This is a genomic window from Bombella mellum (assembly GCF_014048465.1).
Taxonomy (GTDB): Bacteria; Pseudomonadota; Alphaproteobacteria; order Acetobacterales; family Acetobacteraceae; genus Bombella; species Bombella mellum.
This window is the reverse complement of sequence record NZ_PDLY01000006.1, coordinates 1-57,671: the sequence shown is the minus strand read 5'-3', so window position 1 is coordinate 57,671 and position 57,671 is coordinate 1. Positions and strand designations below refer to the sequence as shown.

General features: G+C 61.9%; 43 protein-coding genes, 3 tRNA genes, 1 pseudogene and 1 riboswitch (1 of these 48 running past the window's edge). Of the genes and pseudogenes, 32 read left to right on the top strand and 15 right to left on the bottom strand.

Going from position 1 to position 57,671, the window contains the following annotated elements:
- From CPA56_RS08990 to CPA56_RS08965, 6 genes are all read left to right on the top strand, one after another.
- Positions 1 to 857: the 3' portion of an HlyD family type I secretion periplasmic adaptor subunit gene (locus CPA56_RS08990; RefSeq protein ID WP_182041679.1), read on the top strand. It extends 646 nt beyond the left edge of the window; only the last 857 of its 1,503 coding nucleotides appear in the window; the start codon falls outside the window, past its left edge; its stop codon occupies positions 855 to 857.
- A gap of 15 nt (positions 858 to 872) precedes the next feature.
- The gene (locus CPA56_RS08985) at positions 873 to 2,678 is read left to right on the top strand and encodes a tetratricopeptide repeat protein (protein WP_182041678.1); all 1,806 of its coding nucleotides are present in this window, start codon (positions 873 to 875) and stop codon (positions 2,676 to 2,678) included.
- A complete protein-coding gene (locus tag CPA56_RS08980; RefSeq protein ID WP_182041677.1) occupies positions 2,675 to 5,659 on the top strand; it encodes a glycosyltransferase in 2,985 nt (994 codons plus the stop codon). The genes CPA56_RS08985 and CPA56_RS08980 overlap by 4 nt, the downstream gene beginning before the upstream one ends.
- A gap of 131 nt (positions 5,660 to 5,790) precedes the next feature.
- Complete coding sequence (locus CPA56_RS08975; protein ID WP_182041676.1) at positions 5,791 to 6,723, top strand: hypothetical protein; 933 nt, start codon at positions 5,791 to 5,793, stop codon at positions 6,721 to 6,723.
- Between the two features lie 76 nt (positions 6,724 to 6,799).
- On the top strand, positions 6,800 to 8,032 hold the full coding sequence (locus tag CPA56_RS08970) for a glycosyltransferase (protein WP_182041675.1): 1,233 nt from the start codon (positions 6,800 to 6,802) through the stop codon (positions 8,030 to 8,032).
- A gap of 2 nt (positions 8,033 to 8,034) precedes the next feature.
- Positions 8,035 to 8,604, top strand: coding sequence for a hypothetical protein (locus CPA56_RS08965; protein ID WP_182041674.1), 570 nt, complete (start codon positions 8,035 to 8,037; stop codon positions 8,602 to 8,604).
- A gap of 96 nt (positions 8,605 to 8,700) precedes the next feature.
- Here CPA56_RS08965 and dps read toward each other — a convergent pair whose 3' ends face one another.
- Both dps and CPA56_RS08955 read right to left on the bottom strand, forming a co-directional pair.
- The gene (dps, locus tag CPA56_RS08960) at positions 8,701 to 9,207 is read right to left on the bottom strand and encodes a DNA starvation/stationary phase protection protein Dps (protein ID WP_407645679.1); all 507 of its coding nucleotides are present in this window, start codon (positions 9,205 to 9,207) and stop codon (positions 8,701 to 8,703) included.
- Between the two features lie 88 nt (positions 9,208 to 9,295).
- Complete coding sequence (locus CPA56_RS08955) at positions 9,296 to 11,791, bottom strand: glycosyltransferase family 2 protein (protein ID WP_229707580.1); 2,496 nt, start codon at positions 11,789 to 11,791, stop codon at positions 9,296 to 9,298.
- A gap of 268 nt (positions 11,792 to 12,059) precedes the next feature.
- Between CPA56_RS08955 and pstC the strand changes: the two genes are divergently transcribed.
- From pstC to phoU, 4 genes are all read left to right on the top strand, one after another.
- Positions 12,060 to 13,004 (top strand): phosphate ABC transporter permease subunit PstC, encoded by a 945-nt coding sequence (pstC, locus tag CPA56_RS08950; RefSeq protein ID WP_182041672.1) that lies wholly within the window; start codon positions 12,060 to 12,062, stop codon positions 13,002 to 13,004.
- Positions 13,005 to 13,090: 86 nt separating this feature from the next.
- Entirely contained in the window at positions 13,091 to 13,909 is an 819-nt protein-coding gene (gene pstA / locus CPA56_RS08945) for a phosphate ABC transporter permease PstA (protein ID WP_229707584.1), read from the top strand.
- A 20-nt stretch (positions 13,910 to 13,929) separates the two neighbouring features.
- Entirely contained in the window at positions 13,930 to 14,736 is an 807-nt protein-coding gene (pstB, locus tag CPA56_RS08940; protein WP_229707579.1) for a phosphate ABC transporter ATP-binding protein PstB, read from the top strand.
- Positions 14,737 to 14,756: 20 nt separating this feature from the next.
- Entirely contained in the window at positions 14,757 to 15,482 is a 726-nt protein-coding gene (gene phoU, locus CPA56_RS08935; protein ID WP_182041670.1) for a phosphate signaling complex protein PhoU, read from the top strand.
- A gap of 78 nt (positions 15,483 to 15,560) precedes the next feature.
- Here phoU and CPA56_RS08930 read toward each other — a convergent pair whose 3' ends face one another.
- A complete protein-coding gene (locus tag CPA56_RS08930; RefSeq protein ID WP_182041669.1) occupies positions 15,561 to 16,979 on the bottom strand; it encodes an amino acid permease in 1,419 nt (472 codons plus the stop codon).
- 170 nt (positions 16,980 to 17,149) lie between these two features.
- Positions 17,150 to 17,764, bottom strand: a complete 615-nt coding sequence (locus CPA56_RS08925) for a TetR/AcrR family transcriptional regulator (RefSeq protein ID WP_182041668.1) — start codon at positions 17,762 to 17,764, stop codon at positions 17,150 to 17,152.
- Positions 17,765 to 18,025: 261 nt separating this feature from the next.
- On the opposite strand from CPA56_RS08925, the gene CPA56_RS08920 reads away from it, so the two are divergent.
- Genes CPA56_RS08920 through CPA56_RS08905 form a run of 4 tightly spaced genes read left to right on the top strand, consistent with a single transcriptional unit; the run spans position 18,026 to position 24,211 of the window.
- On the top strand, positions 18,026 to 19,201 hold the full coding sequence (locus CPA56_RS08920) for an efflux RND transporter periplasmic adaptor subunit (RefSeq protein ID WP_182041667.1): 1,176 nt from the start codon (positions 18,026 to 18,028) through the stop codon (positions 19,199 to 19,201).
- Positions 19,202 to 19,207: 6 nt separating this feature from the next.
- Positions 19,208 to 22,351: an efflux RND transporter permease subunit gene (locus CPA56_RS08915; protein WP_326831324.1), complete on the top strand. Its 3,144-nt coding sequence runs from the start codon at positions 19,208 to 19,210 to the stop codon at positions 22,349 to 22,351.
- Positions 22,352 to 22,353: 2 nt separating this feature from the next.
- On the top strand, positions 22,354 to 23,841 hold the full coding sequence (locus CPA56_RS08910; RefSeq protein WP_182041693.1) for an efflux transporter outer membrane subunit: 1,488 nt from the start codon (positions 22,354 to 22,356) through the stop codon (positions 23,839 to 23,841).
- Between the two features lie 25 nt (positions 23,842 to 23,866).
- Positions 23,867 to 24,211, top strand: a complete 345-nt coding sequence (locus CPA56_RS08905; protein ID WP_182041666.1) for a hypothetical protein — start codon at positions 23,867 to 23,869, stop codon at positions 24,209 to 24,211.
- 24 nt (positions 24,212 to 24,235) lie between these two features.
- Here CPA56_RS08905 and pnuC read toward each other — a convergent pair whose 3' ends face one another.
- From pnuC to CPA56_RS08890, 3 genes are read right to left on the bottom strand one after another with little or no spacing between them, the layout of a single operon-like run.
- The gene (gene pnuC / locus CPA56_RS08900) at positions 24,236 to 24,814 is read right to left on the bottom strand and encodes a nicotinamide riboside transporter PnuC (RefSeq protein WP_182041665.1); all 579 of its coding nucleotides are present in this window, start codon (positions 24,812 to 24,814) and stop codon (positions 24,236 to 24,238) included.
- Between the two features lie 5 nt (positions 24,815 to 24,819).
- Entirely contained in the window at positions 24,820 to 25,944 is a 1,125-nt protein-coding gene (locus CPA56_RS08895) for a phosphotransferase enzyme family protein (protein WP_182041664.1), read from the bottom strand.
- A 2-nt stretch (positions 25,945 to 25,946) separates the two neighbouring features.
- On the bottom strand, positions 25,947 to 28,346 hold the full coding sequence (locus CPA56_RS08890) for a TonB-dependent receptor (protein WP_182041663.1): 2,400 nt from the start codon (positions 28,344 to 28,346) through the stop codon (positions 25,947 to 25,949).
- A gap of 79 nt (positions 28,347 to 28,425) precedes the next feature.
- Positions 28,426 to 28,540, bottom strand: a riboswitch (TPP riboswitch).
- Positions 28,541 to 28,701: 161 nt separating this feature from the next.
- On the opposite strand from CPA56_RS08890, the gene rpe reads away from it, so the two are divergent.
- Both rpe and CPA56_RS08880 read left to right on the top strand, forming a co-directional pair.
- A complete protein-coding gene (rpe, locus tag CPA56_RS08885) occupies positions 28,702 to 29,376 on the top strand; it encodes a ribulose-phosphate 3-epimerase (RefSeq protein WP_182041662.1) in 675 nt (224 codons plus the stop codon).
- Positions 29,377 to 29,379: 3 nt separating this feature from the next.
- Complete coding sequence (locus CPA56_RS08880; protein WP_182041661.1) at positions 29,380 to 31,029, top strand: heparinase II/III family protein; 1,650 nt, start codon at positions 29,380 to 29,382, stop codon at positions 31,027 to 31,029.
- A gap of 1,016 nt (positions 31,030 to 32,045) precedes the next feature.
- On the opposite strand, the pseudogene tyrS reads toward CPA56_RS08880, so the two are convergent.
- Together tyrS and CPA56_RS08870 are read right to left on the bottom strand one after the other, a co-directional pair.
- Positions 32,046 to 33,260 (bottom strand): annotated as a pseudogene (gene tyrS, locus CPA56_RS08875) (tyrosine--tRNA ligase); the annotation flags it as partial.
- Positions 33,261 to 33,303: 43 nt separating this feature from the next.
- A complete protein-coding gene (locus tag CPA56_RS08870; protein ID WP_182041660.1) occupies positions 33,304 to 33,996 on the bottom strand; it encodes an alpha/beta hydrolase in 693 nt (230 codons plus the stop codon).
- Between the two features lie 310 nt (positions 33,997 to 34,306).
- Between CPA56_RS08870 and CPA56_RS08865 the strand changes: the two genes are divergently transcribed.
- From CPA56_RS08865 to putA, 5 genes are all read left to right on the top strand, one after another.
- A complete protein-coding gene (locus CPA56_RS08865; protein WP_326831323.1) occupies positions 34,307 to 35,521 on the top strand; it encodes a cysteine desulfurase family protein in 1,215 nt (404 codons plus the stop codon).
- A gap of 16 nt (positions 35,522 to 35,537) precedes the next feature.
- Positions 35,538 to 36,683, top strand: a complete 1,146-nt coding sequence (locus CPA56_RS08860; RefSeq protein WP_195805148.1) for a cysteine desulfurase family protein — start codon at positions 35,538 to 35,540, stop codon at positions 36,681 to 36,683.
- Between the two features lie 33 nt (positions 36,684 to 36,716).
- Positions 36,717 to 37,031: a ferredoxin family 2Fe-2S iron-sulfur cluster binding protein gene (locus CPA56_RS08855; RefSeq protein WP_182041659.1), complete on the top strand. Its 315-nt coding sequence runs from the start codon at positions 36,717 to 36,719 to the stop codon at positions 37,029 to 37,031.
- Between the two features lie 12 nt (positions 37,032 to 37,043).
- Entirely contained in the window at positions 37,044 to 38,126 is a 1,083-nt protein-coding gene (gene mnmA / locus CPA56_RS08850; RefSeq protein ID WP_182041658.1) for a tRNA 2-thiouridine(34) synthase MnmA, read from the top strand.
- A 290-nt stretch (positions 38,127 to 38,416) separates the two neighbouring features.
- Entirely contained in the window at positions 38,417 to 42,052 is a 3,636-nt protein-coding gene (gene putA, locus CPA56_RS08845) for a bifunctional proline dehydrogenase/L-glutamate gamma-semialdehyde dehydrogenase PutA (protein WP_182041657.1), read from the top strand.
- 159 nt (positions 42,053 to 42,211) lie between these two features.
- Here the strand turns inward: putA and CPA56_RS08840 are convergent, their stop codons facing one another.
- Positions 42,212 to 43,159, bottom strand: a complete 948-nt coding sequence (locus tag CPA56_RS08840; RefSeq protein WP_182041656.1) for a hydrogen peroxide-inducible genes activator — start codon at positions 43,157 to 43,159, stop codon at positions 42,212 to 42,214.
- Positions 43,160 to 43,392: 233 nt separating this feature from the next.
- On the opposite strand from CPA56_RS08840, the gene ahpC reads away from it, so the two are divergent.
- Both ahpC and ahpF read left to right on the top strand, forming a co-directional pair.
- Positions 43,393 to 43,965, top strand: coding sequence for an alkyl hydroperoxide reductase subunit C (gene ahpC / locus CPA56_RS08835; RefSeq protein WP_182041655.1), 573 nt, complete (start codon positions 43,393 to 43,395; stop codon positions 43,963 to 43,965).
- 146 nt (positions 43,966 to 44,111) lie between these two features.
- Entirely contained in the window at positions 44,112 to 45,677 is a 1,566-nt protein-coding gene (ahpF, locus tag CPA56_RS08830; RefSeq protein ID WP_182041654.1) for an alkyl hydroperoxide reductase subunit F, read from the top strand.
- Between the two features lie 63 nt (positions 45,678 to 45,740).
- On the opposite strand, the gene CPA56_RS08825 is transcribed toward ahpF, so the two are convergent.
- Positions 45,741 to 46,415: a restriction endonuclease gene (locus CPA56_RS08825; RefSeq protein ID WP_182041653.1), complete on the bottom strand. Its 675-nt coding sequence runs from the start codon at positions 46,413 to 46,415 to the stop codon at positions 45,741 to 45,743.
- 216 nt (positions 46,416 to 46,631) lie between these two features.
- A tRNA-Thr gene (locus tag CPA56_RS08820) sits at positions 46,632 to 46,706 on the bottom strand.
- A gap of 116 nt (positions 46,707 to 46,822) precedes the next feature.
- On the opposite strand from CPA56_RS08820, the gene CPA56_RS08815 reads away from it, so the two are divergent.
- From CPA56_RS08815 to CPA56_RS08805, 3 genes are read left to right on the top strand one after another with little or no spacing between them, the layout of a single operon-like run.
- A complete protein-coding gene (locus CPA56_RS08815) occupies positions 46,823 to 48,265 on the top strand; it encodes a paraquat-inducible protein A (protein ID WP_182041652.1) in 1,443 nt (480 codons plus the stop codon).
- Positions 48,262 to 49,941, top strand: a complete 1,680-nt coding sequence (locus tag CPA56_RS08810) for a PqiB family protein (protein WP_182041651.1) — start codon at positions 48,262 to 48,264, stop codon at positions 49,939 to 49,941. The genes CPA56_RS08815 and CPA56_RS08810 overlap by 4 nt, the downstream gene beginning before the upstream one ends.
- Positions 49,942 to 49,944: 3 nt before the next feature.
- Positions 49,945 to 50,634, top strand: coding sequence for a PqiC family protein (locus CPA56_RS08805; RefSeq protein WP_182041650.1), 690 nt, complete (start codon positions 49,945 to 49,947; stop codon positions 50,632 to 50,634).
- A 177-nt stretch (positions 50,635 to 50,811) separates the two neighbouring features.
- Here CPA56_RS08805 and nusG read toward each other — a convergent pair whose 3' ends face one another.
- The 3 genes from nusG to CPA56_RS08790 form a co-directional block, all read right to left on the bottom strand.
- On the bottom strand, positions 50,812 to 51,345 hold the full coding sequence (gene nusG / locus CPA56_RS08800) for a transcription termination/antitermination protein NusG (RefSeq protein ID WP_182041649.1): 534 nt from the start codon (positions 51,343 to 51,345) through the stop codon (positions 50,812 to 50,814).
- 9 nt (positions 51,346 to 51,354) lie between these two features.
- Positions 51,355 to 51,609 (bottom strand): preprotein translocase subunit SecE, encoded by a 255-nt coding sequence (secE, locus tag CPA56_RS08795; protein ID WP_182041648.1) that lies wholly within the window; start codon positions 51,607 to 51,609, stop codon positions 51,355 to 51,357.
- Between the two features lie 68 nt (positions 51,610 to 51,677).
- Positions 51,678 to 51,754 (bottom strand) — tRNA-Trp (locus CPA56_RS08790).
- 187 nt (positions 51,755 to 51,941) lie between these two features.
- On the opposite strand from CPA56_RS08790, the gene CPA56_RS08785 reads away from it, so the two are divergent.
- The 6 genes from CPA56_RS08785 to atpC all read left to right on the top strand — a co-directional run bounded on the left by CPA56_RS08785 (position 51,942) and on the right by atpC (position 57,274).
- Positions 51,942 to 52,016, top strand: a tRNA-Gly gene (locus tag CPA56_RS08785).
- Positions 52,017 to 52,333: 317 nt separating this feature from the next.
- On the top strand, positions 52,334 to 52,909 hold the full coding sequence (gene atpH / locus CPA56_RS08780; protein WP_182041647.1) for an ATP synthase F1 subunit delta: 576 nt from the start codon (positions 52,334 to 52,336) through the stop codon (positions 52,907 to 52,909).
- Positions 52,909 to 54,444 (top strand): F0F1 ATP synthase subunit alpha, encoded by a 1,536-nt coding sequence (atpA, locus tag CPA56_RS08775; RefSeq protein WP_182041646.1) that lies wholly within the window; start codon positions 52,909 to 52,911, stop codon positions 54,442 to 54,444. Before atpH ends, atpA begins: the two co-directional genes overlap by 1 nt.
- Before the next feature lie 12 nt (positions 54,445 to 54,456).
- On the top strand, positions 54,457 to 55,353 hold the full coding sequence (locus CPA56_RS08770; RefSeq protein ID WP_182041645.1) for a F0F1 ATP synthase subunit gamma: 897 nt from the start codon (positions 54,457 to 54,459) through the stop codon (positions 55,351 to 55,353).
- A gap of 22 nt (positions 55,354 to 55,375) precedes the next feature.
- Positions 55,376 to 56,839, top strand: coding sequence for a F0F1 ATP synthase subunit beta (gene atpD / locus CPA56_RS08765; protein ID WP_182041644.1), 1,464 nt, complete (start codon positions 55,376 to 55,378; stop codon positions 56,837 to 56,839).
- Between the two features lie 3 nt (positions 56,840 to 56,842).
- A complete protein-coding gene (gene atpC / locus CPA56_RS08760) occupies positions 56,843 to 57,274 on the top strand; it encodes an ATP synthase F1 subunit epsilon (protein WP_182041643.1) in 432 nt (143 codons plus the stop codon).
- Positions 57,275 to 57,671 lie beyond the last annotated feature (397 nt).

Genomic DNA, 57,671 nt, shown 5'->3' with positions numbered 1-57,671 from the left:
ACCTCCAGGCGGCCCGTGGAAGTGCCGCCATGTATGCCAGCAAGCTGAGGGTCACCCAGGCCGTGCTGGACATGAGGGAGCGTGAGCAGAAGGAAGAGGTGGGGTCACGCCTGTCCACCCTCGGGGCACAGGATGCCCTGATGGATACGGAGCGGGCACTGATCTCTGCCCAGCAGACGGCTGGCGGGACACAGAACCGTCTTGATGCCCTCCGTGCCCTGCGGGAGAGCTATGTCCAGAGCTGGAAGACGAAGGTGTACGGCATGCTCGTGACGGGGCAGAGGCGGCTGGACCAGCTGAGAAGCGAGTATCGCAAGGGGCGTGTGCAGCAGAAGGAGATCGACCTGCGGGCACCGGCTGATGGCGTCGTGCTGACGGTCGCTCCCATTTCCGTCGGGGCGATGGTGGCCCCGACCCTGCGCGTGGTGACGCTGGAGCCGACGGCAAGCGGGCTGGAGGTGGAAGCCATCATGAGTCCGCAGGACAGTGCCTATGTGCGGCAGGGCCATCATGCCATCATCAAGTTCTCCAGCTTCCCCTATGCCCAGTATGGCGGGGCGGAGGGCACGGTCCATCTCATCAGTGCGGACACGTTCCTGCCACCGGAGATGGTCGAAGGAAACATTAGGGCCGGGATTGACCCGTCAGCCATCCTCAAGGAGGGCAACTCCGTTCTTTTCTATCGTGTCAGGCTGAAAATTGACAAATATACCCTGCATGGTCAGCCGTCTTTCTTCCATCCCAGCGCAGGTATGCCTGTGACGGCTGATATTGATGTTGGCAAGCGGACAATCCTGAACTACCTGTTCAGTCGTGCGGTGCCGGCGGCAACAGAGGGCATGAGAGAGCCTTCCTGAGACGAAGGATCCGTCATGGTACGCAGACTGGCCTTTTTTGTTTCCCGTTCCCGCAGGCTCAGCCGTGGCCTGCGGCTGCTGGAGGTCGGAAAGGCCCCGCAGGCCTTCTCCCTGTTTGCGAAGCTGGCCAATGCCGGGATGCCGGAGGCCGCCTACAGGGTCGGGCAGTGCTATCTTTCCGGCCAGGGGACGGCCGCCTCGCTGGAGGAAGGGGCACGTTGGACCTATCGTGCGGCGGAGGCAGGCATCCCGGAGGCCAGCTTCACCTTGGCGACGCTGTTCGCCATGGGAGTGCCGGAAGGGTTCGACCCGTCCCTGTCTGTGGCAGGTGGTGCGGGGCTGTATGACCATGCCCGGGCCGAGGCCGTTGACACCTATCAGCCGGACTTTGTCCAGGCCCGCTTCTGGGCGGAGAAGAGTGCCACGGCCGGGCATGTCGAGGCGCAGGCCCTGCTGGGGCATATCTTCAATCACGGGCCGGAAGGGATTCAGGACAGGCAGGCCGCTCGCCACTGGTACGGGGAATCCGTCCGTGGCGGTTCCATGCAGGGTGCCCTTGGTCTGGGGCTGATTCTGCTGGATGATGCCGAGGATGAGAGCCAGCAGGCCCAGGCCGTGGAGCTGCTCCAGCGTGCGGCGGATGAAGGTGATCTGGGGCTGGCCAGTGCCGCCATGGGCTGGATTTACGAGCATGGGGCCAGTGGCCAGGGCCGTGATGCGTACAGGGCGGCGGCCTATTATCTGAAGGCCGCAGAACAGGACATTCCCTCCGCTCAGGCCCGTTACGGGCTCATGCTCCTGAAGGGCGTCGGGGTGGAGGAGGCCAACGCCATACGGGCCGAAAGCTGGCTGCGCAAGGCGGCCTATGGCGGCGATGCCGAGGCGGCGGCCCTGCTGGGGGACCTGTATATCCGTGGTGAGGAGCTGTTCCGCCGCCCGATGGAGGCCGCCCGCTGGTACGAGTTTGCGGCGGAGCAGCAGCACACGCCAGCCGCCCGTGCCCTTGCCGTCCTGTATCTGACAGGCACGGGCGTGCCACGGGACGAGCGCAAGGCGGCGTTCTGGTTCAATCATGCGGCGATGCTGGGTGACCATCTGGCCGATGCGGACCTTGGCAATCTGGTCCTTGCCGGTGTGGCCCGCCCGGATGAGGAGCAGCGCAGCCTTCAGCAGCGGCTCAGGCGGCAGGCCGAGGGCGGGAATCCGCTCGGGGCGTTCAATCTGGGAGTTTGCCTGGCGCAGGGCGTCGGGGGAGTGCCGGATGAGGCGAAGGCGTTCTACTGGCTTGGTCTGGCCCGGGATGGTGTCGTGAATGCCCAGTACTGGTATGGCCGCATGCTGTTCGAAGGACGTGGGGTAGCCCAGGACATGCAGGCCGGCCTGACATGGATGGACAAGGCCGCCCGCAAGGGGCTGCCGGAAGCCTGCGTCAGCGTGGCCCAGATGCTCGTGACGGGTCAGGTGGATGGCGTGAAGGATCATGCCCGGGCACTGGAACTCTACCAGACGGCGGCTGACGAGGGGCTGACGGAGGCCTATTTCTCACTCGGGGCCATGTATGGTGGGGGCCACGACATACAGCCGGACCTGCCGAAGGCCCGTGACTATTTCGAGGAGGCGGCACAGCGTGGTCATGGCCTGTCCCAGATGATGTTCGGCCGCTACCTGCTCAAGGGGCTGGGAGGCCCCCGGGACGAGGAACAGGCCCGGTACTGGCTCCAGCAGGCGGCGGATCAGGATGTGGAGCAGGCGCAGGAGCTGCTGGACGGTTTTTCCGGAATGTCATCCCATGAGCGGCAGGAGGGTGAAACCGGCTCGTGAGACGGCAGGCCAGCTTCATTCCGGGATATGGCCGTTTCTATCGTCCGCAGGAGGAAGCCCGCTGGAAAATCCGGCACATGGAAACCATCCGGGAGGCTTTCGATCAGGGAATGGCCTGTCTGAAACAGGGCAGGCGGACGGATGGCCTGTTCTGGCTCAGGCGGGCCGAGGCCCTTTCGGGGCGTGATGACAACATCAGTTTCATCTGTGCCGTGACCCTTCTGGAAGAGGGCGATGTCCAGCAGGCCCTGCCCCGACTGGATGCGCTCTGGGCGCAGCATGGTGTCCGGGAGGCGGGGCTGGCTCTTGCGGGAGGCTATTTCCGTGGAGGGCGGACGGCGGAGGCTCTTCACGTCATGGGGCAGGTCATGTCCCGTAACAGTCTGGCGGTGGACCATCATGCGCTGGCGGACAGCCTGTCCTTTCCGGCCGGAGTGCCGGGATGGGTGGTTCTTTCCAATAGTGGAGAGCTTTGGCTGCGGACGGGCGGGCAGGTGGAGCTGGCTCTGGATGGCAGGCCGCTGGGCCGCCTGACGGCGGGGCTGTATGACATGGCCGAGCTGGTTCCGGCTGAAGTCGGTCCCTGGTGGCGGGGACAGCGGCTGACGGCGACCTGTGATGGCCAGTCCCTGCTGGGCAGCCCTGTCGACATTCAGAGCGTGATACGGTGCCAGTCTCTGGTGACGGCCGAGGAACAGGGCGTGCGGGGCTGGCTGTGGTATCCTGGGGAGCCGGATTTTCTCTCGTCCCTGTGGGTGGAAGGGCATGAGGCTCCTCTGAAGGTTGACACGCCCGCCGAAGGTTTCAGCAGCACGGCCCTTCTGCAACGTCCCCGTGGTTTCTTCCTGCCCCATGCGGACTGGCCCCGGTTCATGAGCCTGCCAACCCGTCTGCATGACCAGTATGGGCGTCTGCTCATGGGGGCTCCTCTTGACCCTGCGCTCGTGAACCTGATGCGGCTGCCGGAAGCGGCAGGCAGCGGGCGGAAGGGCTGGACACGACAGGGCTGTCGTGCGGCGGTGCGGCGGGCAGGGAGTGAAGTCATTACAGTACGGCCAGCATCCGGCTGCGCCATCATCATCCCGGTCTATCGGGGCGAGGATGTGGTGAGGGCCTGTCTGGACAGTGTCATGGCCACCGTTCCGGCTGCCTGCCGCATCATCGTCGTGGATGATGCGTCGCCCGAGAGGGGACTGCGGGACCATCTTGATGATTTGGCCAGAGCGGGGCGCATCGAACTGCACCGCCACGGAGAAAATGGCGGCTTTGTCGCCAGCATCACCACGGGGCTGGCCCATGTTCCTCTAGGGTGGGATGTCATCCTGCTGAATAGTGACACGCTGGTGTTCGGTGACTGGGTGGACCGCATGTGCCGCTGGCTGCGCCGTGAGAAGGTCGGAACGGTCACGCCCTTTTCCAATGCCGGAGGGCTGACGGCCTATCCGTCCCGCAATCGTGACAATCCTGCCCCGGCTCAGGTGGAAGCCGAGGCTCTGGACGGGCTGTTCCGGAGCCAGGCGGAGGGCCTCATGCCGGAAGTCACGCTGCCCACGGCCAACGGGTTCTGCATGGGCATATCGGCCGCCTGTCTGGCAGAGATGGGGGGACTGAACAGGGCCTTCTTTGCCCAGGGTTATGCGGAGGAGAACGAGTTCTGCCTCAGGGCCAGCGAGGCCGGTTTCCGTCATCTTGTGGCCCTGGATGTCTATGTCCTGCATCATGGACACTGTTCTTTCGGGGCGGAGGCTTCTCCTCTTCTGCTCCGCAATCTCGACATACTGAACCGCCTGTATCCCGGGTATGATGCTGCCATCCGGCAGTGGAAGAAGGTGAATCCCCTGCGGGCATATCGCAGGAGGCTGGACTGGCAGCGGCTGGGGCGTCACCGGGAGGGCTTTTCCGGGGCTGTGGTCCTGTTCCAGCATCGGGGCGGGGGCGGCGTGGCCCGTGCCGTGAAGGAACAGGCGGCCCGGCTGGGGCAGGAGAACTGCCTGTCCCTCATTCTGGAACCCACAGAGAAGGGATGCAGGGTCGTCAGCCCCGTCGAGGGACTGGCCGTGCCCAACATGATCTTCGATCTGCCCGATGAGAGGCCACTCCTGCTGGCCTTTCTGAAGGAGATGGGCGTGAGGCTGGTCGTCTGGCACCACATGCTGGGTCATGAACCCGGCCTGCGTGAGCTGCACCGTCAGCTGGGCGTGCCGTATGACATTCATGTGCATGATCACATCTGGTTCTGCCCCCGCATTGCGCTGCTGGATGAGCATGGCCGCTATTGTGGGGAACCTCCCCTGCGGGGATGTGAGGCCTGTGTGGCCCGGGGAAACGCACCTGCTGATGAAGGTCTGTCCCTGCCCGATTTTCTGGCCCGTTCGGCTGCGGAGCTGGGACAGGCCCGCCGTGTCATTGCGCCTTCGCAGGATGCCGCCCGTCGGCTGGAACGTCACATGCCGGGGCTGCCGCCGGTTGGGATCGAACCGCTTGAAGATGACCGGCAGATCAGGGCGGGGCCGCCACCCGTAAGGGGTGACAGGCCACCGACACGGGAGCGGCCGCTGAAGGTGGTGGTGCTGGGCGGGATCAGCCGCTGGAAAGGCTATGACGTCTTTCTGTCACTGGGAAGGCACGTCCAGCAGGAAGCCCTGCCCCTGCGCCTGATCCTGATGGGCGGCACGCATGATGATGCCGCCTGTCTTGATGCTGGCATAGAGGTGACGGGTCCTTATGATGACCGGAACGTGCTTCCCGCACTCCGGGCCATGCAGGCTGATGTCGGATTTGTGTCATCCATAGCTCCCGAGACATGGTGCTATACGCTGGGTTGGCTGTGGCGGGCACGGCTGGCCGTGGTCGGGTTCGACATAGGGGCTTCTGCGGAGCGCATCCGGCAGGCGGGGCCGGACTGGGGGCAGCTCGTGCCGCTGGGCCTGCCCGTCGAACGGCTGGCCGATATTTTCATGAGCATGAAATGCCGCAGCTGATGATGGCCAAAAAGTGCCGGATCGATGTTTTGCAGGGCGTTGCAAAATAATATATGATTACAAAGACGTTTTAAGCATTTCTGTGCATAAGTGTTCTGCCCTTATGCGGGAATATGGCCACCGGAGATACCATGCCAGACACAGACAAGGAACAGCCCCGTCATCCTATTGTAGACCTGAAGGCAGGTGCTCACGTGATGACGCTGGACGCCGGTGTCTTCTGTGTGTTCCATGCGCCCGGGCAGACGGAGGCAGGACCGAGCGGTCTGCCGGGCGTGCGTATCTCCCGGGCACCGGGTGTTCCTGAAGATGCTGTCGAGGTTGTCACCTTCGAGGCAGATGGCTGGATGGGTGCGGCCAACAGTGCAGCCCTGATCCGGGTCCGGCGTGGTCCTGCCGGCGTGATGGTGACGACCTATCAGGACCCGGCCGATACCGGGAGTGACTCGCCCCGCCTTCAGGTGATCCGTCTCATCGGTGGCGTGCTGGTGGATCAGCCTTCGGAAGAGGCCGTGGAGGAAGAGGTGGCCAAGGTCAGTGCGGAGGCACCGCAGAAGACCGGCGGAGCGACCAAGGCGTCCGTCTCCGGTGCCATCGGCAGTGAGGCGGTCCGGGAGGTGGTCGTCCATGTCCAGCGTCGGGGTGATGTCGGTGGTGCCGTCGGTGAGTGGGTCGGCCAGTCGGGCAGCAAACGCTGGATCGAAGGTTTCGCCATCCGGCCTGAGGGCAGCATTCTGGCAAAGGACATCGAATATCAGGCGGTTCTTGGCCGTGGCTGGCTGTCGCCCTGGTCCGAGGGGGGGCAGTTCTGCGGGTCACGGGGCATGTCCCTGCCGATCCTGGGGCTGCGGGTCCGCCTGAAGGGTGGCCTGTCTCCCAAATGGAAGGTGCGGCTGACGGCGACCTTCACGGATGGCACGAAGGTCGGCCCGCTGGATGGAGGTGATGACGTTCTCCAGGCCGAGAGTCTCGCTCCTCTGGAAAGTTTCCGGCTTGAGTTTGTCCCCGTGAAAGGGCAGGGAAAGGCAGCAGCTGCGGCCGGTGTCGTCGGGCGCAGCAAGTAAAGGGTGCGGAGGGTAGGACCGTAAGGCGGGGATGTCCTGACAGGGTGTCATAGCCGCAGGCTGGCCGGGGGAAGTGGTGCGTTTTCTTTTTGTTCATCAGAGTTTCCCGGCGCAGTACGCCCACATGGTGGCCCATCTTGCCAGCAGGCCGGAGCATGATGTCGTTTTCATCACGGCGGGCAAGGGGGAGGACATTCCCGGTGTCCGTCGTGTCATGTACCGCCCCCCGGAGCTGAAGCGGGATGGTGCCCACCATTTCGTCAGGGAGTTTGACCATGCCATCCACAGGGCGGAGGCCATTGCGTCCGTGGCACGGTCCCTGAAGAATCTGGGTTTCCAGCCGGATATCATCATCGGGCATCATGGCTGGGGTGAGCTGCTGAATCTGGATTCTGTGTTCCCTGGCGTGCCCCTTCTGGGCTATTTCGAATTCTATTATGGGCTGGAAGGACGGGACATAGGGTTTGACCCGGAGTTCCCCATGCCGGAAGAGGTCAGCCTGCTGATCCGCTGCAAGAATGCCGTCAATCTTCAGGCTCTGGAAGGCCCCGGCCTGGGGCAGACGCCCACCCGCTTCCAGCGGGACACTTATCCCCGCTGGGCACGGGAGAAGCTGACCCTGCTGGATGAAGGGGTCGATCTGGAGCAGTACCGTCCGGACCCGTCCATACGGCAGCGGCCCTTCCAGCTCGGGGACATCACCATTGCCTCCTATGAGAAGCTGGTGACCTATGCCGCCCGCAATCTGGAGCCGTACCGGGGATTTCACAGCCTGATGCGTGCCCTGCCGGCCCTGATGAAGGCCCGGCCGGACTGTCAGGTCATCCTCATGGGGCAGGAGGATGTGAGCTACGGGCTTCCCCCCGCCGGGGGAGGAACCTGGCGGCAGACCATGCTGAAGGAACTGAAGGGAAAGCTTGATCTCTCCCGCATCCATTTCGTCGGCTGGCTGGAGCGTGAGCAGATGGTTCGGGTTCTGCAACGGTCCGATGCCCATATCTATCTGACCTATCCGTTTGTCCTGTCATGGTCACTGAGGGAGGCCATGGCGGTCGGCTGCCCGCTGGTGGCCAGCGACACGGCACCGGTGCAGGAATATCTCACCCATGAGGAAACGGCCCTCATGGTGCCGTTCCTGAAACCGGAGGCAATTGGTGAGGCCGTGCTGCGCCTGCTGGAGAGCCGGAGCCTGGCCGAACGGTTGAGCCATAATGTGCGGCAGCGTGCAGAAAAGTTGTTGGATATGAAGCAGTATCTCGCCCAGTATGAGGCGTTGGTATGCAGGATGACAGGTCGGGAGGTGTTATAAAAATGCCAGAGATGGACAGAGCTGCCTTGCAGCAGCTGGTGGCAGGCTGGATTGTCAAGAAGTCTCCTTCTTCTGCGCCACAGAGACTGACGGAAGAGGACTGCACCCAGCTTGCGGAGGCTGCCCGGCGGAGCTGGCGTGCCATGCGGGCCGCCGATGGCGGCGGTGCCGACAGGAATGCCCTGCGGGACCTGACGGGCGAATGGATTGCCCAGCGTGAGCGGGGTGGTGTACCGGGACGCCTGCTGGAAGATGATCTTCAGGCCATCATGAACAGTTTGAGGCTTGATGATGTCGAGCCGGTCCCGCAGGTTGAGCCTGAACAGCCTGAACAGCCTGAACAGCCTGAACAGCCTGAACAGCCTGAACAGCCTGAACAGCCTGAACAGCCTGAACAGGCCATTTTCCCGTCTTTCCCGGCGGACGTGAAGGTCGAAGACTGGCGGGCCGATTACATGCCGGCTGATGAAGTGGCCGGCAATGACGTTCTGGCGGACGGGCGGCTGGTGAAGGATGTCCTGAAGGAAGACCCCTTCTATTTTGCCCGCCTTCATCTGGCCCTGTCCCTCTGAGGGAACAGATGGCCGAAAGGTCATGAAAAAAGGGCGTGCTCCTCATGGGGGCACGCCCTTTCTGCGTGAAGGGGGACAGGCCCCCTTCATGCGGTCTCAGCGAGGACCGGCTTCAGCCTGGAGGTGGGCCTCAAGGAACCAGAGGTTCTTGTCCAGACCACGGGAGATCTCGGTGAAGATGTCGGACGTGTCCTCATCGCCAGCCTCGGCCGTCACCTTGATGGCTTCCCGCACCTTGTTGGCCACGACGCCATAACGCTCTGCCAGAGCCTTCACATGGTCGGCCACGGTGTAGATGTCCGTGGGGTACGGGGCGCAGTTCGTGTGCTTCTGCACGTTCTGCACGGTGCCGAGGGCGACACCGCCCAGCTGCACAGCACGCTCGGCGGCCGTGTCGACAAAACCGTCCAGACCGCTGCGGAAACCGTCCAGCATCTCGTGGACGCCGATGAAGTTGACACCCTTGAGGTTCCAGTGGGCCTGCTTGGTCACCAGAGCCAGGTCGATCAGGTCAGCCAGACGGGCGTTCAGTGTCTCGATGGAGACGGCCTTCGTGTTGTCTGGCGTGTTGTTGCTTGTGTGATAATGATTGATCTTGCTCATCATGTCATTCCTTCAAGGTCTCTTCCCCCCGCATGGAAGGGAAGGAGTTCAGAAAACCGGACGGGACCCTGCCGTGTTTCCTCACCCCTCAGGACCATAGTTCCTCGGGGCTGCGGAGGTCAAAGAAGGTCCGCAGGTCCTGTCTGAAGTAATGTGGGTATGCCGGATCGTTTTTAAAGAGCGGACTGTCTTTCCAGCGTTCCAGCATGACCTGCCTTTCATGGAAGAGGCGGGCCTCATGTTCCGGCCGGTCGTCACTCCCACGGGAATGGCCCTCGTGATGGACGGCCTCGGCCTCGGCACAGAAGATGATCCGGTGCCCGGATTCACGGATTTTCAGGCAGAGATCGACGTCATTGTAGGCCACGGCCAGCCCGATCTCGTCAAACCCGCCAAGCCCGTCAAAGAGGGAACGGGAGACCAGCATGGCGGCCCCCGTGACGGCCGTCACTTCATGGGTGAGGCGTAGGCGTCCGCCATATCCCGGGGAGGCTGCGGGCTGGAGCCTGTGGAGATGAACGCCGATGGTTTCCGGCCCCACGGCGACGCCCGCATGCTGGATGGTGCTGTTGGGGTAGAGGAGCCGTGCTCCCACCGCTCCGACATCGGGTGATGCCTGCATTTCCTTCACCATCTTCTCAAGGAAATCCGGCTGCGTGATGATGACGTCACTGTTGAGGAAGAGGAGCAGCTCGCTTCCGCTCTGCCGTGCGGCCAGATTGTTGAGCCGGGCATAGTTGAAGGGTTCTTCCACGCACAGGATGCTGACCTGCCCGTTCTGGCCGATCTCTTCCAGCCATGTCAGCGTGTCTCTCTGGACGGAGAAATTGTCCACGAGAATGATGTCGAACTGGCGGTATGTCTGGGAGGCGAGCAGGGACCCGACGCAGGCCCGTGTCATGTCCGGCTGGTCCCGGAAGGGAATGACGATGCTGACGGTGGGCTGATGGCTGAAGGACCAGTCTATGGCCTGGAGGCCCGGCTGGCCGAGTGCGGAGACGGCGGCCTTCATCCCACGCCGCTTCAGATGTTCCGTGACGCAGTCTGCCCCGGCCCTGAGGCCCCGGTCTCCATTGCCGCCGGAGGAGGGAAGTGTCGTCCGCCTGTGATGCAGGATTTCCGGAACATGGAGGATGGCCTCACGAGGGATGATTTCCGTGGTCCGCAGGAGGAAGTCGTGGGTCCAGGAACCGTCATCATAGTTTTCCAGAGGTCCGACCCTGCGGACGGTTTCAGCGTCCATGAAGGTGAGATGGCCGATATAGTTGCAGCCCAGCAGGTAGCGGTAATCGTAGGACGGTCTGAAGGTGGGGTTGAGGAAGCGGCCCGCCGTGTCCACCCTGTCCTCGTCACAGTAGAGCAGTCTGGCTCCGGTTTTCAGGGCGGCCCGGACCATGCGTTCCAGGGCGATGTCCACCAGCACCTCATCAGGGCTGAAGAACATGATGTAACGGCCTGTAGCCTGCCTGATGGCCTCGTCCGTGGCTCCGGAGAGGCCCCGACCCGTCTTCAGGGTGATGGCCCGGACACGCCGGTCCTTGCGGCTGTATTCCTCGATGAGGGCCGTCGTTCGTCGGCATCGGCTGCCGTCATTGACGATGATGAGTTCCCAGTTCTCATGGGTCTGGTTCAGGACGGACTCGATGGCCGTGCGGAAACCGTTCTCATCGGGCCGACATGTCGGGAGGAGGACGGACACGAGGGGCGTTTCCGTCAGCGGGTGGGCTTTCCGCTGGAGGGCTGCCTGTTCGTGCAGGAGTCTGTAATAGTCCTGCGCCCATTGGTCATAATGGTTCAGGTCGAGCCGTCTGCGGGGAATCAGGGACCGGGTACTGTTCCGCAGGGCTGTCAGCTGCTGGTGGAGCTGGGCCATGCCGGTCTCGATCTGCACAAGCCGGGCGGTCAGCAGGTCATCGGCCAGCGAGGTCTTCAGTGGCGTGCCAGAAAGGGGCGTGCCGTCAGGAATAGTTACGGCGGTGATTTCATGCGGCAGGCCGTCGTGGAACCGTCGGGGAATGGGGAACTCGAAGCCGCAGTCGGGATCGCAGTGCAGGGCCTGGGCAACGTCGCTCCGGTAGTGGTTGGCACGGACGGTCCCGAGGGTGACGCCGTCTAGCCTGATGGCGACGGTGACGCCGCCCTTCCACGCCTCGCTGGACGGTGTCCGGGAGACGATCCAGCCCCGGAGGATGCCTTCCTCCGGGCCGTCCACGTAGCTCATGTACTCCGTGTGGGGGGACAGGGTCAGGCTGATGACGTCCCGGCCGTCCAGGCTCTCATCCTCATCCGGAAAGGGCAGGACGCTGCGGTTGTCAAAGCGTATGGAGAAATCATGCGGACGGCCGTCATGTGCCGCCTCCGGCAGGGCGAACCGGAAACCAAGCCTGTCCCCGGGCGTTGAGAGTATCCGGCGGATGTCCTTCCGGGGCAGGTCACAGGGAACCTGCATGATCTCCTGCCCGTCCATCAGCACATGCAGCAGGGCAGGCCGCCCCGGAGCGTGCAGGTCAACGGCCCAGCCGCTCATGATGCCGGTCTGGGTGTCCACGGTTTCGACATGGCCCCGGAACTGGTCTGTGGACAATGATCCCTCCTGAACTGTGGGGGTCTGGCAGGAAATCCGCTTTCATAATTATGAAATAAAACGGGGACGAGCGCACGGGATTTTCTGACGCATCTCTGTCACGGCATGGAGAAGATGGAAAAAATTGGGCGGTTCCGCCCCTAAAGTGAGGTAATCGCTTCTCCTGCCGGTTGTCCTTTGCTGGCAGGGACGGTAATGCACGGAGGCGGAGGCAGCCTGCACGACAGGGTGATGCCCCTGAAGTTGAAACGGCCAAGGCTTCGGACATATGCGCATGACGCCCGTATTGCGTTCATCACACCGTAGAGCAGGGTTTGATACCGTTTTTCATGGGCTGCTCCTTCTGTGCTCGCTGCTCGTGTTGGCCATGCTGGGCGGGCTGATCCTGCTGATGGCCACGGGTGGCTGGCAGGCCTTCACCAGATTTGGTCTTTCATTCTTCACGACGTCGGCCTGGAATCCGGTCAAGGACGTGTACGGGATTCTGGCTCCCCTGCTGGGGACGCTCGTCAGCACGCTCATCGCCATGCTGATCGCCGTGCCGATGGCCTTCGGCACCGCCTTCTGGCTGACCTACATCGCTTCGGGCCGGTTTTCGTCCATCGTCGGGACGACCATACAGCTTCTGGCGGCCGTGCCGTCCATCATTTTCGGCATGTGGGGCTTCCAGACCATCGTGCCTTTCATCGCCCGTGACGTGCAGCCTTTCCTGAACCATCATTTCCGGCATGTGCCCGTTCTGGGGCCGGTTTTTTCCGGGCCTCCTGTCGGGACGGGGCTTGTGACGGCCGGCATCATACTGGCGGTGATGATCGCTCCGTTCATTACCGCCGTGATGGTGGACGTGTTCGGGGCGGTTCCCCCCATGCTGCGGGAGAGTGCCTACGGGCTGGGGGCGACCCGCTGGGAAATGATGCGCAAGATCGTCGTTCCTTGGTCCCGCAATGGCATGATCGGGGCGGTCGTGCTGGGGATGGGACGTGCGCTGGGTGAGACGATGGCCGTGACCTTCATCATCGGCAACGTGACGACCGTGGGCTGGTCCCTCTTCGCACCCCGCAGCACCGTGGCCTCGCTGATCGCCCTCCAGTTCCCGGAAAGCCCGGAAGGCTCCCTGCGTCTCTCCTCGCTCATGGCCCTGGGCTTCATCCTCATGCTCCTTTCCTGTGTCAGCCTCGTGCTGGCACGCTGTCTCAGAGGGAAACGTCAATGACGGTACCAGAAACCTCTCCGGTGGCTTCCAGCAGGACAGGCCGGTCCGTTCCTGACTCGGGGCGGTGGCGGCCGGGGCGCAAGGCCATGCGGCGGCAGATGCTGGACTATCTGGCGACGGGTGTCAGCATTGCGGCGGGCAGCCTCCTGCTGCTGGTTCTGGTCTCCATCCTCTGGACGCTGCTGAGCCGGGGGCTGGTCGGCCTCTCATGGGCGACGCTGACGCACAGGATGGGACCTCCCGGCTCTGGCGGCGGTCTGTCCAATGCCATCGTGGGCAGCCTTCTCCAGACGGGCCTTGCCCTGCTGATGGCGGCTCCGGTCGGGCTGATGTGCGGCATCTACCTGTCCGAGTATGGGCGCAAGGGCAACCATTTTGCCAGTGTCGTGCGTTTCGTGGCGGACATGCTGATGTCAGCTCCGTCCATCCTGATCGGCCTGTTCATCTATCAGCTGCTCGTCGTGCCGTTCGGCCACTTTTCCGGGTTCTCCGGTGCGGTGGCCCTGGCCGTGCTGGCCCTGCCTCTCATCGTGCGTACGACGGAGGACATGCTCCGTCTGGTGCCAACGGCCATGCGGGAGGCGGGGGCGGCCCTGGGGGCGGCCCGCTGGCGGGTCATCCTGTTCCTCTGCCTGCGTTCGGCCCGCAAGGGCGTGACGACCGGCATCCTGCTGGCCCTGGCCCGCATGGGGGGGGAGACGGCTCCGCTGCTGTTCACCTCGCTGGGCAACCAGACCATGTCCACCGACATGACCCGCCCCATGGCCAGCCTGCCCATCGCCATCTACCAGTATGCCGGGGCCTCCTATGAGGACTGGGTGCAGCTGGCCTGGACGGGTGCCCTGCTGGTGACGTTCGGCGTGCTGCTCATTAACATCACCGTGCGGCTTTCATCCCGTCACTGAAATCAAGGGAAGAGACTTTCATGACTTCTGCTTCGATGTCACCCGCCAGTCCGTCAGGCAGGGAGCCTGCACAGGATGTCGCCCTTGCCGTACGGGACCTGAACTTTCACTATGGGACGCACCATGCCCTGCATGGCATTTCGCTGGACTTTCCGGCACGCTGCGTGACGGCCATGATCGGCCCCAGCGGGTGCGGCAAGTCCACCCTGCTGCGGGTCTTCAACAAGATTTACGCCCTTTACCCCGGCCAGCGGGCCACGGGTGAGGTGATGTTTGACGGGCGCAACATCCTTGATGATTCCATCAATCTGGACATGCTGCGCTCCCGCATCGGGATGGTGTTCCAGAAGCCGACGCCGTTCCCCATGTCCATCTATGACAACATCGCCTTCGGCGTGCGCCTGCATGAGAAGCTGAACCGTACGGAGATGGACGAGCGGGTGCAGGACGTGCTGACCCGTGTCGCCCTCTGGAACGAGGTGCGGGACCGGCTGAATGCCCCGGCGACCGGGCTTTCTGGCGGGCAGCAGCAGCGTCTCTGCATTGCCCGCAGCATTGCGACCCGGCCGGAGGTTCTCCTGCTGGATGAGCCGACATCCGCTCTGGACCCGATCTCCACGGCCCGGATCGAGGAGCTGCTGGATGAGCTGAAAGAAGAGTTCACCATCGCAATCGTGACGCATAATATGCAGCAGGCCGCACGCTGTGCCGACCGTGTCGCTTTTTTCTATCTCGGCAGGCTGGTGGAGGTGGATACGGCAGACCGTATCTTCACCAACCCCCGTGAGAAGCAGACACAGGACTACATTACCGGCCGGTTCGGATAAGCGGGAAGAGGAGAGAGATCATGCCACACGAGCGTTCTCATATCGTCTCGAGTTTTGAGCAGGAGCTGGAGCAGCTCCGGGCCATGATGGTGAAGATTGGCCGTATCGTGGAGGAGCAGGTGGGGCTTGCCCTCCGTGCCATCTCCGACCATGACGAGTCCGCCGCCGAAGAGGCCACGAGGCTTGACCCGGAGGTGGACGAGCTGGAGCGGGAGGTCGAGAGTCTGGTCATCCGTCTGCTGGCCCTGCGCAGCCCGATGGGGGCGGACCTGCGGGAGATCGTCGCAGCCCTGAAGATCACGGGGGATCTGGAGCGTATTGGTGACTATGCCGCCTCCATTGCCCGCAAGGCCATCAAGGCGGCATCCGGTGATGGGCAGATTTCCCTGTCCGGCCTGCGGAGCATGGGGCGTCTGGTGAAGGAGAATCTGGGCCGCACGGTGGATGCCGTCATTGCGCACGATGCCAACCAGGCGATGGAGGTCTGGCACGCCGATCGGGGCGTGGACGAGCATTATGTGACCGTGTTCCGTGAGCTGGTCACCTACATGATCGAGGATGCCCGGAACATCCGTGCCTGTACGGAGCTTCTCTTCATTGCCAAGAATCTGGAGCGCATCGGCGACCATGCCACCAATGTGGCCGAGCGTGTCTATTATGCCGTGACGGGTGAGAACCTGCCTACGACACGGCCCCGTGGTGGCAGCCCCACACGCAGTCTTGGATCAGATGAGGATGTCGGCTGACATCGGAGTCAACCTGACATGAAAAACCCCGGCAGACTGCTCTGCCGGGGTTTTTTGTCAGCGTGTGGGGGAGGAGGCTCAGGAGTCTGAATCTCCGTTGCTCCGTTTCAGGAGGAGCCAGCCCCCATAGAAGATCAGGGCCAGCACGGGGATGGACCCGACGGTGATGGTGCCGGATGGATAGTCAAAGGCCATCATGACCAGAACCATCAGCAGGAAGGCCAGTGTCAGCCAGCCCGTATAGGGCGCACCCGGCATGGAGAAGCCCGTGGTGGCGATGCGCCCCCGCTTGATGGCCTTGTGCAGGCGCAGCTGGCAGAGCAGGATGGTCGCCCATGTCCCCAGGATGCCCAGTGACGAGATGCTCAGCACGATCTCGAATATCTGTGTCGGGTAGAGATAGTTCATCAGAACACCGACCAGATAGATGAAGAGCGTGACGCCGATGCCGACATAGGGCACGGCGTTGCGGTTGAGCCTGCTCATGGCCTGCGGGCCGGAGCCGCCAAGGGCCAGGGCACGGAGGATGCGGCCGGTGGAGTACAGGCCGGAGTTCAGGCTGGAGAGGGCGGCCGTCAGCACCACGAAGTTCATGATGCTGTCAGCGGCGGGCAGGCCCAGCTTGTGGAAGAAGGTGACGAACGGGCTTTCCCCGGCATGGTAGGCCGACCACGGCATGAGGCAGACCAGCAGGGCGATGGACCCGACATAGAAGACCACGATGCGCCAGATCACGCTGTTGACGGCACTGGGCACGACCTTGCGGGGCTGCTCGCACTCACCGGCGGCAATGCCGATGAGTTCCGTTGCCGCATAGGCGAAAACCACGCCCTGGATCAGCATGAGGGAGGCGACCATGCCGTGCGGGAAAATGCCGCCAGATTCGGTGATGAGATGGATGCCGGGCGTGTAGCTGCCGACATGGGTTCCGCTCAGCAGGATGTAGCCGCCCACGCCAAGGAAGATGACCAGCGTGAGGACCTTCACCAGCGAGAACCAGAATTCGATCTCACCGAAATAGCGCACCCCGGTGAGGTTGACGGCCCCGACCACGAGCAGTGCACCAAGAGCGATGAGCCACTGGGGAATGTGCCCGAACATCGGCCAGTAATGGACGTAGAGGGCGATGGCCGTGATGTCCACGATGCCCGTCATGGCCCAGTTGAGGAAGAAGAACCAGCCGGCGGCGTAGGCTGCGCCCTCGCCCAGAAACTCCCGCGCATAGGTGACGAAACTGCCGCTGCTGGGGCGGTACATCACCAGCTCGCCCATCGCCCGCAGGATCATGAAGGCACAGAGGCCGCAGATGGCATAGGTGATGGCAAGGGACGGACCGGCGATCTGGAGACGGGACCCTGCCCCCAGGAACAGCCCGGTACCGATGGCCCCGCCAATGGCGATCATCTGTACATGCCTCCGGCTCAGGTCCTTCTGGTAACCTTCGTCGGGGGTGCTGGCGTGTCTGGGGCCGTGCTGGTCGGGGGGGGATGTAGTCATGCGATAGTCCTGCAATGATCAGTCTGGAGGGTCGCAGCCCGGCAGGGAGTACCTTTTCGTTTCCGTCTGGTCTGCCATGTGTTTTAAGAATAGATTCTATAAACAACAGCAGAAGCTTTGCCAATGCGTGGGGCCGGGAAAGCTGTTTTTAATGATAAGTTATTTTCCGGTTAGCAGTTTGTCGGCACCGGGGCACAGCCATGCAGGAAAATGCGGAGTCCCTCGTTCAGGTAACGGTGCAGGCTGTCCTGGTCCCGTGCCGGGCCGCAGTGGGCCAGCCGGGAAAGCATGGGGCCACCGACCGTCAGGCCGAAGAGATGGTCCGCCGCATCGGTCGCATTGTCAAAATGGAGTCTTCCGGCCTGTTTCTGCTCATCAAGCCAGCCCTGTATCTTCGCCTTGTTGCCCGAGATGTGGAACAGCTCGGTCATGAGCTGCTGGATGGAGGGTGACCGGTTGGTCTCGCCGATGATGGTCCGCATAAGGCTGAGCCGCTTCTCGCACAGGAGAATCTCCGCCATCTGGAAGACCATGCCCCGGAGCTGTTCGGTCAGTTCGGCTTCCGGGATGGGCGTGGGCGTGAGCGGGGTGAACAGCTCCGAAAGCAGGAGCTGTTCCAGCAGGTTCCGTTTGGACGGGAAAAAGAGGTAGAGTGTCTTTTTCGACATACCGGCATGGTGGGCGATGTGGTCCATCGTGGTGTGGTGGTAGCCCTGCTTCTGCAGCAGGGTGCAGGCCACCTGGAGAATGGTTCTGCGGCGATCCGTATCATCATGGGGCTGCACGGCACCAGGCTCCTTGCACGATGGAAGACAAAGCCAGTTTCTGCCCGATGCTGGCATGGGTCTGTCAAGTCCCATGAGAAAACCGGCCTCCGGCTGTCCTGTTTTTTATGAGATCGGACCGGTACGGGATTGACCTCACGGGTGGAAACTGAGTAGTTTCCGTTCCCACCTGATTTTTTCGTGGTGAGACATGATGCAGGCGGAAGCTTTTGCCTGTAGTCCTGTCATTCTGCGTCCATTCCTTAGAGAGCCTGCCCGTCTATGTCCATGTTCCGTCTGAAACTGGCCACATGTCTGTCCCGAACGGCCTGTTATGGCAGCACGGCCCTGCTGGGAGCCGGTCTTCTGGCCGGGTGTCAGAAGAAGGCCCCTCCGGCCCCGCCGCTGCAGTCCGTGGCCGTGGTGACCCTGCACAGGCAGAGCGTCGCCCTGGAAACATCCTTGCCCGGACGGACGGAAGCCTATGAACAGGCTCAGATACGCCCGCAGGTCAGCGGGGTTCTGGTGTCCCGCAACTTCGAGGAGGGGAAGGATGTCCAGGCCGGGCAGCCCCTCTACCAGATTTACATCGCTCCGTTTCAGGCGGCCTATGATCAGGCCCGGGGGCGGCTGATGGAGGCCCAGGCCAGTGCCATCCGTGCCCGTGCCCAGCTTCAGCGGTACAGGGCCCTTGTCGGGCCACGGGCCATCAGCCGTCAGGAGTATGACAATGCGCTGGCTGCGGCCCGTCAGGCGGACGCCGAGGTGGTGCAGGCACAGGCCGCCGTGGAAACGGCCCAGGTCAATCTCAACTATACCCACGTGCAGTCACCGATCGACGGGCGCATCGGCCGGACGCTCTATACGGCAGGAACACTGGTCACGGCCAATCAGACGACTCCCATCGCCGTGGTCACGAGGCTGGACCCGATCTATGTGGACGTCAATCTGGCCGCCGAGGACATGATCCGTCTGCGGCGTGAGCTGGCATCCGGTCAGCTGGAGCGGAATGGCAGCGAGGCCGCCGTGACGCTGGAGCTTCCCGATGGCTCGACCTATGGCCAGACGGGCCAGCTGAAACTCTCCGAGGTGACGGTCGATCCCGGCACGGGCACGCTGGTGATGCGGGGTGTGATGCCCAACCCGGACAAACTGCTCCTGCCGGGCATGTTCGTCCATGCCCATATCAAGGAAGGCAGCGACCCGAACGCCCTGCTCCTGCCGCAGGTCGGGGTGCAGCGGACACCCAAGGGTGATCCCTATGTCATGGTGGTGGACGGGAACAACCATGTCCACATGCGCATGGTGTCTCTTGGCCAGACGGTCGGGTCCAGCTGGCTGGTCACCAGGGGGGTGAATGTCGGGGAAAAGGTCATCGTGGAGGGCCTGCAGAAGGTCCGGCCTGATGCGGAGGTCAAGCCTTATGAGGCCAATCTGGCCGAGATGGGGCTGGAGTAACCGCACATGTCACTGTCACGTTTTTTCATCGACCGTCCCATCTTTGCCTGGGTGGTCGGGCTGATCATCATGCTGGTGGGGGGCGTCTCCATCACCCGGATGCCGATTGCCCAGTATCCCACCATTGCCCCGCCGCAGATTGCCGTCAGCGTGGATGACCCCGGTGCCTCCGCCGACACGGTCAACAACACGGTGGTGCGGCCCATCCTCCAGCAGATGTCCGGTCTGGACCATCTGGAGTATCTGTCCGCCCAGTCCTATGGCAGCGGCCACATGGAGATCGACCTGACCTTCGAGCAGGGGACGAATCCCGACATCGCCCAGGTGCAGGTGCAGAACAAGCTCCAGCTTGCCCAGCCTCGCCTGCCGCCGGAGGTGGTCAGCCAGGGGCTGAGCGTCACCAAGGCGGCCAAGAACTTCATGCTCGTCATCGGCTTCATCTCCACGGACGGGAGCATGAACGGGAAGGACATTTCGGATTACGTGGCGTCCAACGTGATGGACCCGCTGTCCCGCATTTCCGGCGTGGGTGACCATACGCTCTTCGGGTCCGAATATGCCATGCGCATCTGGATGGACCCGGACAAGCTGTACAAATATGGCCTGACCGTGGGTGACGTGCAGAGTGCCATCCAGAGCCAGAACATCCAGGTGGCGTCCGGTGAACTGGGTGGCCTGCCTGCCCGCAAGGGGATCGGGTTTGATGCCAACATCATCGGTCCTGTCCGCCTGACGGAGCCGGAACAGTTCAGCAACATGCTGCTGAAGGTCCAGCAGGATGGCAGCCAGGTCCGCATGAGGGACATCGGGCATGTGGAGCTGGGGGCACAGAGCTACAACTTCACGTCCCGCTACAACAACAGGCCGGCCACGGCCATGGCCCTGAAGCTGGCTCCCGGTGCCAACCAGATGGTGACGGAGGCGGCCGTCCGGGCCAAGATCGCCCAGCTGTCGCAGTTCTTCCCCAAGGGGCTGAAGGTCGTCTACCCGCTGGATACGGAACCCTTCATCACCCACTCCATCGAGGAGGTGATCGAGACGCTGCTGGAGGCCATTGCACTGGTCTTCATCGTGATGCTCGTTTTCCTCCAGAACTTCCGGGCCACGCTGATCCCCACCATTGCCGTGCCTGTGGTGCTGCTGGGCACGTTCGGAATGCTGGAGGTTCTTGGTTACAGCATCAACACGCTGACGATGCTGGCCATGGTGCTGGCCGTGGGCCTGCTGGTGGATGATGCCATCGTCGTGGTGGAAAATGTCGAACGCGTGATGAGCGAGAAGAATCTCTCGCCACGGGAGGCCGCCCGTGAATCCATGGATGAGATCTCCGGGGCACTGGTGGGCATCGTGCTTGTCCTCAGTGCGGTGTTCCTGCCCATGGCGGCTTTTGGCGGCTCCACCGGGGTGATCTACCGGCAGTTCTCCATCACGGTGGTTGCGGCCATGTGGCTGTCGGTTCTGGTGGCCATGGTCATGACGCCGGCCCTCTGTGCCACCATGCTCAAGCCCACGAAGCATGAGGTCCATTTCCGTCCGGCCGTCTGGTTCAACGAACGGTTCGACTGGCTGACGAGACGGTATGTCGGGGGCGTGCGGCACATGCTGCATTTCCGTACCCCGGCCATGCTCATCTTCCTGGCCCTGACCGGACTGGTGGTGTTCCTGTTCATGAAGGTGCCGACAGGCTTCCTGCCGGATGAGGACCAGGCCCTCATCTTCGGGCAGATCAGCATGCCGGCCGGGGCGACGGATGCGCAGACGGGTGCCGTCAACCGGCGTGTCACGGATTATGTGCTGAACACCTACGGTCAGGATGTCGAGTCCGTCTTCACCATGAACGGCTTCAGCTTCGCCGGGCAGGGGCAGAATGCCGGTGCGTTCTTCATCCGGCTGAAACCGTGGGACAAGCGGCCGGGCTATGCCCATTCCAGCATGGCCATTGCCAACAGGATCATGGCTCATTTCCGGGGTGATCCGGCGGCACAGATCTATGCGCTCAATCCTCCGGCGGTGATGGAGCTTGGCAACGCCACCGGGTTCGATCTGGAGCTGGAGGATAATGGCCATATCGGCCATCAGGCCTTCCTTGCCGCCCGTAACAAGCTTCTGGCGGCCGCTTCCAGGAATCCGCTCCTTTCTGCCGTGCGCCCGATGGGGCTGGAAGATGCTCCGCAGTTCGTGCTGGACCTCAACCGTGAGAAGGCCAATGCGCAGGGCATCAGCAATGCGGACCTCAACACGACGATCCAGGGGGCGTTCGGGTCGATCTACGTCAACCAGTTCACCCGCAATGACCGTGTGAAGCAGGTCTACATTCAGGGTGAGCCTTTCTCCCGCATGACACCGGAGGACCTGAACCGCTGGTACGTCCGCAACAATGTGGGGGACATGGTGCCGTTCAACGCCTTTGCCTCAGGGCACTGGATTGTCGGTCCGCAGAAGGTGGAGAACTATAACGGCCTGAATTCCTATGAGATTCAGGGTGTGCCTGCCGTGGGGGTCAGCTCCGGCCGTGCCGTGGAGGAGATCGAGAAGATCATCAGGACCCTGCCGCCGGGTGTCGGTCATGAGTGGACCGGCCTGACCTTCGAGCAGCTGGCGTCCGGCAATGCGACGGGGCCGCTCTATGCGCTGGCCGTCATCGTGATCCTGCTCTGTCTGGCGGCCCTGTATGAGAGCTGGGCCATCCCGTTCGCCGTGCTGCTCGTGCTGCCGCTGGGCGTGCTGGGGGCCATCGGCTCGACGCTCTGGCGTGGGCTGAGCAATGACGTCTATTTCCAGGTCGGGCTGCTGACGACCGTCGGGCTGGCCGTGAAGAATGCGATCCTGATCGTGGAATTCGCCAAGGCCTTCTACGAGCAGGGCGACACGCTGGAAGAGGCCGTGATGAAGGCCGGGCAGGAGCGTCTGCGTCCCATCCTGATGACCTCCATCGCTTTCGTCTGTGGCGTGTTCCCGCTGGCCATTGCCACGGGTGCCGGTGCGGCTTCCCGTGTGGCCATCGGGACCTGTGTGGTGGGCGGGATGCTCACCGCCACCATTCTGGCCATCTATTTTGTGCCGCTGTTTTTCGTGATCGTGCTGAAAGTCTTCCGGGTCAGGCGGCTTTCGGAACAGCACGGGGCAGGGCAGGAAGGAGACCACGCATGACCATGAAGCTGCATGGCAGGAACAGGGCCGTCCTTGCGGGCGTGATGGGGCTGGGCAGCCTGCTGCTGGCCTCCTGCAACATGTCTCCGAAATATCATCGGCCAGACCCGGCCGTCTCGCAGACCTACCCGGCAGATGCCGGGCTCAGGCCGGGCCAGCCTGTCCATCAGCAGGTGTCCGACCTTGGCTGGGAAGACTTCTTCACCGACCCGAGGCTGAAGGCCCTGATCGGCCTCTCCCTTGCCAACAACCGGGACCTCGCCGCCCAGATGGCCGCCGTTGCGGCAGAACGGGGGCAGTATCAGGTGCAGAATGCCGCCCTGTTCCCGACCATTTCAGTCGGGGGTGGTGCGCAGTATATGGGGCCGTCCGATACGGCCGGGTTCGCCTTCGCACCGGGGTCTGGCACATCGGTGTCCACACTGCGTTTCTATCAGACGTCCATCGGTTTCTCCTCCTATGAGATCGACCTCTGGGGCCGCATCCGCAACCTGAGCCAGGCCCAGAAGGAACAGACGCTGAGCACGGTGGAGAATCTGCGGAACCTGTGGATCACCACCGTCTCGCAGGTGGCGAGCACCTACATCCAGTGGCTGGCGGACCGGCGTCTGCTGGACCTTGCTCACAGCACGGCCCGCACGAGGGCGGATACATGGCGTCTCAACAGGCTGGAATATGATCATGGCGAGCTGGATGCCCTGACACTGGCCCAGAGTGCGACTGAGCTGGAGCAGGCCCGCTCTGACGAGGAGAAGGAAACGAGGGCCGTGGCGGATGACGAACATGCGTTGCAGCTGCTCGTCGGCACGCCCCTGCCCGCAGACCTGCCGCCGCCCCTCCCGATGGGACGGCAGACGATGATTTCCGACCTCCCGGCTGGTCTGCCGTCCGACCTGCTGCAGCAGCGTCCTGACATCATGGCGGCAGAGCACAGCCTGCTGGGTGCCCATGCTTCCGTCGGGGCGGCCCGGGCCGCTTTCTATCCCCGTGTGACGCTGACGGCGAGCGAGGGGACCAGTTCCCTCCAGTTCCGCCGCCTGTTCAGCCATCTGGCCGAGACATGGGGCGTCTCTCCCAACATCAGCATTCCGCTGCTGACATGGGGCGTCAATGAAGGGAACCTGCGGACGGCCAAGGCCAAGCTGAAACAGGGCATCGCCGAATATCAGAAGGCCATCCAGTCTGCCTTCCGGGAGGTGTCCGATGCGTTGACGGCACGGGAGACATACCGGCGGCAGGACAGTCATATGATCGTGCTGGAAACACAGGCCCAGCGGGCTTACGATCTTGCCCGGATGCGCTATCATGCTGGCATTGACAGTTACCTGACCACACTGGTGCAGGAGCGTCAGCTCTATCAGGCCCAGCAGACCCGCATCATGGTCGAGGCGGCACGGTTCCAGAACATGGTGACCCTGTATCGTGCGCTCGGGGGTGGCTGGAGCCGGAAGAGCCAGGCGGTACAGAACACGCAGCCCGGCCATCTGTAGGTGGCCGGGAGAAGGGAGAAGGCATATGCGTTTCGTGAAACAGGCCGGTCTGCTGGCCGGGGCTGGCCTGATGCTGGCCGGTCTGGCTCCAGCGCAGGCGGATGATCTGGACTCCGTCGTCAGGAAGCCCATGCCCGGCTCCTCCCTGCCCAGAATGCATGCCGATTACAGCATGTTCCATTTCGTGCCCCGGGGCGACGAGGTGACCGTGCAGCCGGAGCATGACCGCCTGCTCTTCCGCAAGAAGAGCGGCCAGCCGGATGGCTATGCCGAGCGTCGGGGCGCAGCCGTCGTCTATTATGATGCCAGTGGAAAGCCCATCCGCATCCAGCGTCTCACGCCGGATGAGCTGGACCGGATGAACCAGTAGGAACGGTCCTGCCCGTTCCGGGGATCAGCGTCTCCACTTCCAGTAGCCGTAGAGGCCGAGGCCGGTATAGCCGGCATAGAGCAGGGCCGTGATGGTGAGGGAACGGCTGGTGAAGAGGACCGTGTAGATCACGTCGATGCCGGACCAGAGCAGCCAGCTCACCCGGTGGCGGCGGGCCGTCCAGAGCTGGGCAAGCAGGCTGGCTCCGCTCAGCCCGCCATCCAGTATCGGGGCGGGGTCGTCGCTCCAGTATTTCAGGGCCAGAATCCAGAGAACGGAGAGAATCAGGAAGCACGTCGTTTCCACCATCGCCCGGACGGGAGAAAGGGGACGGGTGGGGAGTTCATCCGCTGGCAGGAGGGGCAGGCGGCTTTCGGGCAGGTGCAGCCCGGTCCGTCTTTCCCGTGCCCAGAGAGCCCAGCCATAGAGGATGGCGATGCTGAACACGCCCTGAAGCACCGTGTCCGCATAGAGATGGGCCTGAAAGAACACCGTGCCATAGAACAGCGTCGCCAGCAGGGAGATGGGCCAGCCGAGCATCTGGCGGTGTGTGGTCAGCCAGACACCTGAAGCACTGAGCAGTGCGGCGATCAGTTCCGTCATGGGCGTCAGCCTCTTTCCAGCATGGCCAGCAGGGCACGGCCACGCTCCGTCCGGAACCAGCGTGCATGGCCGATGAGGTAATCCCGCCGGGATATGTCGGCGGCCTCCCTGTTGCCAAGAACATGACCGTAATAGGCGACCTCCGAAAGGGCAAAGGTGACATGGCAGAGGGGCAGCCAGCAGGCGGTGAGGCGTTTCTCGACGGGGCTGCGGGGCCGCTGGGCATCATAGGCGTGCAGGAAGGCCCTTAGCTGTTCTTCATGCACGGTCGGGCAGCCGTCAGGGTCCAGCCAGCTGATGAAGCTGCGCTCCATGGCCACGGCGAGGTCGAAGGCGGCACTGGTCAGGTCACACATGCCGAAATCGAAGGCACGGGCAGCCACGAGACGATCACCGTTCCTGTGCCAGAGGAGGTTGGCCCCGTGCCAGTCCCCATGCCCCCAGAGGGGGCGGTCCTCTGGCAGCAGGGGGAGCAGGGCTTCATGGAACGGGGCCAGAAGGGGCAGGACATCCCGTTGCAGCGATGGAAGGGGGTATGTGTCCGTCAGCCCTTCCTGTCGGGTGACCCAAGGGGTCAGGCTGTCCGCCAGCCTGTCGCCCAGCAGGGGATGCCGGGCGGAAATGAGGGGCGGGTCATGGCGTGGTGGGGCCTGATGCCCTTCGCTGGCCTGATGCAGCCGTGCCAGAAGCGTTCCGCTGGAGGCCGCCTGTGCCGTGTCGTGATAGGGCCGCCATGAATCCAGCCCCCGGTAGGCGTCTTCCTCCGCATGGAGGGGGAAGGCTTCGTAGGTATGCTCAGGCGTGGCCAGGGCGGTCCGGCCATCCAGCATGGGCAGCGGGGCGGCGACCGGCAGGCCCCGCTTCGCCAGATGGCTGGCAAAACGGTGTTCTTCCGTCAGTGTGTCCACGGAGCGCAGGGCACGTCCGTGGCGTTTGAGGAACAGCCGTCCCCCGTCTTCCAGTGCCACGATGGCCGAGGCGGAGAAGGGGCGGCGGCTGTGCCAGAGGAGAGGATTCCGGGCGGGTCGGACGCCCCAGCGTGGCAGAAGGGCCGTGACGTCATCGTCTGTCAGGGGAGGCCAGACGCAGCCATTGTAACCGCTTTCCAGACCAAGGGGGCGTGCCGACATGCTCAGAACCCGGCCGTCAGGCTGGCGAGGGCGGCGAAAGGTGCCCCGATGTAATAGCCCGGAGCCGAGCCGCTGACCCGCCCGCCATGAAGGCCGGTCGTGTCATGGGCATTCAGTGTGGTGGAGTTGATGCCGGACAGATAACGCTGGTTGCTGATGTTGCTCAGGTTCAGCCGCAAAGTGGGCTGGTGCAGGAAGCCCGCATTGTTGAAGCGGTAACCAAGGGTCAGGTCGGCCGTCATGATGGCAGGGATGCGCTCGTCATTCATGAAGGTGGAATATTGATGGCTCATGTAACGCATGGAGATCATGCTGAAGAAATGTCCGTCATCATAGCGCAGGCCCGCTCCCGCCTGGAAATGCGGACTGCGGACGGCTGTCTTGCCCGCCGTGGGCAGGGTGTCGGCCCCGGCGGAGATGTCACTGTCGATGGTGGCATGGAGATACTCGAAGGACGCATAGGGGCTGATATGGTGCCAGGGGCGTGTGCCGAGTTCCACATCCACACCACGGGAGGTCTGCTTCCCGGCATTGATGGTCGTGGTGATGTTGGGGTTGGTGGCTTCCCCCGTCTCTATCTGCCGGTTGCGGAAATTGTAGTTGAAGAAGGTCAGGCTGGCCGTCAGCCAGTCTCCCGTGCGGCGGTAGCCGAATTCCTCGGAGACGGAATATTCATTCTTCAGGCGGTTGGTCCCGGTACGGCTGATGGTGCCGTTGGGCACGCCATTGGCATCCACACCGGCATAGCTGTTGTAATAGGTGGAGATGGCCGGTGCCCGGAAGTTGGTGTTCACGTTGAGGAAGAGCTGGTCCTTCCTCGTGACGTTCCAGCGCATTCCGAAACGGGGCAGGGGTTCCTGCCTGTTGCTAGAGATGTTGCGCTGCGGGCCGGGTACGTCGTTGGTTCCCCAGCGGTGCATCATGACCTCCTTGAAGCCGATGTCCATGACCAGCCTGTCCTGCATCAGGGAGATGTGATCCCCCACATAGAGGGCGTTGGTCTGGGACATGGTGTGGAAGCCCCCGGCCAGATAGGGGTTGCCATCCGGCATGAGGATGCGGCTGCGTTTCCTGTCGGCCCAGATGCTGGCGGCAGAACCGTCATTTCCGACGGCCGTGAAGGGCTGCGGTTCGTTGTCGTCCGAATAGTCGTACCAGTAGCCCATGACGAAGTCGTTCCACTTGTAACGGGCATGAAGGGCCATGTTCACGCCAGAGCGGTAGCTGCGCTGGGTGTAGTCGGCCCGTACGGTCTGGCCGTCCGTCACGGGCAGGGAGGTAACGGGCTGGGTGCCGTAATAGTTCCCCGTGCTGGAGAGTGTGGAGCCGGAGGGGAAGTTGCCATAGGCACGCTGGGCATAGGGCGTGATGTCGAAGGACAGACGCTGGCTGAAATGCAGGTGCACCGGTGCCCCGACATAGAGCGTTTCTTCCGGATCACGGGAAAGCCGCCAGTAGTTCGTGCTGTTCTCCCCGGGTTCGAAATGCCTGGTCAGCCGACCGCTGCGGGTGCCGGAACTTTTCCAGTCCTCAAGGGAGGTGAAAGGGTAGTAGCTGGTGTCGGCCCTGTTCCATGACCCCAGAATGCCCGCCTGGTTTCCCTGTCCCCATTCCTTGAGGAGCCGGAAATCAATGTGCTGGCGGGTGTCATGGCCGCCGCTGCGCCAGTTGTCCGTATGGGTGTTGGAGTAGGAGACGAAGCCCCTCATGCCGCTGTTGCCCATTTCCCCGGTTTCCAGCCGGATGAAGCCCCGCCGTGTGTTGAAGGACCCGTAGGAGAAGGAGGCGAGGCCGCCGGGCTTCAGGGACGGGTCGAGAAAGGAGAGCTTCATCAGCCCGCCTGCGGCGTTGAGGACAGGGCTGTCCAGATCGGCCGATCCCTGCTGGAGGCCGACCTTGCTGTAATTCTCCGTATCGGCGAACTGGTTGGGGTATCCGCCATAGGCGGCGATGTCATTGAGTGGCATTCCCTCCAGCACATAGCCCAGGGCATCACCGTTCAGGCCACGGACGCTGATGTTGGTGTTGGGCGAGATGCCGAAGGGGTCGGACGTCACGACATTGGCACCCGGCAGGATGGACACGAGCTGGAAGGCCGAGGCCGTGGGGGCCTGTATGTCCATGTAGCTGCGGCCCACCTCGCTGATGGACTGCGTGCCATGCTGGGGCTGGATCAGCCCGCCGCCACGCTGCACGGCCTCGGGGACCGCCCGGGTGGTGAGGTACTCCACCTTCCGGGCCTGTACGGCCTTTGCCTGTCCGGCATGGGCGGGCGGCCTGACAGGAGGATGGTGGGGTGTGGACTGCTGGGGCTGTTTTCCTGATTCTGCCAGTGCCCAGCCAGGGCTGCACAGGAGCAGAAAGAGAGGGGCCGTCTTGCGGCTGGAAAAAAATGAGCGCATGGAATCTTCGCCTTCGGAGCACGATGGTGAAGGTTCGCTGTGCAGGCGTCAGTTCAGGGGAGATGAAGGGGACGTCCCGTTCCGTGCTGTTTTCCTGTCCCTTCGCCGGTACGAACCGGATCAGGTTCAAAGGGTTGGATGAGCTGAACCCACCCTCTCAGCCTTGCATGGTGAAGGCACCCCTCGGAACAGGCCTTTCGTTAGCAGATGAGGGGGGGCGTGTCCATTTTCTTTCACGTTTCTTTCACATCCGCCCGCAGGATTGGGGGAAAGGCCCGGATTCTCTTGTAAAAAACCCTCATTCTGCCAATATTAAATGCGAATACCTGTTCTGATTTCTTTACATGGAGGTTACATGCCCATCATTGCGCCGAGCCTGCTTGCCGCCGATTTTTCCAATCTGCGTCACGAAATGGGCAGCGTGGCGGAAGCTCCATGGCTTCATCTTGATGTCATGGATGGGCATTTCGTTCCGAACATCTCTTTCGGCATGCCTGTCATCAAGGCGTTGCGCCCTCACAGCCGGGCACGTTTCGACGTCCATCTGATGATCGAACCGGTGGACCCCTATCTTGCCGCCGTTGCGGAGGCCGGAGCGGACCATATCACCGTGCATGTGGAAGGCAACGCCCATCTTCACCGCACCCTCCAGAGCATCCATGCGCTGGGCTGCAAGGCCGGTGTGGCCATCTGCCCCGCCACGCCGCCGGAGGCCCTGTCCGAGGTCATGGACATGGTGGACATCATTCTGGTCATGACGGTCAATCCGGGGTTCGGGGGGCAGAAATTCCTGCATGGGCAGCTGGCCAAGATACGGACCCTGGCCGGCATGATCCGCCAGAGTGGCCGTGACATCGTTCTGGGCGTTGATGGTGGCATTGATGAAACGACCACGCCGCTCGTGACGGAGGCCGGGGCGACCATGCTGGTGGCCGGGTCGGCCATCTTTGGCAAGGATGACCGCAGGGCAGCGGTGGAAGGGATGCGTGCCGCAGCCCGCCCTGCCGTGCTTGCAGCCTCAGGGGAATGATGGTTGTTTAACTCCTACCGGCGGTATTTCAGGCTGATGCTCGTCTCCCTGCCCCAGCGGCAGCATGGGGAGGCAAGCCCTGTCTGCCTCTATCAGGACAGGGAAGAAGGGGACGTGGACCAGGGGGCACTGCTGATAGGTGGCGTGTTCCGTTTCGCCCAGAAGACCTACAGTCTTCCCTTGCGTGGTGTCTGGCAGAGCAACAGCTGGCCCGTGGAGGTGCGTCGCTGGTTCTATGGGTTCGACTGGCTGAGGGACCTGCGGACCTTCGGCACCAACGGTGCCCGCCTTCTGGCCCGGTCCATGGTGGCGTCATGGGCTGATCGTCCTCCGGCTGATCCGGTCGCCCGGGAAAGTGGCGTGATGGGGCGGCGGCTCTCCAACTGGCTGGGGCACTACGAGTTCTGCCTTTCCACGGCCACGGAAGGGACGCAGCAGCTGGTTCTGGATGCCGCCGTGAAGGAAGCCCGCCGCCTTTCGGCCCTGTTGCCCCTGCCTCCCATAGGCTGGGAGGGGCTGGCCGTGCTGAGGGGACTGCTGGCCGTCTATATGGCCGTGCCGCATTATGACGGCTTTTTCAAACGGTTCGAGCAGCAGCTTCCGCTGGAGCTGGGGCGGCTTCTGGGAGAGGACGGCATCGTGGCCGAACGCAGCCCGGAGGCCCAGTATCGCTGCGTGCAGCAGCTTACCGCCATTCAGGGAATGTTCACCACGTTGCAGTGGATGCCGCCGGACTGCGTGCCTGTCATGCTGGGGCGGGCCTGTGCCGTGCTGCGGGCCTTCTGTCACGGGGATGGAGGGCTGGCCCTGTTCAATGGTTCGCAGGAGCGGGGGGAAAAGGCCGTTCTGGAGCTTCTGGAACAGGCGGAGCGTTACAGGGTCGTGGCGTCCAGCCTGCGCAAGGGCGGGTTCGTCCGCATGACGGCCGGGCGGTCCCTGCTTCTGGCCGACGTGGCGGCTCCGGCCCCGCATGGAATGGACCGTCTGGCCCATGCCGGGACGATGTCGTTCGAATTTTCCCATCACCGGCAGCGTCTGTTCGTCAATTGCGGTGCGGCAGAGGGAGGGGCCTGGCAGCGTGCCCTGCGCAGTTCGGCTGCCCATACGGTTCTGGTCGTGGACGGGGAGTCGTCGTCCGATGTCGGGGCTGACGGGCATGTGACCCGCCGTCCTTCACAGGTGCGCTGCAAGCAGAGGCGTCAGGGCCGTGTGCAGGAGGTGCACATGTCCCAGAACGGCTATTACCCGTCCCACGGGGTCATCTGGCACCGGTCCCTGTTTCTGGAACCTTCCGGGGAGGAGCTGAGAGGCTGTGACACGGTGGAGGGGGAGAGTGACGTGCCCTTCACGTTGCGGTTCCATGTCCATCCGGACGTGCGGGTGGAGCGGGAGGATGAGGAGATCATCCTTCATGCTCCCTCGGAGATATGGCGTTTCCGGCAGACGGGAGGCGTGATCGCCCTGGAGGACGATTTCTACATGGGGCGGTGTGCCCCTGAGCAGACGTCCCAGATCATCGTCCGGGCCTGTGCAGGCCGTGACCTGCCTGCTCCTACAGGCGAAGAGGCGGCCGGGTCTGGCAGCAGCAGGGCGGTTAAGCCCCCCAGACGCCAGCAGAGGGTCGAGTGGGTGCTGGAGCATGTGCCGCTGTAAGTGGCTTCAGGAATGCTGAACATGGCAGTTATCGTGCTGCCATGTTTCTTCCGTTCTGCCTGCCGGGGCTGATGTTACTCCATCCGGATGAGGATGTGCTTCTTCTTGCCGGAAGATAGTTTTATTGTACTGTTCATCAGTTCTTCTAGTGGGAGAGGCTGGTTGTTCCTATGAATGGTTTCTGCATAGGTGAGGTTACGGGATACGTCTTCTTTGACGGTTGAACCTGTTTTTGAGGAGCACTCATTACAGGTGAGGTTACGGGATATGCCTTCCTTGACAGTTGAACCTGTTTTTGAGGAGTGCTTATTTTTGTAAATGAGAGAAGTTAATTCATCTGAAATTTTCTGTAATTGTGTTATTATTTTTGATTTTTCTTTTACAGATATCTCCGGTTTCAGTAGTTTTATCAGTCCGGCATAAACTAGGGACGAAGAAATCATCTCTTCATTAGAAAATTTTTTATTTATTCTATTAGGATTGCAGGGCATTGATAGCCATTCTGGCCCGAATAGGTTGTAAATTATGATCTCTCTATTCCTTGTTTCGAGTTTTGATGGCTTGTTGCCGTTAATCAGGCCAGAAAGCCTAGCCTTCCATTTGGCGGATGCCTTAGGCGTAATCTGCGCATAGTATTTGAAAGGCGTAGGGTTCATTTCCGTAAAGGGAGACTTATTTTGAGAAAAGGTATTCAGTACGCTTTCCGTGTGTTTCACTAGTTCTTCTAGGTTCAATCCTATTAGTAGCTTCAAAATGTTTAATAGGATATCGGGGTTCTTCAGTAGGGTCTTCTGGGGGGCGTGTATATCTTCGCAGATTACATTTGTTTTGTACAAGAGGTAGCGTGCAGCATTTCCTAGAGGAATTTTGGCTTTCTTAGTGATATTATTATACATCTTCTCGTGGAGCTCTTTACTGGCTTTTCTTGAATTTTTGTACAGTGGATAGACTAGGCCCAAAATGTTAGCCAAGTCCATAAGACCCACCAAGTCTAGTGGGTCTATTATTTCTAGTAATAGTTCCGATTTTGCTAGCTTCGCTACCGTGATGAGTTCATTTTCATCCTTGATGACGACATCATTTAGCCGGGCACCCCCACCACGGATGAGGCGGCGGGCCTCGCCACCGCTGGCGGCCAGTCCGGCCTCCGCAAAGAGCCTGAAGGCAGGGATGCCTTCGGCAAACAGGCTGGTGGGCAGAGTCACTTCTGGTAGGGCGGTCTGAACGTTGCTTTTTATTTTGCCCTGTTCGAACATCTTGCGGGCGGTCTCGGCGGCTTCCTCGGCAGCTTCACGGCCGTGGCAGATGGCCGTGGCCTCGGTGGCCAGAATCTTCTTGGCCTCGTTGATTTCCGCCCCTTCCAGCGCACCGAGACGCTCACATTCCTCCACGGGCAGGTCCGTGAACATCTTCAGGAAGCGGCCCACGTCGGCATCCTCGGTGTTGCGCCAGAACTGCCAGTAATCGAAGACAGGCCGCCGCTCCTTGCGGACCCACACGGCCCCGTTGGCTGACTTGCCCATCTTGGCCCCGGAGGAGGTGGTGACAAGCGGTGTCGTCAGCCCGAACAGGCGTGCCCCATCCGTGCGGCGGGCCAGGTCGATGCCAGAGACGATGTTGCCCCACTGGTCGGACCCGCCCATCTGGAGAATGGCCCCGTGGCGGCGGTACAGCTCCCGGAAGTCGAACGCCTGAAGGATGGAATAGTTGAACTCGAGGAAAGTCAGCCCCTGCTCACGGTCCAGCCGCTGCTTCACGCTCTCGAAGGAAAGCATCCGGCTGACGGAGAACTGCACCCCGACATCCTGAAGCAGGCTGATGTAGGAGAGCCTGTCCAGCCAGTCCGCATTGTTGACGAGACGGCAGCTGCCATCCTCAAAATCCAGGAACTGCCCCAGAGAGGCCCGCAGCCCGGCAAGGTTGTGGGCGATGGTCTCGTCCGTCATCAGGGAGCGGGCCTCATCACGGAAGGACGGATCACCGATCTTCGCCGTGCCGCCGCCAATCAGGGCGATGGGGCTGTGCCCGTGCTTCTGGAGCAGCCGCAGCATCATGATCGACATGGCATTGCCCACATGCAGGGAGTCTGCCGTGGGGTCGAAACCGATATAGGCCGTGATGGGGCCTGCCTGCATCAGCTCGTCCAGTGCCTCGAAGTCGGTGCACTGGAAGATCATCCCGCGGGCCTTGGCTTCCCGCAGGAACGGGCTTTTGAGCGATATGTCGGTCATGAGGGGGCCTTCCTGTAGATGTCCTGTCAGGGCGGGAGGGATATCAGCCCACGGCCTCTGCCGCAGGCTGGATCATGGCTTCTTCAGGGGCGAAGAGATTCCGCTGGCGGGTCGTCACATGGTCCTCCAGCGCATCGGCGATCAGCTCGGCCTGCTGGGAGAAGATGTGATCGGCCTCGTTGAAGACACGGTAATCGACCGTGACGTTCTTCTGCGTGTTCAGCTTGTCCACCAGCTTGCGGATGACAGGCTCGGGAGCCATGCTGTCCTTGCCACCGGCGATCATCAGGCCGCTGCACGGGCAGGGGGCAAGGAAATTGAAATCGTAATCATCAGCCGGCGGGGCGACGCTGATCCAGCCACGGATCTCCGGCCGACGCATGAGCAGCTGCATCCCCACGAAGGCACCGAAGGAATATCCGGCGATCCACAGCTCCGAGGAGTTGGGGTTGATCATCTGCATCCAGTCCAGCGCAGCGGCGGCATCGGAGATTTCCCCGATTCCACCGTCATAACGTCCCTGGGAGCGGCCAACACCACGGGAGTTGTAACGCAGGACGGAAAAGCCCATTGTCTGGAAGCGGCGGTACATGGTGTAGGCGATGCGGTTGTTCATCGTCCCGCCATGCAGCGGATGCGGATGGATGATCAGGGCGAGAGGGGCATCGGGGTCTTCGGAGTGATGGTAATGGCCTTCAAGCCGCCCATCCGGGCCAGCGAACATGACTTCAGGCATGCGTCTCTCATCTTCTTGTCCACCCCGCCGCCTGATGGAGGCCCAGAGTGATGTGCGAACCGACTATGCCCGGCCGGGTCAGGACTCTGGGCATGATTTTACGCCCCCGGCGGCAGGGATGGCCCCTGCCCGGGAGGAACATACCGGCGTTGTATATCGGTTTCATCTTGGTAATTTCTACCAAAATCGACTCTGCCGTGATGGTTTTTTCAAATTGGTAAAGAAGATTGTATGTGTCTCATTACGCTGGTGAAGCCTATCACGGAGTGTTGAGGGCGCAGCTGTCCTTTCAGGGCTGAAGAGGGGGAGTGTGGTTCAGGGAACATCTCTGCGGGAAGGCCCGGTCTATCTGGATGCCAATGCAACGGAGCCTCTGCGGCCAGCCGCACGGGAGGCCATGCTGGCCGGTCTGGAGCAGACGGGAAACCCCGCATCCGTTCATGCGGCCGGACGGAAGACCCGCATCATGCTGGAGGAGGCCCGCCGCCGGATTGCTGCTGCTTTCGGGCGGGAGGCGGATGGCTGTGTCTTCACGTCAGGGGGAACGGAGGCAGATACGCTTGCCCTGCATGCCTTGGGGCGTGCGGAGGGTCGCTGCATCCTCGTGGGAGCCACGGAGCATGACGCCATCCGCAGGGCGGTCCCGGAGGCCGGACTGATTCCCGTGGACGGGCAGGGTGTGATCGACCGTGCGGCCCTGGAGGCCATGCTGGTGGCCCACGGGGCGGCAGGCGACGGGCCGGGGCCGCTGGTCTGCATCATGGCGGCGAACAACGAGACGGGCGTCCATGCGCCGCTGCGGGATGTGGCGGCCCTGTGCCGTCAGCATGGAGCCTTTCTCCATGTGGATGCCGTGCAGGCTGCAGGGCGGATGCAGGAGCAGGACGAGTTCTCGCTGGCCCTGAAGGATGGGTCCCTGGCCGGGGCCAGCCTGGCCCTGTCTGCCCACAAGATGGGTGGCCCCAAGGGAGCCGGTGCCCTGCTGCTGCCGGAGGACAGGCCCCTGGCTCCTCTGCTGCCCGGTGGCGGGCAGGAACGGGGCCGGCGTGGGGGCACCCCGGCCCTTGCGTCCCATATGGGCATGGCCGCCGCCCTTGAGGACAGCCGGATGCAGGACTGGAGCGTGCTGGCAGCCCTTCGGGACGAGCTGGAGGCCGTCATGGTGGAAGCCGGGGTCATCATCATGGGGCATGGGGCGGCCCGCCTGCCGAATACGGTCAGTGCCGTGCTGCCCGGCGTGGCGGCCCAGATGCAGCTCATGGCACTGGACATCGAGGGCTATTGCGTCTCGGCCGGTTCGGCCTGTTCGTCCGGCAAGGTGGCCCGGTCCCACGTTCTGGAGGCCATGGGGCAGGGAGAGGCGGCCGGGCAGGCCATCCGTGTGTCCCTGCCCTGGAATGTCAGGGCAGGGGATGTCCGGTCCTTCGGGCGTGCCTATGGTCTCATGGCCCGGCGGTTTGCCGAGCGTGGCCTCCTGAAAAGGCCGACGCCCATGTGGGGAGGGCCGGTGACGCATGAAGGATAGGGAGGGCCGGTGACGCATGAAGGATGAGGTGATCTATCTGGATTATCTTGCCACGACGCCCTGTGACCCTGCCGTCATGGAGGCCATGCTCCCGTGGTTCACGCAGCACCCCGCCAATGCGGGGAGCCTGCATCTGCCGGGGCGGCAGGCCGAGGAGGCCGTGGAGCGGGCGAGGGACATGCTGGCCGAGGCCCTTTCCGTCAGTCCGCAGGAGCTGACATGGACCTCCGGTGCCACGGAGGCCAACAATCTGGCCATCAAGGGAGCTGCCCGTTTCCTGAAGGAGCAGGGCGATGGGCGGCGGCGCATCATCACCGTGGCAACGGAGCACAGATGCGTTCTGGAGACCGTGCGGTCTCTGGAAAGGGAGGGCTTCGAGCCTGTCATACTGCCGGTGGAGCCGGATGGCCGCCTGCTGCCGGAGCGTCTGGCGGAGGCTCTGGCGACGCCCACGCTGCTGGTCAGCATCATGGCGGCGAACAACGAGACGGGTGTGGTGCAGGACCTTGGCCGTCTCATGCCGCTGGTGAAGCAGGCCGGTGCCCTGCTGCATGTGGACATGGCCCAGATGTTCGCCCGGCTGCCCTGCCCGCTGGAAGGGGTCGATCTCGCCTCGTTCTCGGCCCACAAGATGTATGGCCCCAAGGGGATCGGTGCCCTGTATGTCCGGCGGCGGCCCCGTGTGCGGCTGGTGCCCCTGCTGTCCGGTGGGGGGCAGGAGCGTGGCCTGCGCTCCGGTACTCTCCCGGTCCCGCTGACCATCGGCATGGGGATGGCGGCCAGGCTGGTCATGGAGCACCGGGAGGCCGAGGCGGAACGGCTTGCGGACTTGCGGGAGAGGCTGTGGCAGGGTATGCGGCAGCTGTTCCCGGCGGCCCGCTGCAACGGAGCCTCCGCTCCACGGCTGCCGGGTGTGCTGAACGTGTGCCTGTCCGCCGGGCTGGAAGCCCGGCAGGTCATGGCCACCGTGCCGGGGGTTGCCTTTTCATCGGGTTCGGCCTGCTCGGCGGCATCCGGGGCCCCGTCCTATGTCCTGAAGGCGATGGGGCTGACGGATGCGGAGGCACGTAGAAGCTTGCGTCTGTCGGTAGGACGTTTTACCTCGGCAGGTGATGTGGAGTGCGCAGTGGCCCGTTTTGGGCGGGGTCTCGCCGGGAGGTGAGACTGCTGCATGGATACAGGGAGTGAGGGATTTATGGCCCGGATGGTTTTTGTTGAGCGTGATGGCAGCCGCCATGAGGTGGAGGCACAGGCTGGCCTCTCCGTGCTGGAGATTGCCCATGAGAATAATATTGACCTCGAAGGGGCCTGCGAAGGCTCGCTCGCCTGTGCGACCTGTCATGTGATCGTGGACCCGGCCTGGGCGGACAAGCTGAAAAGCCCGACCGATGATGAGGAGGACATGCTGGACCTCGCTTTCGGGCTGGAGAAGACCTCCCGTCTGGGCTGCCAGATCGTCATGACGGAAGAGCTGGACGGGCTTGTCGTTCACCTGCCGAAGGCTGGCTGAGGTTTTTCGATCATGCGTATCCTCGTGGCCATGTCCGGTGGTGTGGACAGTTCCGTCGTGGCGGCACTGCTGAAGCGGCAGGGCCATGAGGTCATCGGCGCGACGCTCCAGCTTTATGACCATGGCGGCCCGGCGAAAGCCGGTGCCTGCTGCGCCGGGCGGGACATCATGGATGCCCGCATGGTGGCGGAGCGTATCGGCTTTCCCCATTACGTCATTGATGCGGAAAGCCGTTTCCGGGAAAGCGTGATCGAGAGTTTCGCTGATGCCTATGCCAGAGGGGAGACGCCCGTCCCCTGCGTGGCCTGCAATCAGGGGGTCAAGTTCACGGACCTTCTGAACATGGCCCGGGACCTTGGCTGCGAGGCTATGGCGACCGGCCATTATGTGCGCCGGGTGGAAGGGCCGGAGGGTGCGGAGATGCACCGGCCGGTGGACAGGGACAGGGACCAGACCTGGTTCCTCTTCGCCACCACCCGTGAACAGCTCGAATTCCTGCGGTTTCCTCTGGGCGAGATGCCTGACAAGGCCCATGTGCGTGCCTTGGCGGAGGAGCTGGGGCTGGATGTGGCCACCAAGCGGGACAGTCAGGACATATGCTTCGTCACGAACGGTTCCTATGCGGGGCTGGTGGAGCGGATGCGCCCCGAGATCGAAGGACCGGGCGACATTGTGGATGAGGACGGCAACGTGCTGGGCCGTCACGAGGGCATCGCCCGCTACACGGTTGGGCAGAGTCGCCGTCTGGGCGACATTCACACCGGCACGGGGGAGCGGCAGATGGTCACGGCCATTGACGTGTCCTCCCGCCGCATCATTGTGGGGCCACGGCAGAAGCTGACCAGTGACGAGAGCCGCCGGGTCGTCCGTCTGCGGGACATGAACTGGCTGATTGATGCCCCGGAGGAAGGCGTGCGCTGCGGGGTGCAGCTCCGGGCACGGGAGGGGCTGCGGCAGGCTCTGGTACGGCCGCTGGAGGGGAACCGGGCCGAGGTCCGGCTGGAGGAGTCTGCCCTGCCGGCTCCAGGTCAGGCCTGCGTGATGTATGAGGGTGACCGTGTGCTGGGTGGAGGATTCATTCTTGCCGACCGGTGAGGGGCTGGGAGAAGGGGCTGCCTCCTTCATCACGCACTGTTTATTTCCCGCAGGAAAATGACGTTTCTCTCTCAGTTCTGGCCGGACCTTCCGGGCGGAATGAAGGGCCGTGCGGCATCATGGGGCCATCCGGCCTTCGTGAATGTTTCGAATTCCGAATATATTTTGTACGAATCTTATTTTTGGATATGGACAAAACCCCATGTTTCATGGTCTGGCTGGAAGCAGAGAAGTTCTTTCTCCACCAACAACAGGAAGTGATTGTCACGCTATCAGCTTGAAGGTTTGCCATGGCTTATTTTGCACGTCATTTTGGTTCATTGCCGGAACGTTCTGTCCTGCGGAAGGCCATTGCTGAGAAGATACGTTACCCGGAACAGGCCTGCGTGGAAGCCCTGCTTCCTGCCGCCGAGCTGAAGTTCGATGAAGAGCGGGTGGCCAGTCGGATCAGCTTGCAGCTTGCCCGTGCCCTGAGGGACCACCGTCGGCCCGGTCTGGTGGAAACGCTGGTGCAGGAGTTCAGCCTTGGCTCTGCCGAGGGTGTGGCCCTGATGAGCATGGCCGAGGCCCTGCTGCGGACGCCGGACCATGAGACACGTGATGCCCTGATCCGGGATCAGGTCAGCGTGGGTGACTGGCTTTCCCACATGGGGCGTGACAGCGGGCTCATCATCAATGCGGCTTCATGGGGGCTGAACATCACGAGCCGTCTGGTGGCTCCCAAGAAGCGCATGGGCGTGATCCACGACATGCTGCGCCGTCGGGGTGAGCCGGTCGTCCGTCAGGCCGTCCAGTTCGCCATGCAGATGATGGGCCAGCAGTTCGTGCTGGGGCAGACCATCGAGGGTGCCCTGAAGGATTCTCGTAAGCGCGAGGAGCAGGGCTTCACCTACTCCTATGACATGCTGGGTGAGGCGGCCTTGGACCGTGCGGACGCCGAGCGTTACCAGGCCTCCTACCATGCCGCCCTGGAAGCCATCGGGAGCAGTGCCCGGGGTGACACGGTCTATAACCGTCCCGGCCTGTCCATCAAGCTGTCTGCCCTGCATCCCCGTTACGAGCGTGCCAAGCGTGAGCGTGTGATGGGTGAGCTGCTGCCGACCGTCAAGGCTCTGGCCGTGCGTGCCAAGCATTACAACATCGGCCTGAACATCGATGCCGAGGAAAGCGAGCGTCTGGACATCTCCCTGGACATTCTCGAGGCCCTCTGCCGTGACCCTGAGCTGGCCGACTGGGATGGCATCGGGTTCGTCGTGCAGGCCTATGGCCGTCGTGCAGCCAGCGTGCTGGACTACATCATCGCCCTTGGCCGTGAGACCCAGCACCGCCTCATGGTCCGTCTGGTCAAGGGAGCCTACTGGGACAGTGAGCTGAAAAAGGCCCAGATTGATGGCGTGTCGGACTTCCCGGTCTTCACCCGGAAGTGTCATACCGATGTCAGCTACATTGCCTGTGCCCGCAAGCTGCTGGCTGCGACCGATGCGGTCTTCCCGCAGTTTGCCACGCACAATGCCCGCACCGTGGCGTCCATCTATGCCATGGCCGGTCAGGACTTCCGGGAGGGGTATTACGAGTTCCAGTGCCTGCATGGCATGGGTGAGGCCCTCTTTGAGCGTGTCGTAGGGCCGAAGCATCTGGACCGTCCGTGCCGCATCTATGCGCCTGTCGGAACCTATGACACCCTGCTGGCCTATCTGGTCCGCCGCCTGCTGGAGAACGGGGCCAACTCGTCCTTCATCAACCTGCTGGGTGACTCGAAGGTTTCACTGGAAAAGCTGGTGGAAGACCCGGTGCAGGTCACGCGCTCCTACAGCCCGGTCGGTGCGCCGCATCGTGAGATCAAGAAGCCGCTGGACATGTTCGAGCCGGAGCGGCGGAACTCGAAGGGCATGGACCTTCACGATGATTCCGTGCTGGCCCATCTCGGGAAAGAGCTGGACACCCTGCCGGAAACATACGAGGCCGCCCCGCTGGTCCCCGGTCTTGGGAAGGCGAAGCGTCCTGTCCACCCGGTGACCAATCCTGCGGAGCGCAGTGATCAGGTCGGGGAGGTGACCTTTGCCGTGCCGGAAGACGTCACCCGGGCCGTGGACGTGGCGGAAGAGGCTTTTGACGGCTGGGCTGCTCGGTCCTCCGACGAGCGTGGCGAGATTCTTGAGCGGGCCGCCGATCTGCTTGAGGAACGCTACATCGCCTATATGGGGCTTGCCGTGCGTGAGGCTGGCAAATCCTACCCCAATGCCGTGGCGGAAGTGCGTGAGGCCATCGACTTCCTGCGGTACTATGGTGGCATGGTCCGTCGGGAGTTCAGCAACAAGACCCATCTGCCGCTGGGTACTGTCGTCTGCATCAGCCCGTGGAACTTCCCGCTGGCCATTTTCCTCGGGCAGGTTTCCGCCGCTCTGGCAGCCGGGAACACCGTGCTGGCAAAACCGGCCGAGGAAACCCCGCTGATCGCCATGCAGGCCGTCAAGCTGCTGCATGAGGCGGGCGTGCCGGAAGAGGTGCTCCAGTTCCTTCCTGGTGAAGGTGATGTCGGGGCGGCCATGGTGGCTGACGAGCGTGTTGCCGGGGTGATGTTCACGGGGTCCACGGTCGTGGCCCAGATCATTGCCCGTCAGCTGACGGGCCGCCTGGGGCGGAACGGCCAGCCCGTGCCGCTCGTGGCGGAAACCGGTGGCCTGAATGCGATGGTGGTCGATTCCTCCGCCCTGCCGGAGCAGGTCGTCAAGGACATCGTCTCCTCCGCATTTGACAGTGCCGGGCAGCGTTGCTCCGCTCTCCGTGTCCTCTGTGTGCAGGAAGACGCTGCCGACCGCATCATCACCCTGCTGAAGGGAGCGATGGAGGAGCTGCGGATCGGCGTTCCGGCCAAGCTGGCGACGGATGTCGGGCCGGTCATCAGCGAGGTGGCCCGCAAGGGCATCGTGGACCATATCGAGGCCCTGCGTGCCCGGAACCATCCGGTCTTCCAGGCCCCGACCGTGGAAGAGGAAACCGAGGGTGGCACCTATGTTCCGCCGACCCTGATCGAGGTCAATTCCATTGCCGATGTGGGTGGGGAGATATTCGGGCCGGTGCTCCATGTGCTGCGCTACCGCCGTGAGGAGCTGGAAGCCCTCATCACCCGCAGCAATGCGGGCGGTTACGGCCTGACCTTTGGCGTGCACAGCCGTCTTCCGTCACGGATCGACTATCTGGTCCATCGTGTCGAGGCCGGGAACATCTACGTCAACCGCAACATCGTTGGTGCCATTGTCGGCGTCCAGCCGTTCGGTGGGCATGGCCTGTCCGGTACCGGTCCGAAGGCCGGTGGTCCGCTGGCCCTGCGCCGTCAGCTGGCCCATGCGCCCCGCACGCCGCTGGTCAAGGCGGATGCGCTGCCGGCCATTGCCCGGACGTGGCTGCTCTGGCTCGGTTCGGATGACCGTGAGCTGTCCCGTGAGGTGACGCCGTGGATGGATCATGGCCTGCTGGACTGCCGTCTGGAGCTTCCGTCCCCTGTGGGCGAGAGCAACACCTACACGCTGGAACCTCGTGGCAGTGTCCTGATCGTGGCCGAGACGGCCCGTGGCCTGAAGCGCATGATCAGCTATGCCGTGAGCTGTGGGAACAGGGTCGTGGCTCTGGCCGCCCCTGCCGTGATCCGGTCGCTGGATACGCTGCCTGATGTCCTGCGGAAGGTGATCCATCCGGCGAACTCTCTGGAGGATGTGGGTGGCTGTTCCGTCATCCTGACGGAAACCATCAATGAAGGGCTGTGGCAGATCGTCAGCGATCACCTGAAGAACCCGGATGCTCCCGTGCCGCTGGTCTATCTGGCGGATGAGGACACGCTTCAGCCGGAGGCCATGCTTCAGGAGAAGCTGGTCAGCATCAACACGGCAGCGGCCGGTGGCAACGCCGAGCTGATGACCCTGAGCTGAGGGCTGGTTCAGCGGCGGGGCCGGGCTGGTCGGTCCGGCCCCTGTCCGCAAGGTTCTCTCGGTCGTGAGATGCACGAACAGAAAACGGGTGGAAGAGCCTCGCTCCTCCACCCGTTTTTCATGGGCTGGCGTCCGCCAGCCTCTGTCCCGGATTGTCCGTCAGTTCGGTATTTTTGTCTTCGGCAGCGGGAGGCAGCCGTCAGGCGTGGCAACCCGAAGGAAGTTGGCCAGTTCCCGGAAAGAGGTGGCCCGTGGATCGGAAGGACGCCAGACAAGGCTGATGGTCCGTCGGGCCTCCGTCTCGCTCAGCTCCCGGATGGTCACGAGGCTGTCGAACTCATGACGGTTGTTCAGGGCAAGGCGGGGGATGAGGGAGAAGCCCTCACCGGCACCGATCATATGCCAGAGCATTTCCAGACTGGTCGCCAGACGCTGGTCCTGGGACCGGAAATTGCTGGGGCAGAGGGATAGGGCCTGATCCCGCAGGCAGTGTCCGTCTTCCAGCAGCAGAAGGTCGGGCCGGGCCAGGTCCGAGATGGTTAGGTGCTTCTTGTTTGCCAGCTCATGGTCCTTCGGGAAGACGGCCAGGAACGGCTCCAGAAAGAGCGGGGCATGTTCCAGCGATTCGGTGGCCGTCGTGGGAGCCATGAAGGCGACGTCCAGATCACCCTGCCGGAGATGCTGGACAAGGTTGGGCGTCGTGTTCTCGTTCAGGCGCAGCCCGAGCTGGGGATATTTCTGTCTCAGGCGTGGCAGAAGGCCGGGGATGTAATACGGCCCGAGGGTGGGAATGACACCAATATGCAGCAGGCCATCCAGCGGGCCGGTATGGGCACGGGCGACTTCCAGCAGGTTGCGGGCCGAGGCCAGCACATCCCGTCCCAGTGCGATGAGGCGTTCACCTTCCGGCGTGGGAGCGACATGCCGACGGGAGCGTTCGAACAGGGTGACGTTGAGAAGCTGCTCCAGCTTCCTCACCTGCTCGGAAAGCCCCGCCTGACTGACTCCACAACGCTCGGCAGCACGGGAAAAGTTGCGCAGATCATCAACTGCAACGACGTACTCGATGTCCCGGAGGGACAGACCGGAGAGAGGAACATAGGACATGATTCTACCAATAGGCTGAGTTGAGGGCAGGGCCAAGGGGAAAAGACCTAAATCGCATAAAGAGTGATAATGATTCTTAATTATACTGATAACAACTCTCAATTAGACGCTTCAGTCCGCCGGGGCTAGAAGGTAAACATGCTTGACATTCCAGAGGTCGGGCTGCTCCCTAGGAGGGGCATCCGCAGGCCCTGCGGAGGTCTAGAATTCTGATAGTGAATGAGGAGGTTTCCATGCCTGCTATTGGTTCCGAAATTAAGCCTTTTACCGCACAGGCTTTCCGTGATGGCAAGTTCCTTCAGGTCTCCGATGCAGACCTGCGCGGCAAGTGGTCTGTCGTGTTCTTCTACCCGGCTGATTTCACCTTTGTCTGCCCGACAGAGCTGGAAGACCTCGCCGAGAACTATGAGACCTTCCAGAAGATGGGCGTCGAGATCTTCGGTGTCTCCACGGACAAGCACTTCACCCACAAGGCATGGCACGACACGTCCCCGGCCATCGGCAAGGTGCAGTACACCATGATCGGTGATCCGTCCGGTGACATCGCCCGCAACTTCGATGCCCTGCGTGCCGATGGCAGCCACACGGCTGACCGCGCCACGTTCCTGATCGACCCGGAAGGCAAGATCCAGTACATCGAGATCACCTCCGAGGGTGTGGGCCGCAGTGCCGCCGAGCTGCTCGACAAGATCCGTGCCGCCCAGTACATCGCCGCTCACCCGGGTGAAGTCTGCCCGGCCAAGTGGAAAGAGGGTGGCGACACGGCAACCCTGAACCCGTCCCTGGACCTGGTCGGCAAGATCTGATCACGCCCTGAAACGGGAAGTCTGGTGGGGGGCCTCTCCCCACCGCTGAGGGGAGGCGTGCTGTATTGCGGTGCGCCTCCTTTTTCATGGGGCCGATTCCCCGGTCTGCCAGGCCCTGAGCATCAGAGACTCTGGAGAGAGAATTCATGCTGAACGACGAACTCAAAGGCCAGCTGAGAGGGTACCTCCAGCATCTGCGCCACAACATCATTCTTGTTGCCAGCCTCGATGATGGCGACAAGTCCCGTGAGATGAAGGAATTTCTTAACGAAATTTCCGAACTCTCTGACAAGGTTTCCTATCAGGAAGGTGGCAGCGATGCCCGTCGTCCATCCTTCCTGATCCGTGCCGCAGATTCAGATGTTCAGGTCTGCTTTGCCGGCATCCCGATGGGTCACGAGTTCACCTCTCTGGTACTGGCCCTGCTTCAGGTCGGTGGTCATCCGCCGAAGGTCGAGGCCGAGCAGGTTGCACAGGTCAAGGCCCTGAAGGGTGATTTCCACTTCGAGACCTATTTCTCCCTCTCCTGCCACAACTGCCCGGATGTCGTGCAGGCCCTGAACACGCTGAGCGTGCTCAACCCCAACATCCGCCACACGGCCATTGACGGTGCCCTGTTTCAGGACGAGGTGAACGAGCGGGACGTGCGTTCCGTTCCTCAGGTGTTCCTGAACGGTGAGCGTTTCTCCACCGGCCGCATGGAGCTGCCGGAGATTCTGGCCAAGATTGACACCGAGGGTGCCGCCAAGGCCTCCGAGAAGCTGAATGACGAGGCTCCGTTCGACACGCTGGTGATCGGCTCAGGTCCGGCTGGCTGTGCCGCCGCCATCTACACGGCCCGCAAGGGTGTCCGCACGGGTCTGCTGGCCGAACGTTTCGGTGGTCAGGTCATGGACACGGCTGGCATCGAGAACTTCATCTCCGTGCCGGAGACCGAGGGGCCGGCCCTGGCCAAGAATCTGGAACAGCATGTCCGCAGCTATGATGTCCGTGTCATCACGGCACAGCGTGCCGCCAAGCTGATCCCGGCCGAGAAGGAAGGTGGCCTGCATGAGATCGTGCTGGAGAGCGGTGCCCATCTGAAGGCCCGTACCATCATCGTGGCCACGGGTGCCCGCTGGCGTCAGCTGAACGTGCCGGGTGAGGAAGAATACCGCACACGGGGCGTTGCCTACTGCCCGCACTGTGATGGTCCGTTCTTCAAGGGCCGTCCGGTTGCCGTTGCCGGTGGTGGCAACAGTGGCGTGGAAGCCGCCATCGACCTCGCCGGTATCGTGTCCCACGTGACGCTGCTTCAGTATGATCCCGTGCTGACGGCTGATGAGGTCCTTCAGAACAAGGTCCGCAGCCTGCCAAACGTTGACATCGTGGTGAATGCCCGCACGACCGAGATCCGTGGTGACGGCCGCAAGATGACTGGCCTGAGCTGGCAGGATGTCAAGGATGGCAGCGAGCACAGCATCGACGTGGACGGCATCTTCGTCCAGATCGGTCTGCTGCCGAACACGGACTGGCTGAAGGGTGGCATCGAGATGTCCCGCATCGGTGAGATCGGCATTGACGAGCGTTGCCGTACCTCCATCCCCGGCGTGTTTGCTGCCGGTGACGCCACGACGGTGCCGTACAAGCAGATCATCGTGGCTATGGGTGAGGGTGCCAAGGCTGCCCTGTCCGCCTTCGACCACATCATCCGTGTCCCGGCCGCCTCCTGATTCCAGGTGGGCTGACCGGCCTTACGTTCCAGAAGAAAGACCGGCCCCGGGGCCGGTCTTTCTTTATGACCAGAGGGTATCCTGCTGAGGCTGAAGGTCCAGAATGGTCAGGGTGGAAAGCTGGCTGTGATGGAACAGGTGCACGCCCGTGGCATGTGCCAGCTCCCGTGCCGAGCGCGTGTAACCGGCATTGGAGACAACGGCGGCATAATGGGCCTGACGGTGCTGTCGGGCAGTGAAGATTTCCTGCACGGCCTTGTTCCCCACCGGGCGGTTGTACAGCTTGCACTGGACGACAAGCCGGACACTGTCCTGCTCTGCCATGATGTCGAGACCCTGATCGGCCCCCGGTGGCGTGGCCTGTGCTCTCCAGCCTGCCTTGCAGAGCAGGTGGGCACAGAGGCGTTCATAATCCAGCGGGTCCATGTTGGCCCTGAATTTCTGTGGAGCCGTGTCGGCAGGGATCTGGTTGATCCTGTCCTGCTCCTGCTGGAGGATGGTTTCCGTGACATGGGCGATATGCCGCAGGATGCGCCTGTGGAACGGCTGCCAGAAGGCGGCAAGGTTTTCCTGCTTCAGGGTGGCCAGAAGAATGCTCTGGCAGAAGTAATCCAGTTCCTGTTCCCAGCGTTTCGTGTTGACAAGGCCATAGTGATCCTTGGTCAGACAGATCTGTTTGCGTTGGGCAAGGGTATACTGATGCTGTGCAATCAGATCGCAGAGCATTTTCCATGCCATGCGTCTGCGTCGCACACGTTTTCGCCGCTGGAAGAAGACAAGAACGAAGAAAGCAAGGAGAAGACTGTCCGCAGGAAGGACAGCAATGCCATGTCCGGGAAGGAAAGAGGGGGTCAAGGCTCTGTGGTGGATGACTGGAAATGACGGACCCGAAGGGGACATAGAATCACCGCTCGGTCTTGCCGCCATGCCTACCCTGGTCCTGTGAGGGGAGAATGGTGCCGACACTCGGAATTGAACCGAGGACCTACTGATTACGAATCAGTTGCTCTACCCCTGAGCTATGTCGGCGTCCGAACGAGCCTATACAGAAAATTGGACGGCCAGGCAATGGTGTGCGTAAAATATTTACATGATTGAGGCCCGGAGGGGTTGCGGACACATGTCTGGCAGCGCAAGAGGAACACATGTTCAGGAAAGACCATTTTCACAAAGGCCTCTGGAGCCAGGGAGGGGCCTGTTCCTTTCTCCGGCATGAGGTGGACCAGCCCCCCCTCAAGATTGTGGAGGGAGTGCATGAATGTGGTGTCTGCGGCCAGTTCCAGCATGTTCCTCATCTGAAGCCGGGCCATGTCCTCTCCTGTGCCCGATGTGGAGAGACACTGGCCCGCAGGCGCAGGACATCGGCCATTGCTGGTCCGCTGGTTTTCTGTCTCTCCTCGTTGGCCCTGTACATTGTGCTGCTGGTGAGCCCGCTCATGACGCTGAACATTTTCGGCAGGGAGAACATGGTGTCTCTCATGAGTGGCCCCGTCGAGCTGGCCAGGCAGGGTTTCGGGACGATCTCCATACTGGTGGCCCTGGCCAGCATCGTCATGCCGGGTGTCGTGCTCGTCTGCATGGCCCTGATTCTGTACGGGGCCTCCCGTGAGGTCATGCCCATGTGGGTCCGCCCGCTGCTGACGTGGTATGAGAAGCTGCGGCCTTGGTCCATGATCGAGGTGTATGTCATTGGCGTGATCGTGGCCTATACCAAGCTGGTGGATCTGGCACTGGTCACGTTGCAGCCTGGCGTCTACCTGCTGGGTGGGCTGATGGTGATGATGGCCGCCATGGATTCGGCCTTTGATGCTGACATGATCTGGAAGCACCGTTCCGTCACGAAGCGGAAGGGGCTGGGGCTGTACCGGGCGGAAGGGCGGCGGATGCCACCGGAAAAGCACATGCTCTCCTGCCATGCCTGTGGTCTGACCTTCGTGGCCCGTGGCCCGGTGGACAATGACGAGGACATGGGGGACTGCCCCCGCTGCGGCCAGATACTGCGCCGCCGCAAGCGGAACAGCTTTCAGGCGGCCCTGTGCTTTCTGGTGGCGGCCTTCATCTTTTACATTCCTGCCAATCTTCTTCCGGTCATGGCTTTCATAAAGATGGGACATGGCCATCCGAGCACCATCATTTCCGGCGTGATCCAGCTCTGGGAGGCTGGCCTCTATTTTCTGGCCTTGCTTGTGCTTTTTGCCAGTATTACCGTCCCGGTGCTCAAGGTGTTCCTGCTGGCCCTGATGATCGGGTGCGAGCACCGTGGCCGGGCCTCGGAGGCATCGCTGAAGCGTCTCACGGGTCTTTACAAGGTCGTGGTGTTCATTGGCCGCTGGTCCATGATCGACGTCTTCATGATTTCCATTCTGGCGGCCGTGGTCCGCTTTGGGTTCATGGCGAGTGTGACGGCAGAACTTGGCGTGGTGTTTTTTGCCATGGTGGTTGTGTTAACTATTTTCGCCGCAGATCTGTATGATCCCCGGCGCATGTGGGATGCTGCCGGTTATAATCAGGAAGTGCTGGTTCCTTCCGCTCAGGATGAGGGAGGCGGTGTGACAGAATTACAGGATATGGAGCCTGAAAAAGCGTGAGAGATGAGCAGCTGAAGCGACATCCAGGAGACAAGCGTGGTGTGGAGGCCAATACCCGGCTGTCACGTTTTTCCGTGCTCTGGATTATCCCTGTCCTTGCCCTGGTGATAGCTGGCTGGCTGGCCTGGAGGCATTTTGCCACCATGGGGCCACGCATCGTCGTTTCTTTCGATGCGGCGGACGGCATCGTGCCGGGGCAGACGCAGGTCAAGAACAAGGCCGTGAATCTCGGGACGGTGCAGAGCGTGTCCCTGAGTCCGGACATGAGCCATGCGGACGTGACCATCCAGATGAGCGGGATCGATTCCCGTACGCTGAACGAGCATACCCGTTTCTGGGTCGTCAGCCCGAGGATCAACGGAGCCAGCATCACCGGGCTGGATACCCTGTTCTCCGGTGCCTACATCGCCATGGACCCGGGCAAGCCGGAAGGTGGCCATTACCGGGATCATTTCAGGGGACTTGAGAATCCTCCGGGCATCCGGTCGGACAAGCCGGGCAGCACATACTGGCTGGTCTCTCCACGGCTGGAGTCTCTGGGAGCCGGTTCCCCCATCTTCTACCGGGACGTGCAGGTGGGTGAGATTCTGGGCTACACCATGCCGCCGGGAGGGGAAGGCCCCCTGCTGCTCAAGGTGTTCGTCAAGGCACCATATGACCACTATCTGAGGTCGGACAGCCGGTTCTGGAACGTGTCCGGCATGCAGATCGGATTCGGGGCCGGTGGCATGAACATCCGTCTCCAGTCCTTCCAGGCCCTGCTCTCGGGTGGTGTGGCCTTCGGGCGTCCTGACAAGGTGCAGAGTGAGGATACGCCTGCCGCTGCCCCCAATTCCGTGTTCCACCTCTATGAGACGCAGGAGGCGGCCGACAACTCCCGATACATACACAAGATGCCGGTCGTGACCTATGTGGACACGGCGGTGGCCGGTCTGACGGAAGGCAGCAAGGTAACCATGTTCGGCCTTCAGGTCGGAGAGGTGACGAGCGTGCATCTGGAACTGGGCAACGAGAAGCGGCGCAATCCCCGTGTCCGTGTCGAGATGCAGCTGGAGCCTGAACGTGTCATTGATGAGGATGAGCTGGCAGCCGTCCGCCAGTCCGATCTTCTGGGCCGCCTCGTGGAGGAAGGAATGCGGGCCTCCGTGCAGAATGTCAGCTTCCTGACGGGAGAGGCCATGATTGCCCTGTCCTTCGTGCATGAGAAGGGACAGCAGACACCTTCCATGCAGTTTGAGAATGGTGTCGGCGTGATTCCGAGCCAGCCGGGTGGCATGGATGGCATCCTCCAGTCCGCTTCGGTCATTGCGGACAAGATATCCGAGATGCCGCTGACCCAGATCGGGGATCATCTGAACGAGATACTGGCTCATGGTGACGAGCGCATCAGAAGCCCGGAACTTACCCAGTCCATGGCGGCCATGCGTGGGTCCCTGCTGGCCCTGAATCATCTTCTGGATCATGCTGACGAGCACCTGCCGACCCTGATGAAGAGCCTGAATGAGACCCTCTCACAGGCGAACGGCATGCTGGCCTCCTATGGTGGCAATCCGGACTTCCGCCGGAATCTTCAGGAGCTGATCGTCCAGCTCACACGGATGTCCCGTTCCTTCCACATGCTGGCTGATTATCTGGACCACCATCCTTCATCCTTCATCACTGGCCGGGGGCCCTGATTCATGATGCGTTTTTTCCGTTCTTCCTCCGTGCTGCGGGAGCGTCTCTCTCCGAAACGTCTGGGGCGGCTTTCCCTTCTGGGGCTGGCGGCTCTGGGTGGAGGGATGCTGGCCGGGTGTAGCAGTACGCCCATCACCTATTATGTGCTGGCCCCGCAGCCGGGGAACGTGGCGTCTCCAATGCAGGCCATGACGCTGCCTCCGGCGATCGAGGTGCTGACGCCTTCCACCACGGCCCGTCTGGACAGGGACGGTCTGCTGCGGGTGATGAGTGATTCGCAGGATCACATGGTTCCGGCTGCTGCATGGAGTGAGCCGCTCAACGAGATGGTTGGCCATACGCTGGCGGCCAACCTGACGGAGCGTCTCCCGGGCCATGTGGTGTTTTCCCAGAATGATTCCGTGGGGGTGAAGGCCGGGGCCTATCTGGAACTGAGCCTGACACGTTTTGAACAGGACAAGTCTGGCCAGGCCATCATCGTGGGTGTGATGTCAGCCCATCGGGCTGATGCGCCAGCCTCGCAGGCCCGTGCTGTGACGGTGCGGTGGGTGTCCCCCCAGGCTGTTGGCACGAAGCCGGTTGATCTGGTGCGGGTGCTGGCTGAGGGAGTGGGGGTTCTGTCCGATCAGGCGATCCAGCTTCTGTCTTCCCTGCCACCGGTGCCGACGGAAAAGGGAGCCACCGCCCTGTAAGTGGCGAGACCGCTTTCATGACAGCCTGAAAAAAAGCCCTGTGCCGCCTCAGTGTGGTACAGGGCTTTCTGTATCGGTGCTGCTCTGGGGCGGGGTGAGGGGGTATCCAGCCCATAAAAAAAACCACCCGCTCCTCAGGAGGGGTGGTTCCGAAGCGGGAGGCTCCGTCTGTCCGGTTTAGAGCTTCTCGACCTGGTTGTAGTCCAGATCAACCGGTGTGGAGCGACCGAAGATGGACACGCTGACCTTCAGACGCTGGTTCTCGGTATCGATGTCCTCGACGCTGCCATTGAAGGAGGTGAAAGGACCATCGGAAACACGGACCTGCTCGCCAATCTCGAAGGAGAGGCTGGAACGAGGACGGTCGACACCCTCCTGGGCCTGCTGGAGGATGCGCTTGGCTTCAGCATTGCTGATGGGGGTCGGCTGGTTGTTGCGTGTGCCAAGGAAGCCCGTGACCTTCGGCGTGTCCTTGACGAGATGCCAGGCACGGTCCGTCAGCTCCATTTTCACCAGCACGTAACCGGGGAAGAACTTGCGCTCGGTATTTACCTTGCGGCCACGGCGGACCTCGGTCACTTCTTCCGAAGGGACCAGAATCTCTTCAAACTGGTCGCTCAGTCCCTTCTTCTCGGCCTGCTCGCGGATATGATCGGCAATTTTCTTCTCGAAGCCTGAATAGACATGAACGACGTACCAGCGTTTTGCCATGATGCTGCTTTAGCCTCCGATGCCCAAAATTTTGCTAATTCCCAGGCCGATTACCTGATCAACGATGAAAAAGAAAATGCAGGTGGCAACTACCATGGCCAGCACGGCGGCAGTGGTGATGATGGTGTTGCGGCGTGTTGGCCACGTGACACGTCTGGCCTCGGCGCGAACATCTGCAAAATATCTGCGAAGGCTGAATCCTGGGCCTTTCTGGGCCGGAGGCATCTTCGGTGAATTGCCTTTCGGCTTTGTGACCGACACCATTATCCTCAAATCTATCTCGGCCCGAGGCCTGTCACCGGGTAGGGCAGTCAGGTGGGCAAGGTATGACGTGGCAGGGGTGGAGGGTCTCGAACCCCCAACCTCCGGTTTTGGAGACCGGCGCTCTAGCCAATTGAGCTACACCCCTTCAGGGTCGAATCGACCTAACCGCCCTGCCCTTCGGGGCCGGACGATGGGCAGGAAAAGATAACGAGACTGCCTCAAAGTCAAGCACTATCTCCAAGAAAATGAAAAAACCTTTCATATTCCGGAACCTGCCAGAATCCCCTCTTGTCTTGCCGTGGAGGAGGCAGTATAAGTCCGCCCTGTACAGAGCGGGCGTAGCATAATGGCTAATGCAGTAGCCTTCCAAGCTTCTGATGAGGGTTCGATTCCCTTCGCCCGCTCCATCTTTTCCCGAAAATTAACATCTGCTCTGATATGGTTCCCTTCGTCTGTCGGAGAGGTTCTGGCGTTCTGACGTATGGTTCTGAGACCGTGGCATGACCGGACCGGTGGTCGTGACCGGGCCTGCCCTGACGGGTGCAGGCCGGGCGGCCTTCCGGTTGCGTTGGATATGGTGCCCGTGTTAGTGAACGTGAACGAAACACTGGCCGGGTTCCGGCCTCGGGGACCTGTACGTCGTGCAGGGGAGCGGGGCATGCCGGTTAGGTTAAGACCGGGAAACCGGTTTGAAAGCAGAACCTCATGAAGACGGAATGAACCCGTGACGGTTGCACAGGAAAAGCAGATCAGGACGCCAGGCGACGTGGCGCAGCGTTACGCCCGGGCCTTTGAGGAATATCTCTCGGAAAGCGGACAGGACAGGGCGGCCACTCTCGAGCAGGTGCGTGCACTGCGTGAGGCCATCGCTCAGCTCCCGGACCTGCGTGCCGCCCTGGCGGACCCCCGGTTCGACGCCAGCCAGGCGGAAGGGCTGGTGAAGGCCTTGGGGTCTGCGCTCGGCTTCAATGATGCGATGCGTCGCTTCGTCGGTTTCATTGCCCGCCAGCGTCGTCTGTCCGGTCTGGACGAGATCCTGTGTGCCGTCCTTCTTCTGGATTCCCACCAGCGTGGTGAGGTGCGTGTGGAGGTGACAACCGCACGTCCTCTGGAAGATGGACAGCGTGAGAGCCTCCGTACCAGCCTCCAGCAGGCCGGATACGCCAACATTGCCATGACCGAACATGTCGACCAGGCCCTTCTTGGGGGCATGGTCGTGCGTGTCGGTTCCGTTCTTTTTGATACATCGATCGCCGGGCGTCTGGCCCGTCTGCAGAACGCCATGAAGGGAGCCGCGTGATGGAGATCCGTCCCGCCGAGATTTCAGAAATTCTCAAGCAGCAGATTGCGTCTTTCGATCAGCCTGCCGCTGTGTCGGAGACAGGCACCGTCCTGTCTGTTGGGGATGGGATTGCCCGCGTCTATGGCCTGACGAACGTTCAGGCCGGTGAGATGGTGGAGTTCGAGGGGAGCGGCGTGCGTGGCATGGCCCTCAACCTTGAGAGCGACAGCGTCGGCGTCGTCATTTTCGGTGAAGGTGACCAGATCGGCGAGGGTGATACCGTCCTGCGTACTGGGAAGGTTGTGGAAGTGCCCGTGGGCAAGGGGCTTCTGGGGCGTGTCGTCAATGCTCTGGGTGACCCGATCGACGGTCGTGGCCCGCTCGAGAACGTCGAGTACCGTCGTGCCGACGTCCGTGCACCGGGCATCATGCCCCGCCAGTCCGTCAGTGAGCCGATGCAGACGGGCATCAAGGCCATTGATGCCCTCGTGCCGATCGGGCGTGGCCAGCGTGAGCTGGTGATCGGTGACCGTCAGACCGGCAAGACGGCCATCCTGATCGACACCATCGTGGCCCAGAAGGGCGTCAATGCGGAAGGTGACCCGAAGAAGTCCCTGTACTGCGTGTATGTCGCTGTCGGGCAGAAGCGTTCCACGGTGGCCAACCTCGTCCGCAAGCTGACGGAAGCCGGTGCGATGGAATATTCCATCGTGGTGGCCGCCACGGCTTCCGATGCCGCCCCGATGCAGTATCTGGCTCCGTATGCCGCCTCTGCCATGGGCGAGTATTTCCGTGACAACGGGATGCACTCCCTGCTGTGCTATGATGACCTGTCCAAGCAGGCCGTCGCCTACCGTCAGATGTCCCTGCTGCTGCGCCGTCCGCCGGGGCGTGAGGCTTTCCCGGGTGACGTGTTCTACCTGCATTCCCGCCTGCTGGAACGCTCCGCCAAGATGTCCGAGGAGTTCGGTGCCGGGTCCATGACCTCCCTGCCGGTGATCGAGACACAGGCCGGTGACACGTCTGCCTACATTCCGACCAACGTCATCTCCATCACGGACGGTCAGATATTCCTTGAGACGGACCTGTTCTACAAGGGCATCCGTCCTGCCGTGAACGTCGGCGGTTCCGTGTCCCGTGTGGGGTCTGCGGCCCAGATCAAGGCCATGAAGCAGGTTGCCGGTACCATCAAGCTGGAACTGGCCCAGTATCGTGAGATGGCCTCCTTCGCCCAGTTCGCTTCCGACCTTGACCCGGCCACCCGCCGCCAGCTGGACCGTGGTGCCCGTCTGGTCGAGCTGCTGAAGCAGCCGGAAACGTCTCCGCTGGCCGTCGAGGAGCAGGTGGCCGTCCTTTATGCCGGTACCCGTGGCTATCTGGATTCCATCGCCGTGAACCAGGTCACCGCCTATGAGGCTGCCCTGCTGGAAGAACTCCGCAATGGTGGCAAGGCCGTGCTAGACAAGATCCGTACCGAGCAGAAACTGACGCCGGAAATCGAAAGCGAGCTGAAGGCTCTGCTCGAGGCCTTCGGTAAACGTTTTTCCGCCTGAGGGTCATAGCTCATGCCTTCATTGAAAGAACTGCGCGGAAGGATTGCGGGGGTCAAGTCGACCCGCAAGATCACGAGCGCAATGAAAATGGTCGCCGCCTCAAAACTGAGGCGGGCCCAGAATCAGGCCGAGGCAGCCCGTCCTTATGCTGAGACCATGCAGCGTATGATGAGTGAGCTGGCCACGGCGTCGCAGGGGATGGATCCGTCCACCCTGCCGCCGCTGCTGGCCGGTACGGGCAAGGATGATGTGCACCTTCTTGTTGTCCTGACGTCTGACCGTGGGCTGGCCGGTGGCTTCAATGCCAACATCGTGCGTGAGGCCCGGCAGAAAATCGAGGAACTGAAGGGGCGGGGCCGTACCGTGCGTCTTCTGCCTGTCGGTCGCAAGGGTGCTGAGATCTTCCGGCGGTACTATCCGGACATGGTCGTGGATTCTCTCCACAATGACGCCGGAACCCAGCAGAACGCCTATGCCCTTGCCCAGGACCTGGCCAGGCGGGTTGGTGAGCTGCTCGAGAGTGGCGGGATCGATGCCTGTTCCCTGCTGCGCAACCGCTTTGTCAATGCGATGACCCAGCAGCCCGAGGACATCGCCCTCGTGCCGCTGCCCGTGGCAAAGAACGACAATGCTGCGCAGGCCAGGACGGATGGTGCCGTGTATGAGTTTGAACCTGATGAGGGTCAGCTTCTGGCACAGCTCCTGCCCCGCAATCTGGTGGTGCAGTTCTATGCTGCGATTCTGGAGAGTGCAGCTGGTGAGCAGGGTGCCCGCATGACGGCCATGGACAATGCCAGCCGCAATGCGAGCAAGGCCATTGATCGTCTGTCGCTGAGGTATAACCGTACACGGCAGGCCAATATTACTAACGAGCTGATCGAAATCATTTCCGGCGCAGAAGCCGTCTGAGATCATGCAGGAGAGAAATCTGATGTCTGAGGAACTCAACCGCTCTGCTGGGAATGCCGGTGTTGGTGTTGGACGGATCACCCAGATCCGTGGTCCGGTGGTGGACGTCCAGTTTACGGACAAGCTGCCGCATATCCTGAACGCCCTCCATGTCATGAATGGTGACCAGACGGTCGTTCTGGAAGTGGCGCAGGAAATTGGCGAGCGTCAGGTCCGCTGCATCGCCATGGAGGGGACGGATGGTCTCGTCCGTGGTGCCGAGGTGACGGATACGGGCAGCCAGATCACCGTTCCGGTTGGTCCGGCCACCCTGGGCCGCATCATCAACGTCATCGGTGAGCCGGTCGATGAGAAAGGCCCGATCAAGACGGAAACCCGTTTCCCGATCCACCGCCCCGCTCCTTCCTTTGAGGAGCAGGCTGCCAACACCGAGATTCTGGTGACGGGCATCAAGGTGATCGACCTGCTCTGCCCATATCTGAAGGGCGGTAAGATCGGCCTCTTCGGTGGTGCCGGCGTGGGCAAGACCGTCATCATTCAGGAGCTGATCAACAACATCGCCAAGGCGCATGGTGGTGTGTCCGTGTTCGCTGGCGTGGGTGAGCGTACCCGTGAAGGGAACGACCTGTATTACGAAATGCAGGGTGCCGGCGTCATCAAGGTTGACGAGAATGGCCATACCGAAGGTTCCAAGGTGGCTCTGGTCTATGGCCAGATGAACGAGCCGCCGGGTGCCCGTGCCCGTGTGGCCCTGACGGGTCTTTCCGTGGCGGAATATTTCCGCGATGTGGAAGGGCAGGACGTCCTCTTCTTCGTGGACAACATCTTCCGCTTCACGCAGGCCGGTTCCGAGGTTTCCGCCCTTCTGGGCCGTATCCCGTCCGCCGTGGGGTATCAGCCGACACTGGCCACGGAGATGGGTGCCCTTCAGGAGCGCATCACCTCCACGAAGAAAGGGTCCATCACCTCCGTCCAGGCCGTTTACGTGCCTGCCGATGACCTTACCGACCCGGCTCCGGCCGCCACCTTCGCCCATCTGGATGCCACGACGGTGCTGAACCGTTCCATCGCCGAGATGGGCATTTATCCGGCCGTGGACCCGCTGGACTCCACGTCACGCTCTCTGGACCCGAAGATCGTGGGCCAGGAACATTATGATGTGGCCCGTGCCGTCCAGAGCACGCTCCAGAACTACAAGGAGCTTCAGGACATCATCGCCATTCTCGGCATGGATGAGCTGTCCGAGGAAGACAAGTTGGTGGTCGGGCGTGCCCGCCGTATCCAGCGTTTCCTCTCACAGCCGTTCCATGTGGCTGAGGTCTTCACCGGCGCCCCAGGCAAGCTGGTGTCTCTGGAAGACACCGTGCGCTCCTTCAAGGCCGTGGTGAACGGTGAATGTGATGACCTGCCGGAAGGTGCCTTCTACATGGTTGGCTCCATTGAAGAGGCGAGGGCGAAAGCCGAGAAGATGAAGCAGGAGGGCTGATCCATGCCGCTTCGCACCGAGATCGTCAGCCCGGAGAAGCGTCATATTGACCGTGAGGTTGATATGGTCGTGGTGCCGGGGGGAGAAGGGGACATTGCGGCCATGCCTGGCCGTTCCCCGATGATGTTGCAGCTTCGTGGCGGGGTGATCACCCTGTACAAGGACGATCAGGTTCTGGAACGCTGCTTCGTCACGGGCGGTTTTGTCGACATGACAGCAGATCACTGCACGGTTCTTGCGGATTCGGTGCGGGCACTGGAAGACCTTTCCATTGATGATGCACGTCAGACGCTTGATGAGCTGAAGGATCAGTGGACAAAGGTTGGTCCCGGTGATGTTGAGCTGCGTGCCAGCCTGAGCCGTCAGATTCAGGCTGCCCGTGCGGAAATTGAGGTTGCCCAGAAAGTTCAGCAGAATGATCTGAAGTCTCTCTGATACTTCCGTAGTGCATTGAAGCTCCGGAAAACCGCTCTCTGGAAAGAGGGCGGTTTTTTTTGTGTCTTTTTTCTGTTGTCGATTCTTTTTTGGTGGGGTGATTCGTTGGGGGTGTGTTTTTGGGTTTATGTGGCTGTTTTCTGGGGTTTTTTGGGATTGAGTGAAGAAACTTTGAGAAAGTTTCGGGAATCGTGTTGACCGTGTGTGGGTGGGTGCGTATAAGCCCATTCACCGGCGGCGCTGGAGCGGAAGTTCTGGGGCGGTTGGGGCGATCATTGACAAGAGAATATGGGTTATAAAGTAGAGACTGGAAGGGATATGTTGGCGGCGTTTTCGTTGGCGAAGGCTGATGGAAGACGGAAGCTGATGTATCTGACTTTAAGTTTGATGCGTTGAA

Excerpts from the sequence above, each read along its gene's own strand:
- CPA56_RS08985 (WP_182041678.1), top strand. The coding sequence starts at position 873 with ATGGTACGCAGACTGGCCTTTTTTGTTTCCCGTTCCCGCAGGCTCAGC.
- CPA56_RS08975 (WP_182041676.1), top strand. The coding sequence starts at position 5,791 with ATGCCAGACACAGACAAGGAACAGCCCCGTCATCCTATTGTAGACCTG.
- CPA56_RS08965 (WP_182041674.1), top strand. The coding sequence starts at position 8,035 with ATGCCAGAGATGGACAGAGCTGCCTTGCAGCAGCTGGTGGCAGGCTGG.
- dps (WP_407645679.1), bottom strand. The coding sequence starts at position 9,207 with ATGAGCAAGATCAATCATTATCACACAAGCAACAACACGCCAGACAAC.
- pstC (WP_182041672.1), top strand. The coding sequence starts at position 12,060 with ATGCGCATGACGCCCGTATTGCGTTCATCACACCGTAGAGCAGGGTTT.
- pstA (WP_229707584.1), top strand. The coding sequence starts at position 13,091 with ATGCGGCGGCAGATGCTGGACTATCTGGCGACGGGTGTCAGCATTGCG.
- pstB (WP_229707579.1), top strand. The coding sequence starts at position 13,930 with ATGACTTCTGCTTCGATGTCACCCGCCAGTCCGTCAGGCAGGGAGCCT.
- phoU (WP_182041670.1), top strand. The coding sequence starts at position 14,757 with ATGCCACACGAGCGTTCTCATATCGTCTCGAGTTTTGAGCAGGAGCTG.
- CPA56_RS08930 (WP_182041669.1), bottom strand. The coding sequence starts at position 16,979 with ATGACTACATCCCCCCCCGACCAGCACGGCCCCAGACACGCCAGCACC.
- CPA56_RS08920 (WP_182041667.1), top strand. The coding sequence starts at position 18,026 with ATGTCCATGTTCCGTCTGAAACTGGCCACATGTCTGTCCCGAACGGCC.
- CPA56_RS08915 (WP_326831324.1), top strand. The coding sequence starts at position 19,208 with ATGTCACTGTCACGTTTTTTCATCGACCGTCCCATCTTTGCCTGGGTG.
- CPA56_RS08910 (WP_182041693.1), top strand. The coding sequence starts at position 22,354 with ATGAAGCTGCATGGCAGGAACAGGGCCGTCCTTGCGGGCGTGATGGGG.
- CPA56_RS08905 (WP_182041666.1), top strand. The coding sequence starts at position 23,867 with ATGCGTTTCGTGAAACAGGCCGGTCTGCTGGCCGGGGCTGGCCTGATG.
- pnuC (WP_182041665.1), bottom strand. The coding sequence starts at position 24,814 with ATGACGGAACTGATCGCCGCACTGCTCAGTGCTTCAGGTGTCTGGCTG.
- CPA56_RS08895 (WP_182041664.1), bottom strand. The coding sequence starts at position 25,944 with ATGTCGGCACGCCCCCTTGGTCTGGAAAGCGGTTACAATGGCTGCGTC.
- CPA56_RS08890 (WP_182041663.1), bottom strand. The coding sequence starts at position 28,346 with ATGCGCTCATTTTTTTCCAGCCGCAAGACGGCCCCTCTCTTTCTGCTC.
- rpe (WP_182041662.1), top strand. The coding sequence starts at position 28,702 with ATGCCCATCATTGCGCCGAGCCTGCTTGCCGCCGATTTTTCCAATCTG.
- CPA56_RS08870 (WP_182041660.1), bottom strand. The coding sequence starts at position 33,996 with ATGCCTGAAGTCATGTTCGCTGGCCCGGATGGGCGGCTTGAAGGCCAT.
- CPA56_RS08860 (WP_195805148.1), top strand. The coding sequence starts at position 35,538 with ATGAAGGATGAGGTGATCTATCTGGATTATCTTGCCACGACGCCCTGT.
- CPA56_RS08855 (WP_182041659.1), top strand. The coding sequence starts at position 36,717 with ATGGCCCGGATGGTTTTTGTTGAGCGTGATGGCAGCCGCCATGAGGTG.
- mnmA (WP_182041658.1), top strand. The coding sequence starts at position 37,044 with ATGCGTATCCTCGTGGCCATGTCCGGTGGTGTGGACAGTTCCGTCGTG.
- putA (WP_182041657.1), top strand. The coding sequence starts at position 38,417 with ATGGCTTATTTTGCACGTCATTTTGGTTCATTGCCGGAACGTTCTGTC.
- CPA56_RS08840 (WP_182041656.1), bottom strand. The coding sequence starts at position 43,159 with ATGTCCTATGTTCCTCTCTCCGGTCTGTCCCTCCGGGACATCGAGTAC.
- ahpC (WP_182041655.1), top strand. The coding sequence starts at position 43,393 with ATGCCTGCTATTGGTTCCGAAATTAAGCCTTTTACCGCACAGGCTTTC.
- ahpF (WP_182041654.1), top strand. The coding sequence starts at position 44,112 with ATGCTGAACGACGAACTCAAAGGCCAGCTGAGAGGGTACCTCCAGCAT.
- CPA56_RS08825 (WP_182041653.1), bottom strand. The coding sequence starts at position 46,415 with ATGGCATGGAAAATGCTCTGCGATCTGATTGCACAGCATCAGTATACC.
- CPA56_RS08815 (WP_182041652.1), top strand. The coding sequence starts at position 46,823 with ATGTTCAGGAAAGACCATTTTCACAAAGGCCTCTGGAGCCAGGGAGGG.
- CPA56_RS08805 (WP_182041650.1), top strand. The coding sequence starts at position 49,945 with ATGATGCGTTTTTTCCGTTCTTCCTCCGTGCTGCGGGAGCGTCTCTCT.
- nusG (WP_182041649.1), bottom strand. The coding sequence starts at position 51,345 with ATGGCAAAACGCTGGTACGTCGTTCATGTCTATTCAGGCTTCGAGAAG.
- secE (WP_182041648.1), bottom strand. The coding sequence starts at position 51,609 with ATGGTGTCGGTCACAAAGCCGAAAGGCAATTCACCGAAGATGCCTCCG.
- atpA (WP_182041646.1), top strand. The coding sequence starts at position 52,909 with ATGGAGATCCGTCCCGCCGAGATTTCAGAAATTCTCAAGCAGCAGATT.
- CPA56_RS08770 (WP_182041645.1), top strand. The coding sequence starts at position 54,457 with ATGCCTTCATTGAAAGAACTGCGCGGAAGGATTGCGGGGGTCAAGTCG.
- atpD (WP_182041644.1), top strand. The coding sequence starts at position 55,376 with ATGTCTGAGGAACTCAACCGCTCTGCTGGGAATGCCGGTGTTGGTGTT.
- atpC (WP_182041643.1), top strand. The coding sequence starts at position 56,843 with ATGCCGCTTCGCACCGAGATCGTCAGCCCGGAGAAGCGTCATATTGAC.